The 54772-nt window shown below is 63.1% G+C and carries 59 protein-coding genes and 1 pseudogene (1 of these 60 cut by a window edge); 33 read left to right on the top strand and 27 right to left on the bottom strand.

From position 1 onward, the window contains the following. Positions 1-383, bottom strand: partial view of an outer membrane protein gene (locus tag Q7U29_RS11460; protein WP_304741447.1) — the 5' portion only. It extends 391 nt beyond the left edge of the window; 383 of the gene's 774 nt are visible here — the first part of the coding sequence; its start codon is at positions 381-383; the stop codon falls past the left edge of the window. Between the two features lie 484 nt (positions 384-867). On the opposite strand from Q7U29_RS11460, the gene Q7U29_RS11455 reads away from it, so the two are divergent. The 3 genes from Q7U29_RS11455 to gyrA all read left to right on the top strand — a co-directional run bounded on the left by Q7U29_RS11455 (position 868) and on the right by gyrA (position 4874). Then, complete coding sequence (locus Q7U29_RS11455; protein ID WP_304741445.1) at positions 868-1374, top strand: single-stranded DNA-binding protein; 507 nt, start codon at positions 868-870, stop codon at positions 1372-1374. A gap of 164 nt (positions 1375-1538) precedes the next feature. Further along, positions 1539-1937, top strand: a complete 399-nt coding sequence (locus Q7U29_RS11450) for a DUF2306 domain-containing protein (protein WP_304741444.1) — start codon at positions 1539-1541, stop codon at positions 1935-1937. A gap of 204 nt (positions 1938-2141) precedes the next feature. Beyond that, on the top strand, positions 2142-4874 hold the full coding sequence (gene gyrA / locus Q7U29_RS11445) for a DNA gyrase subunit A (protein ID WP_304741442.1): 2733 nt from the start codon (positions 2142-2144) through the stop codon (positions 4872-4874). A gap of 20 nt (positions 4875-4894) precedes the next feature. On the opposite strand, the gene Q7U29_RS11440 is transcribed toward gyrA, so the two are convergent. Continuing rightward, positions 4895-5371: a MarR family winged helix-turn-helix transcriptional regulator gene (locus Q7U29_RS11440; protein ID WP_304741440.1), complete on the bottom strand. Its 477-nt coding sequence runs from the start codon at positions 5369-5371 to the stop codon at positions 4895-4897. 131 nt (positions 5372-5502) lie between these two features. On the opposite strand from Q7U29_RS11440, the gene Q7U29_RS11435 reads away from it, so the two are divergent. Both Q7U29_RS11435 and Q7U29_RS11430 read left to right on the top strand, forming a co-directional pair. Next, the gene (locus tag Q7U29_RS11435) at positions 5503-7431 is read left to right on the top strand and encodes an FAD-binding monooxygenase (protein ID WP_304741438.1); all 1929 of its coding nucleotides are present in this window, start codon (positions 5503-5505) and stop codon (positions 7429-7431) included. 5 nt (positions 7432-7436) lie between these two features. Beyond that, a complete protein-coding gene (locus Q7U29_RS11430) occupies positions 7437-7961 on the top strand; it encodes a GNAT family N-acetyltransferase (RefSeq protein WP_304741436.1) in 525 nt (174 codons plus the stop codon). Positions 7962-8087: 126 nt separating this feature from the next. On the opposite strand, the gene Q7U29_RS11425 is transcribed toward Q7U29_RS11430, so the two are convergent. Further along, positions 8088-8345 (bottom strand): hypothetical protein, encoded by a 258-nt coding sequence (locus Q7U29_RS11425; RefSeq protein WP_304741434.1) that lies wholly within the window; start codon positions 8343-8345, stop codon positions 8088-8090. A 282-nt stretch (positions 8346-8627) separates the two neighbouring features. On the opposite strand from Q7U29_RS11425, the gene coaD reads away from it, so the two are divergent. The 4 genes from coaD to Q7U29_RS11405 are packed head-to-tail and all read left to right on the top strand — an operon-like array spanning position 8628 to position 10602. After that, positions 8628-9125: a pantetheine-phosphate adenylyltransferase gene (gene coaD / locus Q7U29_RS11420; RefSeq protein ID WP_304741432.1), complete on the top strand. Its 498-nt coding sequence runs from the start codon at positions 8628-8630 to the stop codon at positions 9123-9125. Positions 9126-9151: 26 nt separating this feature from the next. Next, the gene (locus Q7U29_RS11415) at positions 9152-9715 is read left to right on the top strand and encodes a peptidylprolyl isomerase (RefSeq protein ID WP_304741430.1); all 564 of its coding nucleotides are present in this window, start codon (positions 9152-9154) and stop codon (positions 9713-9715) included. 6 nt (positions 9716-9721) lie between these two features. Continuing rightward, entirely contained in the window at positions 9722-10162 is a 441-nt protein-coding gene (locus tag Q7U29_RS11410) for a hypothetical protein (RefSeq protein ID WP_304741507.1), read from the top strand. Next, positions 10138-10602, top strand: coding sequence for a peptidylprolyl isomerase (locus Q7U29_RS11405; RefSeq protein WP_304741428.1), 465 nt, complete (start codon positions 10138-10140; stop codon positions 10600-10602). Before Q7U29_RS11410 ends, Q7U29_RS11405 begins: the two co-directional genes overlap by 25 nt. A gap of 365 nt (positions 10603-10967) precedes the next feature. Here Q7U29_RS11405 and Q7U29_RS11400 read toward each other — a convergent pair whose 3' ends face one another. Further along, entirely contained in the window at positions 10968-11471 is a 504-nt protein-coding gene (locus Q7U29_RS11400; protein WP_304741426.1) for a hypothetical protein, read from the bottom strand. On the opposite strand from Q7U29_RS11400, the gene Q7U29_RS11395 reads away from it, so the two are divergent. Then, positions 11470-11610: a hypothetical protein gene (locus Q7U29_RS11395; RefSeq protein WP_304741424.1), complete on the top strand. Its 141-nt coding sequence runs from the start codon at positions 11470-11472 to the stop codon at positions 11608-11610. The two genes, Q7U29_RS11400 and Q7U29_RS11395, sit on opposite strands and share 2 nt — an antisense overlap. A gap of 91 nt (positions 11611-11701) precedes the next feature. Here Q7U29_RS11395 and Q7U29_RS11390 read toward each other — a convergent pair whose 3' ends face one another. After that, positions 11702-12019, bottom strand: coding sequence for a hypothetical protein (locus Q7U29_RS11390; protein WP_304741422.1), 318 nt, complete (start codon positions 12017-12019; stop codon positions 11702-11704). 281 nt (positions 12020-12300) lie between these two features. Then, positions 12301-13242, bottom strand: a complete 942-nt coding sequence (locus tag Q7U29_RS11385; protein WP_304741420.1) for an IS1595 family transposase — start codon at positions 13240-13242, stop codon at positions 12301-12303. 118 nt (positions 13243-13360) lie between these two features. Here Q7U29_RS11385 and queA point away from each other — a divergent pair, with 118 nt between their 5' ends. Continuing rightward, the gene (gene queA, locus Q7U29_RS11380; RefSeq protein ID WP_304741418.1) at positions 13361-14443 is read left to right on the top strand and encodes a tRNA preQ1(34) S-adenosylmethionine ribosyltransferase-isomerase QueA; all 1083 of its coding nucleotides are present in this window, start codon (positions 13361-13363) and stop codon (positions 14441-14443) included. Positions 14444-14548: 105 nt separating this feature from the next. Here queA and Q7U29_RS11375 read toward each other — a convergent pair whose 3' ends face one another. Continuing rightward, positions 14549-15586, bottom strand: coding sequence for an aspartate-semialdehyde dehydrogenase (locus Q7U29_RS11375; protein WP_304741416.1), 1038 nt, complete (start codon positions 15584-15586; stop codon positions 14549-14551). Positions 15587-15853: 267 nt separating this feature from the next. Between Q7U29_RS11375 and tgt the strand changes: the two genes are divergently transcribed. Further along, a complete protein-coding gene (gene tgt, locus Q7U29_RS11370; protein ID WP_304741414.1) occupies positions 15854-16987 on the top strand; it encodes a tRNA guanosine(34) transglycosylase Tgt in 1134 nt (377 codons plus the stop codon). An 11-nt stretch (positions 16988-16998) separates the two neighbouring features. Here tgt and Q7U29_RS11365 read toward each other — a convergent pair whose 3' ends face one another. Further along, positions 16999-17217, bottom strand: coding sequence for a hypothetical protein (locus tag Q7U29_RS11365; protein ID WP_304741413.1), 219 nt, complete (start codon positions 17215-17217; stop codon positions 16999-17001). 221 nt (positions 17218-17438) lie between these two features. On the opposite strand from Q7U29_RS11365, the gene cysK reads away from it, so the two are divergent. Both cysK and Q7U29_RS11355 read left to right on the top strand, forming a co-directional pair. Further along, the gene (gene cysK, locus Q7U29_RS11360) at positions 17439-18416 is read left to right on the top strand and encodes a cysteine synthase A (RefSeq protein WP_304741411.1); all 978 of its coding nucleotides are present in this window, start codon (positions 17439-17441) and stop codon (positions 18414-18416) included. Positions 18417-18420: 4 nt separating this feature from the next. Continuing rightward, positions 18421-18660, top strand: coding sequence for a BrnA antitoxin family protein (locus tag Q7U29_RS11355; RefSeq protein WP_304741409.1), 240 nt, complete (start codon positions 18421-18423; stop codon positions 18658-18660). A 177-nt stretch (positions 18661-18837) separates the two neighbouring features. Here Q7U29_RS11355 and Q7U29_RS11350 read toward each other — a convergent pair whose 3' ends face one another. Then, the gene (locus Q7U29_RS11350; protein WP_304741407.1) at positions 18838-20274 is read right to left on the bottom strand and encodes a caspase family protein; all 1437 of its coding nucleotides are present in this window, start codon (positions 20272-20274) and stop codon (positions 18838-18840) included. A gap of 229 nt (positions 20275-20503) precedes the next feature. Next, a complete protein-coding gene (locus Q7U29_RS11345) occupies positions 20504-21376 on the bottom strand; it encodes a DMT family transporter (RefSeq protein WP_304741405.1) in 873 nt (290 codons plus the stop codon). A gap of 288 nt (positions 21377-21664) precedes the next feature. Here Q7U29_RS11345 and Q7U29_RS11340 point away from each other — a divergent pair, with 288 nt between their 5' ends. Then, a complete protein-coding gene (locus Q7U29_RS11340) occupies positions 21665-22063 on the top strand; it encodes a RidA family protein (RefSeq protein WP_304741403.1) in 399 nt (132 codons plus the stop codon). Positions 22064-22172: 109 nt separating this feature from the next. Then, a complete protein-coding gene (locus Q7U29_RS11335) occupies positions 22173-22373 on the top strand; it encodes a hypothetical protein (protein WP_304741401.1) in 201 nt (66 codons plus the stop codon). 31 nt (positions 22374-22404) lie between these two features. Here the strand turns inward: Q7U29_RS11335 and Q7U29_RS11330 are convergent, their stop codons facing one another. The 3 genes from Q7U29_RS11330 to Q7U29_RS11320 form a co-directional block, all read right to left on the bottom strand. Continuing rightward, positions 22405-22845, bottom strand: coding sequence for a hypothetical protein (locus Q7U29_RS11330; RefSeq protein WP_370691739.1), 441 nt, complete (start codon positions 22843-22845; stop codon positions 22405-22407). A gap of 82 nt (positions 22846-22927) precedes the next feature. Then, a complete protein-coding gene (locus Q7U29_RS11325; RefSeq protein ID WP_304741397.1) occupies positions 22928-23290 on the bottom strand; it encodes a hypothetical protein in 363 nt (120 codons plus the stop codon). Positions 23291-23470: 180 nt separating this feature from the next. Next, positions 23471-24061 carry a formyltransferase family protein gene (locus tag Q7U29_RS11320; protein ID WP_304741395.1) on the bottom strand — a complete coding sequence of 197 codons (591 nt, stop codon included), beginning with the start codon at positions 24059-24061 and terminating at the stop codon, positions 23471-23473. Between the two features lie 165 nt (positions 24062-24226). Here Q7U29_RS11320 and Q7U29_RS11315 point away from each other — a divergent pair, with 165 nt between their 5' ends. Both Q7U29_RS11315 and Q7U29_RS11310 read left to right on the top strand, forming a co-directional pair. Next, entirely contained in the window at positions 24227-24676 is a 450-nt protein-coding gene (locus tag Q7U29_RS11315; RefSeq protein WP_370691738.1) for a hypothetical protein, read from the top strand. An 89-nt stretch (positions 24677-24765) separates the two neighbouring features. Continuing rightward, complete coding sequence (locus Q7U29_RS11310) at positions 24766-25023, top strand: hypothetical protein (protein ID WP_304741393.1); 258 nt, start codon at positions 24766-24768, stop codon at positions 25021-25023. A gap of 46 nt (positions 25024-25069) precedes the next feature. Here Q7U29_RS11310 and Q7U29_RS11305 read toward each other — a convergent pair whose 3' ends face one another. Then, on the bottom strand, positions 25070-26071 hold the full coding sequence (locus tag Q7U29_RS11305; RefSeq protein ID WP_304741391.1) for a DUF808 domain-containing protein: 1002 nt from the start codon (positions 26069-26071) through the stop codon (positions 25070-25072). A gap of 105 nt (positions 26072-26176) precedes the next feature. Here Q7U29_RS11305 and Q7U29_RS11300 point away from each other — a divergent pair, with 105 nt between their 5' ends. Next, positions 26177-26857: a TenA family protein gene (locus tag Q7U29_RS11300; RefSeq protein ID WP_304741389.1), complete on the top strand. Its 681-nt coding sequence runs from the start codon at positions 26177-26179 to the stop codon at positions 26855-26857. 84 nt (positions 26858-26941) lie between these two features. Next, complete coding sequence (locus Q7U29_RS11295) at positions 26942-28036, top strand: helix-turn-helix transcriptional regulator (protein WP_304741387.1); 1095 nt, start codon at positions 26942-26944, stop codon at positions 28034-28036. 70 nt (positions 28037-28106) lie between these two features. Here the strand turns inward: Q7U29_RS11295 and Q7U29_RS11290 are convergent, their stop codons facing one another. Further along, a complete protein-coding gene (locus tag Q7U29_RS11290; protein WP_304741385.1) occupies positions 28107-29336 on the bottom strand; it encodes a bifunctional 2-polyprenyl-6-hydroxyphenol methylase/3-demethylubiquinol 3-O-methyltransferase UbiG in 1230 nt (409 codons plus the stop codon). Between the two features lie 462 nt (positions 29337-29798). Between Q7U29_RS11290 and Q7U29_RS11285 the strand changes: the two genes are divergently transcribed. Continuing rightward, positions 29799-31769 carry a methyl-accepting chemotaxis protein gene (locus Q7U29_RS11285; protein ID WP_304741383.1) on the top strand — a complete coding sequence of 657 codons (1971 nt, stop codon included), beginning with the start codon at positions 29799-29801 and terminating at the stop codon, positions 31767-31769. A gap of 3 nt (positions 31770-31772) precedes the next feature. On the opposite strand, the gene Q7U29_RS11280 is transcribed toward Q7U29_RS11285, so the two are convergent. The 6 genes from Q7U29_RS11280 to Q7U29_RS11255 all read right to left on the bottom strand — a co-directional run bounded on the left by Q7U29_RS11280 (position 31773) and on the right by Q7U29_RS11255 (position 37777). Next, the gene (locus Q7U29_RS11280) at positions 31773-32621 is read right to left on the bottom strand and encodes a phosphodiesterase (RefSeq protein ID WP_304741381.1); all 849 of its coding nucleotides are present in this window, start codon (positions 32619-32621) and stop codon (positions 31773-31775) included. After that, a complete protein-coding gene (locus Q7U29_RS11275) occupies positions 32618-33442 on the bottom strand; it encodes a phosphodiesterase (protein ID WP_304741379.1) in 825 nt (274 codons plus the stop codon). The genes Q7U29_RS11280 and Q7U29_RS11275 overlap by 4 nt, the downstream gene beginning before the upstream one ends. Positions 33443-33526: 84 nt before the next feature. Next, positions 33527-34810: an ABC transporter substrate-binding protein gene (locus tag Q7U29_RS11270; protein ID WP_304741377.1), complete on the bottom strand. Its 1284-nt coding sequence runs from the start codon at positions 34808-34810 to the stop codon at positions 33527-33529. Positions 34811-34843: 33 nt separating this feature from the next. Continuing rightward, positions 34844-35680, bottom strand: a complete 837-nt coding sequence (locus Q7U29_RS11265) for a carbohydrate ABC transporter permease (RefSeq protein WP_304741375.1) — start codon at positions 35678-35680, stop codon at positions 34844-34846. Continuing rightward, complete coding sequence (locus Q7U29_RS11260; protein WP_370691740.1) at positions 35677-36519, bottom strand: carbohydrate ABC transporter permease; 843 nt, start codon at positions 36517-36519, stop codon at positions 35677-35679. The genes Q7U29_RS11265 and Q7U29_RS11260 overlap by 4 nt, the downstream gene beginning before the upstream one ends. A gap of 97 nt (positions 36520-36616) precedes the next feature. Further along, a complete protein-coding gene (locus Q7U29_RS11255) occupies positions 36617-37777 on the bottom strand; it encodes an ABC transporter ATP-binding protein (RefSeq protein WP_304741371.1) in 1161 nt (386 codons plus the stop codon). 163 nt (positions 37778-37940) lie between these two features. On the opposite strand from Q7U29_RS11255, the gene Q7U29_RS11250 reads away from it, so the two are divergent. Continuing rightward, positions 37941-38819 carry a LysR family transcriptional regulator gene (locus Q7U29_RS11250; protein WP_304741369.1) on the top strand — a complete coding sequence of 293 codons (879 nt, stop codon included), beginning with the start codon at positions 37941-37943 and terminating at the stop codon, positions 38817-38819. A gap of 33 nt (positions 38820-38852) precedes the next feature. On the opposite strand, the gene Q7U29_RS11245 is transcribed toward Q7U29_RS11250, so the two are convergent. The 5 genes from Q7U29_RS11245 to Q7U29_RS11225 form a co-directional block, all read right to left on the bottom strand. Then, entirely contained in the window at positions 38853-40481 is a 1629-nt protein-coding gene (locus Q7U29_RS11245; RefSeq protein WP_304741367.1) for a PEP/pyruvate-binding domain-containing protein, read from the bottom strand. 15 nt (positions 40482-40496) lie between these two features. Then, positions 40497-42425, bottom strand: a complete 1929-nt coding sequence (locus Q7U29_RS11240) for a hypothetical protein (RefSeq protein ID WP_304741365.1) — start codon at positions 42423-42425, stop codon at positions 40497-40499. A 79-nt stretch (positions 42426-42504) separates the two neighbouring features. After that, positions 42505-43236: a DUF1045 domain-containing protein gene (locus Q7U29_RS11235; RefSeq protein ID WP_304741363.1), complete on the bottom strand. Its 732-nt coding sequence runs from the start codon at positions 43234-43236 to the stop codon at positions 42505-42507. 20 nt (positions 43237-43256) lie between these two features. Further along, entirely contained in the window at positions 43257-44450 is a 1194-nt protein-coding gene (locus tag Q7U29_RS11230) for an alpha-D-ribose 1-methylphosphonate 5-triphosphate diphosphatase (RefSeq protein WP_304741361.1), read from the bottom strand. Further along, a complete protein-coding gene (locus Q7U29_RS11225; protein WP_304741359.1) occupies positions 44447-45109 on the bottom strand; it encodes a DapH/DapD/GlmU-related protein in 663 nt (220 codons plus the stop codon). Before Q7U29_RS11225 ends, Q7U29_RS11230 begins: the two co-directional genes overlap by 4 nt. Positions 45110-45297: 188 nt before the next feature. Between Q7U29_RS11225 and phnC the strand changes: the two genes are divergently transcribed. The 4 genes from phnC to phnE (Q7U29_RS11205) all read left to right on the top strand — a co-directional run bounded on the left by phnC (position 45298) and on the right by phnE (Q7U29_RS11205) (position 48903). After that, positions 45298-46113, top strand: coding sequence for a phosphonate ABC transporter ATP-binding protein (phnC, locus tag Q7U29_RS11220; protein ID WP_304741357.1), 816 nt, complete (start codon positions 45298-45300; stop codon positions 46111-46113). A 74-nt stretch (positions 46114-46187) separates the two neighbouring features. Next, entirely contained in the window at positions 46188-47096 is a 909-nt protein-coding gene (gene phnD, locus Q7U29_RS11215) for a phosphonate ABC transporter substrate-binding protein (protein ID WP_304741356.1), read from the top strand. Between the two features lie 68 nt (positions 47097-47164). Then, on the top strand, positions 47165-48052 hold the full coding sequence (gene phnE, locus Q7U29_RS11210; protein ID WP_304741354.1) for a phosphonate ABC transporter, permease protein PhnE: 888 nt from the start codon (positions 47165-47167) through the stop codon (positions 48050-48052). Beyond that, the gene (phnE, locus tag Q7U29_RS11205; protein ID WP_304741352.1) at positions 48049-48903 is read left to right on the top strand and encodes a phosphonate ABC transporter, permease protein PhnE; all 855 of its coding nucleotides are present in this window, start codon (positions 48049-48051) and stop codon (positions 48901-48903) included. The genes phnE (Q7U29_RS11210) and phnE (Q7U29_RS11205) overlap by 4 nt, the downstream gene beginning before the upstream one ends. 12 nt (positions 48904-48915) lie before the next feature. On the opposite strand, the gene phnF is transcribed toward phnE (Q7U29_RS11205), so the two are convergent. Further along, positions 48916-49644, bottom strand: a complete 729-nt coding sequence (gene phnF, locus Q7U29_RS11200; RefSeq protein ID WP_304741350.1) for a phosphonate metabolism transcriptional regulator PhnF — start codon at positions 49642-49644, stop codon at positions 48916-48918. Between the two features lie 130 nt (positions 49645-49774). Between phnF and phnG the strand changes: the two genes are divergently transcribed. The 7 genes and pseudogenes from phnG to Q7U29_RS11165 all read left to right on the top strand — a co-directional run. Beyond that, positions 49775-50236 (top strand): phosphonate C-P lyase system protein PhnG, encoded by a 462-nt coding sequence (phnG, locus tag Q7U29_RS11195; RefSeq protein ID WP_304741349.1) that lies wholly within the window; start codon positions 49775-49777, stop codon positions 50234-50236. A 3-nt stretch (positions 50237-50239) separates the two neighbouring features. After that, positions 50240-50848 (top strand): phosphonate C-P lyase system protein PhnH, encoded by a 609-nt coding sequence (gene phnH / locus Q7U29_RS11190; RefSeq protein WP_304741347.1) that lies wholly within the window; start codon positions 50240-50242, stop codon positions 50846-50848. A 3-nt stretch (positions 50849-50851) separates the two neighbouring features. Continuing rightward, positions 50852-51961 (top strand): carbon-phosphorus lyase complex subunit PhnI, encoded by a 1110-nt coding sequence (locus Q7U29_RS11185; RefSeq protein ID WP_304741345.1) that lies wholly within the window; start codon positions 50852-50854, stop codon positions 51959-51961. Further along, entirely contained in the window at positions 51958-52842 is an 885-nt protein-coding gene (locus Q7U29_RS11180) for an alpha-D-ribose 1-methylphosphonate 5-phosphate C-P-lyase PhnJ (protein WP_304741343.1), read from the top strand. Before Q7U29_RS11185 ends, Q7U29_RS11180 begins: the two co-directional genes overlap by 4 nt. After that, positions 52835-53638 carry a phosphonate C-P lyase system protein PhnK gene (gene phnK / locus Q7U29_RS11175; RefSeq protein ID WP_304741341.1) on the top strand — a complete coding sequence of 268 codons (804 nt, stop codon included), beginning with the start codon at positions 52835-52837 and terminating at the stop codon, positions 53636-53638. Before Q7U29_RS11180 ends, phnK begins: the two co-directional genes overlap by 8 nt. 25 nt (positions 53639-53663) lie before the next feature. Beyond that, a complete protein-coding gene (phnL, locus tag Q7U29_RS11170; RefSeq protein WP_304741504.1) occupies positions 53664-54362 on the top strand; it encodes a phosphonate C-P lyase system protein PhnL in 699 nt (232 codons plus the stop codon). A gap of 13 nt (positions 54363-54375) precedes the next feature. Continuing rightward, positions 54376-54772 (top strand): annotated as a pseudogene (locus Q7U29_RS11165) (alpha-D-ribose 1-methylphosphonate 5-triphosphate diphosphatase); the annotation flags it as partial.

Here is a 54772-nt window from a genome sequence, read left to right as displayed (position 1 = left end):
ACGCGGGTGTCGTTGCCGAAGGCCGGGAAGGCCAGGCTTTGGTTGCGGCCATGGAAGTCAGCCCAGTTGCCCTGAGCTTCCAAGCCGAACACCCACTGCGAAGCCTGCCAGCGATAGCCGATCTGGCCGCCGACGGTGCCGCCGGTTGCATCGTGGCTGCCTTCGCCTGCGACGAACACGCCGGCCGGGGTTACGAAGTCCCAGCTCTTGCGGCTCGATCCCCAACCGCCGTTGACGCCGACGTAGAAACCGCTCCAGTCATAGACTGCGGCGATCATCGCGGGAGCCTTGGTGTAGGGGCGCGCGGCCATATCAGCGGCCGATGCGGGAGCAGCCATGCCCAGCGCAACCAAACCAACCGTACCCAGCAAAAACTTCTTCATCTCAGTTCTCCAGTTTTAGCCCGCTTCCTTTGGTCCCGAAGCGGTTTGAATTTTCGGGGCGAGCGCCCAAACAATCTCAATTCCAAGGATGACAATATTCGATTCCAGGAAAAAAGCCGTCTCCGAAATGCAACACTCCGCCGCGAAGTGGAGCGCGGGAAGTTAATGATTTGTTTACCGAATTCGGGAACCCGGCGGGAACCTGATGGAACTTTTGTTCCCCGGAGCGTCGCCGCCGTGCCGGGATACCGGTGCGTGGTTTGCAACTTAGGAAAACACGGAACAAAACTGGAACATTGCCGACGAGAATGCTATATGTGGATAACCTCGCGATCCCCGGGGGATCGCGAGGCGCGCGGCGGCGGCGAGCGTATAGGGTCGGGTTCAAGATGGTCCGAAGCGTGGTCTTGATGGCAATCCCGGAATTCAGCCGGCGGCCAGCGGATCCGGACAGGTCAGTACATTCCAGGAGTGGAGAGCGGCGATGGCGGGAAGCGTAAACAAGGTGATTCTGGTCGGAAATCTCGGCAAGGACCCGGAAATCCGGCGGACCCAGGATGGGCGGCCGATCGCCAATCTGAGCGTGGCGACCTCCGAAACCTGGCGTGACAAGGCCACCGGCGAGCGCAAGGAAAAGACCGAGTGGCACCGCGTGGTGATCTTCTCCGAGCCGCTCTGCAAGATCGTCGAGCAGTATCTCAAGAAGGGCGCCAAGGTTTATATCGAAGGCGCGCTGCAGACCCGCAAATGGACCGACCAGGCCGGCGTCGAGAAATACTCGACCGAAGTGGTTCTGCAGGGATTCAACTCGACGCTGACCATGCTCGACGGCCGCAGCGGTGCGGGCGGCGGCGGCGGCAGCTATGGGCCGGACGACTCCGCCGGCGGCGATTTCGGCTCTGGCGGTCCGTCGTCCAGCCAACCACCGCGCCGCGTGGCGGCCGGCGCCGGCGCCCGCAACAACGACATGGACGACGACATTCCGTTCTGATCCCGGCTTGCGGGATGGAGAGACGAGCGTTTTCAATCGTGGCCGGGCTCCAGAGTCCGGCCATGATGCGTTTTCGGGCATCGCGCGAATAAACTTGACAGTGGAAAGATAGATGTAAATATTCATTACATCGATCCTCCCGTCAGGCCTCACAGGTGTTTCGAATGTCGCTCGCTCCGCTGCTCGCCGCCGCTCCGGAAATCCAGGTGCATGCCTTCGCGGCATTGGCCGCCTTCGTGCTCGGCGGGGTTCAACTCGCAGCACCCAAGGGCACGCTGCCGCACCGGACGCTGGGGTGGGTCTGGGTCGCGCTGATGCTGGTGATCAGCGCGTCCTCGTTCCTGATCCACGGCATCAAATTGTGGGGGCCCTGGAGCCCGATCCACCTGATCTCGGTGTTCACGCCCATCATGCTGGTGGTAGGCGTCGTGGCAGCCCGCAGGCACCGCGTGCGCGCCCACAAGATCACGATGATCTCGATCTATGCCGGCGCGTTGATCCTGGCGGGGCTGTTCACACTGCTGCCCGGCCGGCTGATGCACGACGTCCTGTTCGGGTCCTGATGGGCCGCAAAAAGAGACGGGCCGGGGAGCGGTTTCTCGCCCACTTCGCCCGGCTGGATTCGCGGGCCCGGCAGGCTGCATCAACCTGCCCTTAAGTCCATGAAAAAACGAAGGGAAAAACCGCTGGCGCACGGCAGTTAGGGGTGGTTAGAAAGGCCTCGATACGCTATATGATTCTGAGCCAAAACTGACCGGATTCCCCCTTTGTCTGAACCTGAAGATGAGAAGCCCGGCGAACCGCCGGCGCCGTCCGATATTCGCCCCGTATCCATCCTCGACGAGATGAAGCGCAGCTACCTCGATTACGCCATGAGCGTGATCGTGGCGCGGGCGCTGCCGGATGCGCGCGACGGATTGAAGCCGGTGCATCGCCGGATTCTGTTCGCGATGTCCGAGAACGGGTTCGAATACAACAAGCCGTACCGCAAGTCGGCGCGCACCGTCGGCGACGTCATCGGTAAATACCATCCGCATGGCGACCAGTCGGTCTATGACGCGATGGTCCGCATGGCGCAGGAATTCTCCATGCGCGTGCCGCTGATCGATGGCCAGGGCAATTTTGGCTCGGTCGACGGCGATACGGCGGCCGCGATGCGGTACACCGAATCGCGCATGACCAAGATTGCGCAACTGCTGCTCGACGATCTCGACAAGGACACCGTCGACTACCAGGACAACTACGACGGCGCGTTTCGCGAACCGCGGGTGCTGCCCGCCAAATTTCCCAATCTGCTGGTCAACGGCTCCGGCGGCATCGCCGTCGGCATGGCCACCAACATCCCCCCGCACAATCTCGGTGAGGTGATCGACGCCTGCGTTGCGCTGATCGACGACCCCGCGCTGTCGATCGACGATCTCAACGCCATCATTCCGGGACCGGATTTTCCGACTGGCGGCATCATCCTGGGACGCCAGGGCATCCGTTCAGCGTATCATCTCGGCCGCGGCTCGGTCGTGATGCGCGGCAAGGTGAAGATCGAGAACTGGGGTAAGGACCGCGAAGCCATCATCATCTCGGAAATTCCCTACCAGGTGAACAAGGCTTCCATGGTCGCGCGTATCGACGAATTGAATCGCGACAAGAAGATCGAGGGCATTTCCGCGCTGCGCGACGAATCCGATCGCGACGGTTTTCGCGTCGTCGTCGAACTGAAACGCGATGCGGTGCCGGAAGTGGTGCTGAACCAGCTCTACCGGTTCACGCCGCTGCAGACCAATTTCGGCTGCAACATGGTGGCGCTCGACGCCGGCCGCCCGCAAGTGATGAACCTGAAGGACCTGCTGTCCATCTTCGTCGCGTTCCGCGAACAGGTGGTGACGCGGCGCACCAAGTTCCTGCTCAACAAGGCGCGCGACCGCGCCCACATTTTGGTTGGTCTCGCGATTGCAGTCGCCAATATCGACGAGATTATCCACGTGATCCGGACCTCGCCCAATCCCGCCGCCGCGCGCGACACCCTGATGGAGCGCAACTGGGCGGCCAAGGACGTGTCGGCGATGATCACCCTGATCGACGATCCCCGGCACCGGCTCGCCGAAGACGGCACCGCGCGGCTGTCGTTCGAGCAGGCGCAAGCGATTCTCGATTTACGGCTGGCGCGCCTGACCGCGCTCGGCCGCGAGGAGATCGGCGAAGAGCTCGACAAACTGGCGGTGGAAATCGCCGACTATCTGGAAATCCTGCGTTCGCGGGCCCGGGTCCAGTCGATCATCAAGGATGAACTCACCGCGGTGAAGTCGGAATTCGCCACCCCGCGCAAGACCGAAATCATCGAGCATGAGGACGAGGTCGAGGACGAGGACCTGATCCAGCGCGAGGACATGGTGGTCACGGTCTCGCATGCCGGCTACGTCAAGCGCGTGCCGCTGTCGGCCTATCGGGCGCAGCGCCGCGGCGGCAAGGGCCGTTCCGGCATGCAGACCCGCGACGAGGACTTCGTCAGCCGGCTGTTTGTCGCGTCGACGCACACGCCGGTGCTGTTCTTCTCGTCGCGCGGCCAGGTCTACAAGGAAAAGGTATGGCGCCTGCCGGTGGCGGCGCCGAACGGCCGCGGCAAGGCCCTGATCAACATCCTGCCGCTGGAGCAGGGCGAGCGCATCACCACCATCATGCCGCTGCCCGAGGATGAATCCTCCTGGGCCAATCTCGACGTGATGTTCGCCACCACCGGAGGCAACGTCCGCCGCAACAAATTGTCGGATTTCGTCGACGTCAGGCGCTCCGGCATCATCGCCATGAAGCTCGACGAGGACGAGGCGATCGTCGACGTGCAGATCTGCACCGAGCATGACGACGTGCTGCTGACCGCCGCCGGCGGCCAGTGCATCCGCTTCCCCGTCACCGACGTCAGGGTATTTTCGGGCCGCACCTCGATGGGCGTGCGCGGCATCGCCTTGGCCGAGGCCGACAGACTGATTTCGCTGTCGATCCTGCGGCATGTCGAGGCGACATCGGACGAGCGGTCGGCCTATCTGAAGATGCGCCGCGCCGTCGCGGGCGAAGCCGCCGCCGAAGAGGGCGCGGAAACCGAGGGCGAAGAGACCTCCGGCGCCATTCAGCTCAGTTCCGAGCGCTACATCGAGATGTCGGCGCAGGAGCAGGTCGTGCTCACGGTGTCGGTCAACGGCTACGGCAAGCGCACCTCGTCGTTCGAATACCGCACCACCGGCCGCGGCGGCAAAGGCATCGTCGCGATGTCGGTCAACAACCGCAACGGCAAGCTGGTGGCGTCGTTCCCGGTCGAGGATAGCGATCAGATCATGCTGGTGACCGACAAGGGTCAGCTGATCCGCTGTCCGGTCGAGGGCATCCGGGTCGCCGGCCGCTCCACCCAGGGCGTCATCGTGTTCGACACCGCCGAGGACGAGCACGTGGTGTCGGTCGAGCATATCGGCGAAGACGCCGAAAACGGCAATGGAAGCGCGAGCGGCGAATAGCGTTTCGGATCGCCACGCCCCTATTTCCTGGCAGCATCCAGAGCCGTTTGCTGCGGGGCGCGGCTTAGTTCATTGCCCGCAGCGATGGCCTTGCGCAACAGCCGCATCAGCGTTGCGGCTTCGGCTTTGGACAGGCCACCCAACATCATCCGCTGCGCCGCCTCGACTGCCGGCTCTATCCCGTCGAGGGTCCGACGTCCCTCATTGGTGATCCGCAACGCATGGGCGCGCCTGTCGGTGCGGCTGGCTTGCCGCACCACCAATCCTTTCTGCACCAGCCGATCGACGACGCCGGTGATGGTGGTCCGGTCGTAGGCGATCAATCCGGCAAGCGTGGCTTGATCGATGCCCGGCTGCATCCCGACGGTGGTGAGGGCCGCGTACTGTACGGGCGTGAGGTCATAGCCTGCATCTTCGACCGCGGCATGGAAGACTGCCACCGCGATCTGCTGGAATCGGCGCGCCAGGTGCCCTGGCTTGTCGTTGTTATCGGTCACCAAACCCTCCATGCCGGCCGTTGACACGTATACTGATAGTAAGCATACTGATCAAATTCAGCAACGGCTTTTTGGGCGCCGCGGATCGGCAACTCCCGGCCCGGACGGCGCGTCGGCCAGGGGAGGGTTTCGTGCAATTCCATCTCAACGGATTCGAGCCCGGTGACCCCGAAATTTCAGACACGTCGCAGCGGCATCCTGCGTCAGGAGCTTCCGGCACCGTTCCGGCGAAGGTCGACGTCCTCATCGTCGGCTGCGGTCCGGCCGGATTGACTTTGGCGGCGCAACTATCCGCTTTTCCAGACATCAAAACCTGCATCGTCGAACAGAAGCCGGGCCCGTTGCTGCTCGGCCAGGCTGACGGCGTCGCCTGCCGCACGATGGAGATGTTCGAAGCCTTTGGTTTCAGCGAGCGGATGCTCAAGGAAGCCTGCTGGATCAATGAGACGACGTTCTGGAAGCCCGACCCCACGCAGACCGACAACATCATTCGCAGCGGATGGGTCCAGGACACCGAAGACGGGCTGTCGGAATTTCCGCATGTCGTTCTGAACCAGGCGCGGGTACACGATTTCTACCTCGACGTCATGCGCAAATCGCCGTCGCGTCTCGAGCCATATTACGCGCGGCAACTGCTCGATCTTCAGATCGCTCCAGCCGGCGACAGCGCCGATCCCTATCCGGTGACCGCCAGGCTCGAACGCCTCGATTCCGCGCAGGCGGGGCAGATCGAGACGATCAAGGCGCGCTATGTGGTGGGCTGCGACGGCGCGCGCAGCACCGTGCGCAGGAGTATCGGGCGCACGCTGCACGGCGACTCCGCCAATCACGCCTGGGGTGTCATGGACGTGCTGGCCGTCACCGACTTTCCGGATGTCCGCTTCAAGTCCTTGATACAGTCCGCCAACGACGGCAGCATCATCATCATTCCGCGGGAAGGCGGCTATCTTTTCAGGCTGTACATCGAGCTCGACAAGCTGGATGCCGGTGAAAGGGTTTCCGATCGCAGTATCACGCCCGACGATCTGATCGCGGCGGCCCAGCGTGTTCTCAAGCCCTATTCGCTCGACGTGAAACAGGTTCCGTGGTGGTCGGTCTATGAGATCGGCCAGCGTCTGTGCGACAAGTTCGATGATGTCCCGGACGGGGATGTCGCAAAGCGTTTGCCGCGTGTGTTCATCGCCGGCGATGCCTGCCACACTCACAGCCCGAAGGCGGGCCAGGGCATGAACGTATCGATGCAGGACGGCTTCAATCTGGGATGGAAGCTGGCATCGGTGCTGCGCAAGGGCAGCGCACCGCACCTCCTTCATACCTATTCGGCGGAACGCCAGGCCATCGCCAGGGAGCTGATCGACTTCGACCGCGAATGGGCCAGCCTGCTGGCATCGAGCCATGGGTTCGATCCGGCCGAGACGCAACGTTATTTCATCAGGCACGGGCGCTACACGGCGGGGACCGCGGCCCGTTACAGTCCCTCGCTCCTCACCGGCGAAGCAACCCATCAGCATCTGGCCGGGGGACTGACGATCGGCATGCGCTTTCATTCCGCGCCGGTCATCCGCCTCGCCGACGCCAGGCCCGTTCACCTCGGGCACACCGTCAAGGCGGACGGCCGCTGGCGCATCTTCGCCTTTGCCGGTGCCGAGGATCCCGCGGCGCCCAACTCGGGTATCCGGGCCCTGTGCGACTTTCTTGCCGGGGCGCAGGATTCGCCGTTGCGGAAATACACCCCTGATGGCGGGGACATCGACTCGGTGATCGACGTCCGCGCGGTCTTCCAGCAAGATCATCATTCGCTCGCCGTCGAGGCCATGCCGTCGTTGCTGCTGCCGCGGAAGGGGCGTTACGGACTTCGCGACTACGAAAAGATCTTCTGCGCCGACCTGAAAAGCGGCAATGACATCTTCGCTATGCGCGGCATCGACCGTGCAGCGGGGTGCATGGTGGTGGTGCGGCCGGACCAGTACGTGGCGCAGGTTCTTCCGCTCGACGGCTACGAGGCGCTGGCAACGTTCTTCGACGGCTTCATGACGCAGCCGTCGGCGAGTATCGTATAGTCGATTTGCCGCACGGCATTCGCCCTTCCGCGGTGCCGTCGCCCAACAGGCCAGGTGAGGGATGTCGTTTGCGAATTGAGTATCTCGCGGATCACGGTTCCCAGCTGCCGCGACTGGCCGAATGGCATTTCGCCGAGTTCGGCTATTTGAATCCGACCAACACGCTCGAACGCTATATCGAGCGATTGACGGCTGCGCTGCAAAAGTCCGACTTGCCGACCGCCTTCATCGCGCTGGACGATGACAAGTTGCTCGGTTCCGCCTCGCTGGTGCGCCAGACCATCACCCATCCGCATCTGTCGCCCTGGCTGTCGAGCGTCTATGTCGATCCGCAGCATCGCGGCAGGGGAATTGCCTCGGCATTGGTCGGAAGGGTCGAACGTGCCGCCGCCGGGATGGGCTCGGACCGGATCTATTTGTTCACGCCCAGCAGCGAAAAACTGTATGCAAGCCTGGGGTGGGAGCTGATGGAGTATTCGCACCACCACCAACTGAGAATTGCGATCATGTCCAAGACGCTGAGGAGGTAGGTTAAAGCGATTTGAAACGCGTGTTGCGTCCATTCGCGTAGCCACCTTGCGCACCGCCGGAATCAAAGAGGCCCCTGGGGGGCATCCCGGGGGCCTCGAACCAGAGCAACCTGGCAGCTGAATTCGTTATGGCGTGCGGTCGGCGGTGACCAGGCGGGCTTCCCGGATCATGGTCTTCTTGCCGGCGATGCGCAGGCAGGCGGCCTCGAAGTTCGGCCAGGCCTGCTGCGAGCAGTTGGAGCCGATCTGCTTGATGTCCAGGCGGTCGCCCTTGGCGAGGGCTACCGGCACGCTGGCTTCGACCTGGGGGGCAAAGCCGGGCAGAACGGTGAGGGCGCCTGCAATCAACGCGGCGATGGCGATGGCTGAAAAAGTCTTGATCATGACGGTCCCCTGTCATTGGGCCTTTTTGGCCCGCCGTTTCGTTGGTTAATGGATAGCCAGAGCCGGTTTCCGGCTGTCTTCGCGCGCCCGCGAAATGGTTTCGTCCCGCCAGAGTTTTGTTTCGTCGCCGCAGAGGCGATGAAACATTGCCTGCCTGCCTAGATGACGCCGTCCCCCCTGAAGTGGTTCAGGGACGGGCGGAATATAAAAACAGGGGTTTTGGGGCCCGAGGCTGGAACAAACCCGGCTTGCGGGCGTAGCCGGGGCGGGGTAGAGGGTTTTATGCCCCGTATCGCGCTGTATCCCGGCTCATTCGACCCCGTCACCAATGGACATCTGGATGTGGTCCGGCACGCCGTCGGGCTGTGCGACCGGCTGATCGTCGCCATCGGGGTCCATCCCGGCAAAAAACCGCTGTTTTCGACCGAGGAGCGGCTGGAAATGGTCGCACGGGTGTTTGCCCCGGTCGCCGCCGCGGCCCACTGCGCCTTCGACTGCACCACCTACGACAATTTGACCGTGACGGCGGCCCAGAAAGCCGGGGCCACGATCATGATTCGGGGGCTTCGGGACGGCACCGACCTCGATTACGAGATGCAGATTTCGGGCATGAACGAGACCATGGCGCCCGGCGTGCATACCGTGTTCCTGCCGGCCTCGGTGGCGGTCCGCCCGATCACCGCCACACTGGTGCGCCAGATCGCTGCCATGGGCGGCGATGTCTCGGCGTTCGTGCCGCCGGCGGTTGCTGCCGCCCTGAAGACCAAATTCGCCACCTGAGCCCTCATCTCTGATCCGGAGTTATCATGATCCGAATTCTTGGCCTGCTCGCCGCGCTGATCTGCGCGGCCCCCGCGATCGCGCAACCGCTGCCCGCGGGTCTCGACAAGGCGAACGCCATCGTCATCGACACCACCAAGGGCCGCATCGTGTTCAAGCTGCGCAACGACATCGCCCCCCAGCATGCCGAGCGGATCAAGACGCTGGCGCGCGAGGGCTTTTACAACAACGTGCCGTTCCACCGCGTGATGGACGGCTTCATGGCGCAGACCGGCGACGGCCAGAATTTCAACGGCACCGGCGGTTCGAAATACCCGAACCTGAAGCAGGAATTTTCCAAGGTGCCGTTCACCCGCGGCATCGTCGGCATGGCCCGGCGCGGCGACAGCGTCGATACCGCCAACTCGCAGTTCTTCTTCATGTTCGCGACGGGCTCCAGCCTCAACGGCCAGTACACCGTGATCGGCGAAGTGGTGTCGGGAATGGACGTGGTCGACAAGCTCAAGAAGGCGCCGCCGGGATCGTCCGGCGGCACGGTGACCGATCCTGACAAGATGGTGAAGGTGCAAGTCGCATCCGACATCAAGTAAGCGATGATGGCGCCGCGTCGCAAACCGCTTCCATGGTTTGCCGCGGCGCTGCTGTTGCCCTTGTGGACCGGATCGGCGCAGGGCCAACCGGAGCGGCTCGACAGCATCAGGGACGTCTTCGCCAAACTGCATTCCTGCTGGACGCCGCCGCCGCGCTCGCGCGCCAATCCGATCGACATCACCGTGGTCGTCAGCTTCAACCGCCAGGGCGCGATCCTTGGACGTCCGAAAATCACCCATGAATCGGAACAGGCCAGCGACAATGACCGTTTGATGCACCGCGTGGCCGTGATGGAGGCGTTGCAACGCTGCACGCCCTTGCCATTTACCGAAGCACTGGGCGGCGCCATCGCCGGCCGGCCGCTCGCAATCCCCTTCAGAACCCGCAAGAAACCTTCACCCAAACCCAGAGAGCACCGAGCATGGCTGACACCGAAAATACTTTGATCCTCGAAACCACCCAGGGGCCCGTCAAGATCGAGATGCGTCCCGACCTCGCACCCGGCCACGTCGCCCGGATCCAGGAACTGGTGCGCGAAGGCTTCTACGACGGCATCGTGTTCCATCGCGTGATCGAGGGCTTCATGGCGCAGACCGGATGCCCGCAGGGCACCGGCACCGGCGGTTCCGGCAAGAAGCTGAAGGCGGAATTCAACAAGGAGCCGCATGTGCGCGGCACCACCTCGATGGCGCGCGCCGCCAGCCCGGATTCCGGCGACAGCCAGTTCTTCATCTGCTTCGACGATGCCTCGTTCCTCAACAACCAATACACGGTGTGGGGCAAGGTGAGCGAAGGCATGGAGAACGTCGACAAGATCAAGCGCGGCGAGCCGGTGCAGAATCCCGACAAGATCGTCAAGGCCCGCATGGCGCTGGACGCGGAGTAGGGGCTGCCTTCACCCTCCCCTGGAGGGGGAGGGTCGGCTCGCATTGAGCATAGCGAAGTGCGAGACGGGGTGGGGTGACAGTCTCTCAACTCGAACACCGCCCGAAACGATAGACCGTCACCCCACCCCGCCGCTCCTTTCAGTCGCATCGACCCTTCCCCTCCAGGGGGGAATTATATACTTGACAAAAGTGGTCGAGACACCCTCTAGTGGCCGACGACAGGGCGGCGCTACCGAAATTGAAATCACGCCTCAGATGATTGAGGCGGGGCGGTTGGTTCTATGCGAATCTGGAATTGTTGCTTTCGGGCCAAGCGGCAGCCCGCTTGGCTGTGAGGGTGGTGTCGCTGCTGAAATTTACCGCGCTATGCGATCTTTGGAAAAACCATCATAAACCCATGTATGGCGTGGCTGGCGGCCAAAAATTCCATGCATTTGATTTTTAGATCATCTGCGCCCAAGGCGTTTTGAACATTCTCAAATACAATCTTGGCTCTTTCGTCTGTGCTTGGGGGAGAAAGCCAAGCCGTAAAGCCGCCGTCTTTGTGGGGTCCGGTTTCTACCGTCCAGTGAGCAAGTTTGTCTCTTAAGCGCTTCTGTTTAGTGACCTGTTTAAGTACGTCATCCCATGCAGACAGCGATTTTTCGTCGCGGAGACGAACCAATTCGGTCAAGGCGCGCAATCTCGATTCGAGCGGCATTTCATGGAAAATCGCATTCAGCGCCTTTTCGTCGGAGTTGCCGCATAAATAGACAAAAAGTTGGTACAGCTTATGTTCGATGGTGTGCCATTGAGTGAGGGCAAATCCCAATGCGAAAGTTACATCGGCATAAGCCTCACCAACGCTAGGGTAGGATTTAATTGCCATGGGTAAATCCGATCAAGACCTGGATGAGACTAAGCGCCTTATGGGCGCGCTAGTGCGTATGAAGCCAAAGCCGCACGAGGAAATGAAGGTTGGCAAGAAGGCCAAGAAAGCCAAACCGGAGAAGAAGCCCGGCAAGTGAGCCGAGCCTCTCGTTAGCGAGGCACTATGAGGTTAATGCGCTTACGTCTCGTATTAGCGATGGCGCGCTTTTTCGCAGTTCCAATCGAGGTTCAAAGTACCTTTTTGAGCTTCGGGAAGAAACTCTCAAGAACGTCAACTTCCGTTACAGGGCCGAAATAGGAAGCTGACATGTCCGATGAGTCAAAGACGAGAACTAGATCATCCTTCGCGCTCAAGCCTTTGCAGGACCTTGCAGCAAAGTCATCGGTGTTCAAATTCGATTCTACTAAGAAGAACGACGTTGGTTCTTCCCAGTATCCCAATTGTTCTTTGCGCATGTTGTCGATGAGAGTTTTTCTTCGCTCATCATAGGTTTTACCGCCAATCGTTTTATTGGCGATGCGACAAGTCACGTTGTAGTTTGACATTATTAGTCCCTTCAAAAGTTAGGGACTGGTATTGACTAAAGGCGATTCCAGACTCATTGTCCGGCTCTCACTACCCTATGCCCCGCTACCAGCCCCTAGCTGGATAGTGCGGAGACTGGAAGCCGCCAGCGTCAACTGGCGGTTTTTCCAATTCAAGACTTCACTAAGCGTTGAGTCGTGGTCAGGAGTCGAGGGGTAGCGTTCATGATCCGTGCTTTTTATGCACAGATCGTTTTCGCCACGCTCTGAACCGCTTTGCGGCTTGCTTCTTGTGAACGATCTTAGTTAGTCGGCCGATACGTCAGGCGCTTGCCCTCGATACCCTTGAGAGCTTTTGCCGTCCGTTCCCCATCGGTAACACCAAGGCTGGAACGATTGCTGTAGCGGAAATCAAACTCCGCAAGATAACGCTTCAAATGGGCTTCGCTGACGTGGTGGTAAACGCCAGTGATGCCGCGCTTGAGAATTGAGAAGTAGCCTTCGACCGTGTTGCTGTAAGCATCGCCGCGAACGTATTCGCCAATGCCATGGTCAACCATTTCGTGTCGCGCAAACTCTTTGCCGACGCCCATGTAGCCGCCAGCGGTATCAGTCATCAGGGAGGATTTGCGACTAACATTCGCGGTGAGGATGGGGCGCAGTTCTTCGCCGCTGATGCTGGCAACGTGGTGCGATCGGGCGCTACCGTCGCGCTCGACAAGCGTATGAACGATTTGCTTGCCCTTGCCGCCGATGTTCTTCGAGTTGCGCTTGCTCTTGTGTTTGTTGCTCTCTTTGCCGCCAATGAAAGTCGTATCAGCTTCGACGATCTTGTCGGGGCCGCCCATGGGGCCAGCGGGCTTCAGGTCGGCCATGGCTTCGCGCAGGCGGTGCATCATGAACCACGCCGTCTTGTATGTGACGCCAATCGTGCGGTGGATTTGATGGGCGCTAACGCCTTTCTTGCTCGAATTGAGAAGATGGGCGGCAAACCACCACTTGGTCAAAGGAACCTTAGACCGCTCGAATACGGTGCCAACCGTCACGGTGAACTGGCCTTTGCACTCGTTGCAATAGTACAGGCCGGGACGGTGCGAGTGCTTCGCGCCTTCGATCTTGGCGACCTTGGTTTGATCGGAGTTACCGCAATGAGGGCAATAGGGACCATCGGGCCAACGCAGAACCTCAAGGGCTTCGCGGGCCTTATCCTCGTCAGTAAACATGGGCGCGTTGAATGTGGTCATCGATTTGCTCCAATGACCACGTTTTATAGGCCTGACTTACTTTTGTCAAGTATATAATTCCCCTCCAGGGGAGGGTAAGAGGCCGTGCCTCATGGCTCGGCTGTGAGCCCCGAATATCATGCGCACCGATCTGTTCGATTTCGAACTTCCCGCCGAGAATATCGCGCTGCGGCCAGCGAGTCCGCGTGACTCTGCGCGCATGCTGGTGGTGCGTCCCGACGCGACCTTGCTCGACCGCGTCGTCGCCGAGCTGCCGCAATGGCTCGAGCCTGGCGACCAATTGGTGGTCAACGACACCAAGGTGATCTCGGCCCAGCTCAGAGGCCGCCGCATCGGCCGCGACACCGAGCCGAAGATCGACGCGACACTGATCAAGCGCCTCGACGGTTCGCGCTGGCAGGCGCTGGTGAAGCCCGCGAAAAAGCTCTCGCCCGGCGACGTGGTCCGCTTCGGCAACGAGGGCAGGGTGTGCCTGCTCGGCCATCTGGATGCGCAGGTCGAGCACAAGGGCGAGGACGGCGAGGTCACGCTGTCATTTTCATTCCACGGGCCGGCGCTAGATCAGGCGATATCGGATCTCGGCAGCCCGCCGCTGCCGCCCTACATCGCCTCCAAGCGCGCCCCCGACGAGCATGACGCCGCTGACTACCAGACCATGTTCGCGGCCAATGAGGGGGCGGTCGCGGCCCCGACGGCGGGGCTGCATTTTACGCCCGCGCTGGAAGCGGCGTTGCGCCAGCGCGGTGTCGGGATGCACCGGATCACATTGCATGTCGGGGCGGGGACCTTTCTGCCGGTCAAGGTGGACGACACCGTGGGCCACAAAATGCATGCCGAATGGGGCACAATATCGCCGGAGACTGCTGACGCCTTGAATGCAGCCCGGGCCAAGGGCGGCCGCATCGTCGCGGTCGGCACCACCTCGCTGCGGCTATTGGAAAGTGCTGCAACGGAGGATGGCACGATCCAGCCGTTCAGCGCCGATACCGCGATCTTCATCACGCCGGGCTATCGGTTTCGCGCGGTGGATATCCTGCTGACCAATTTCCATCTGCCGCGTTCGACGCTGTTCATGCTGGTGTCGGCGTTTTCCGGACTCGATGCGATGAAGCAGGCCTATGCGCACGCGATCGGCAGCGGTTATCGCTTCTACTCGTATGGCGATGCGTGCCTGCTGTTTCGCGCAACGCCTGAAACGTAGGGTGGGCAAAGGCGCGCTTGCGCCGTGCCCACCATCTATCCAGCTCATGATCTCTCATGGTGGGCACGGCGCGAAGAGCGCACCTTGGCCCACGCTACGATCCAGTCACGCCATGACGCGCTGCGGCAGCAATTCCGCGATCTGGATCGCGTTCAGCGCGGCGCCCTTCAGCAGTTGGTCCGCCGCCACGAACATCGAGATCGAATGTCCGGTGGGATCGCTGAGATCCTTGCGGATACGGCCGACCAGCACGTCATCCTGGCCGGAGGCATCGATCGGCATCGGGAAGTAGTTCTTCACCCGGTCGTCGACGATCTTCACGCCCGGCGCGCCCGACAGGAGCTCGCGCACGTCGTGCTCGGTGATCGGATTTTCGCATTCGAAGGTGATCGCCTCGCAATGCGCGCGCAGCACCGGCACCCGCACACAGGTCACGCCGACCGCGATCCGCTGGTCCTCGAGGATCTTTCGGGTCTCCTGGATGACCTTGGTCTCCTCGTCATTGTAGCCGGTCGCGGGATCGATCGCGGTGTTGTGGCTGAACAGGTTGAAGGCGTAGGGGTGTGGCAGTACCTTTTGCTGATAGGCCTCGCCGTTGAGGCTGGCGCGGGTCGATTCCACCAGCTCTTCCATGGCGGCGGCACCGGCGCCGCTGGCCGCCTGGTAGGTCGACAGGATCACGCGCTTGATGCGGTTGGCGCGGTGGATCGGCCACAGCGGCACCAGCGCGGTAATCGCGGCGCAGTTCGGGTTGGCGACGATGCCCTTGTGCTCCCTGATCCTGCGAGCGTTGATCTCGGGGATCACCAGCGGCACGTCGGGGTCCATCCGGAAGGCCGAGGAATTGTCGACCACGACCGCGCCGGCCTTCACCGCGATCGGCGCGAACTTCCGGGAAATGCCGCCGCCAGCCGAAAACAGCGCGATGTCGACGCCGGCAAAGGAGTGCTCGGTGAGCTCCTCGATGACGATGCGCTGGCCGCGGAAGTCGATGGTGTTGCCGGCCGAGCGGGCGCTGGCCAGCGCCTTCAGTCTGCCGACGCGAAAACCGCGCCGGTCCATGGTGGCGATGAATTCGGCGCCGACGGCGCCGGTCACGCCGGCAATGGCAACAACGGGATAATTGCTCACTTTGGTCTCCATTTACTTGAGCCGGATCGTCCGCGGGCAATAAAAAAGCCCCGGACCTTTTCAGGCGGGGCTTCGGTTCAGATGATGCGGGTCGTCCAACTACGTGCGCAAATCTCCCGAAGCCCGGCAGGGCTTGGTGGTTTTCGCGGTGCGTTTGGTGTTGGTGGTCATGGCGCGGGCTTATGCGGCAGAATTTTACCGGCGTCAACGGGTTTCGGGCGGAAAATAAGGGGGCAATGAGGTTGAACCGAATGCCGTTGTCACGCGATAAGCTGATCCATGAGCCTGCCCAATCACTTCGATCTGATCGCCACCAACGGCGCCGCCCGCACCGGACGGCTGACGACGCCGCATGGCGTGGTGCGTACGCCGGCCTTCATGCCGGTCGGCACCGCGGGCGCGATGAAGGGCATGCACTGGCGCGAGGTACGCGATGCCGGCGCCGACATCGTGCTCGGCAATACCTATCATCTGATGCTGCGGCCGGGCGCCGAGCGCATCGCCGGCCTCGGCGGTCTGCAGCGCTTCAGCGGCTGGAACGGCCCCATGCTGACCGACTCCGGCGGCTTCCAGGTGATGTCGCTGTCGGAGCTGCGCAAAGTCACGGAAAACGCGGTGACCTTTCGTTCCCATATCGACGGCACCAAAATCGAGCTGTCGCCCGAGCGATCGATCGAGGTGCAGCGCCTGCTGGGTTCGGACATCGCCATGCAGATGGATGAATGCATCCGCCTTCCGGCGGAGCGCGCCGACATCGAACGCGCCATGCAGCTCTCGCTGCGCTGGGGCGAGCGCAGCAAGCGCGCCTTCGAGAGCGCGCCTGACGGTTACATGCTGTTCGGGATCGCGCAGGGCGGCGACGTGCCCGAACTTCGGCACGCCAGCGCGCGCGGCATGGTCGAAACCGGGTTTCACGGCTACGCGATCGGCGGGCTTGCGGTCGGCGAACCGCAGGCGGTGATGCTGGCCATGATCGAGGAGGTGGCGCCGATCCTGCCCGTCGACCGTCCGAGATATCTGATGGGCGTCGGCACGCCCGAGGACATGCTGGAGGCGGTGGCGCGCGGCATCGACATGTTCGATTGCGTGATGCCGACCCGCAACGGGCGTCACGGCATGGCGTTCACCCGGTTCGGCCAGATCAATTTGAAAAACGCCCGCCACGCCGACGATCCACGGCCGCTGGACGAGGCCAGCGAATGGCCATCGACGCGCGATTGCGCGCGCGCCTATCTGCATCATCTGGTCAAGTCGGGTGAGACCCTGGGCGCGATGCTGCTGTCGGAAATCAACATCGCCTATTATCAGCGCTTGATGCTGGACATCAGGAACGCGGTGTCGACCGGGACATTTGAAGATTTTCGCGCACGCACCCGCGCCGATTGGGCGCGCGGCGACATCGCGCCGCGCTGAAGCCTCAGCGATCAGTTACAGACGAACCGCTTGCTCACCGCATGCTTGGTGACAAAACCGTAGCCGCAGGTATCGCAGGTCCAGAGGTAACTGATGACGTTTTCCGACAAATAGGCGGAGCCTTCCGCGGCGACCATGGAGTCGGCGCAAACCGGGCAGGTCGGCAGATCACACCCACGGGGACTGGGGTTGCACGCGACGGTCGACATGACTTCAGCGACTGCTGGCATCGTGACCTCCTTGCGCTCTCAACTTAGACTTTAGCATACACTGATTTGCTTGACGTTGTCGCAACACAAATGCGTTCGTTTTACGTTATTTGGCGGCTTTCCAGTTTTGCATTGCAGCGAAAGCCGGACGCAGGGATTCCCGCTTGCGCGCCGCCACAACCTGTCCGTAATGATGGAAGAGCTTCAAACTTACAGCACATTGCCGCCACAGGAGTATTGTCATGGACGCGCCGTCACCCACGAGTGCACTGCACCGTCCCGGCCGGGGCCGGGTTTTCGACTCGATCGTCGACGCGGTCGGCGATACGCCGATCGTCCGTCTGCGCAAATTGCCGCCAGCGCATGGGGTGAATGCGACCATCCTGGCCAAGCTGGAATATTTCAACCCCGCAGCCTCCGTGAAGGACCGCATCGGGGCGGCCATGATCATCGCGATGGAAAACGCCGGCCTGATCAATGCCGATACCGTGCTGATCGAGCCGACGTCGGGAAATACCGGGATCGCGCTCGCCTTTGTCGCCGCTTCCCGCGGCTACCGGCTGAAGCTGGTGATGCCGGAATCGATGTCGATCGAGCGGCGCAAGATGCTGGCGTTCCTCGGTGCCGAAATCGTGCTGACGCCGGCGGCCCAGGGCATGAAGGGCTCGATAGCGACCGCGGAGGAACTGGTGCGCACCACGCCCAATGCCGTGATGCCGCAGCAGTTCAAGAACCTCGCCAACCCCGAAATTCACCGCCGCACCACGGCGGAGGAAATCTGGAACGACACCGGCGGCAATATCGACTACTTCGTCGCCGGCGTCGGCACCGGCGGCACCATCACCGGCGTCGGGCAGGTGCTCAAGCCGCGCAAGCCCGGCTTGCGGATCGTCGCCGTCGAGCCGGAAGAAAGCCCGGTGCTGTCGGGCGGCCAGCATACCCCGCACAAGATCCAGGGCATCGGCGCCGGCTTCATTCCCGATATTCTCGACCGTTCCGTGATCGACGAGATCGTGAAGATCAGCGGCCCGACCGCGATCGAAACCTCGCGCGCGCTGGCGCGCACCGAAGGCATTCCCGGCGGCATTTCATCGGGTGCGGCGATCGCGGCGGCGCTGCAGATCGGCAAGCGGCCCGAGGCCGCGGGCAAGACCATCGTGGCGATCGTGCCGTCGTTCTCGGAACGCTATCTGTCGACCGTGCTGTTCGAGGGAATCTGAGACCATGGCGGATCAACCGAGGCGACCGCGAACGCTGAACGACGCGCGCACCGAAGCCGAAGCGGCGTTCAAGAAGACAACCACCAAGGTGGTGGAGGCGCCGCCGAAACCATCAGCGATTCCCGGCGTGAAGGAACTGGTTTCGCTGCGGATCGATCAGGACGTGCTCGAACACTTCCAGGAGGGTGGCCCCGGCTGGCAGGACCGCATCAACGACGCTTTGCGCAAGGTGGCGGGCAAATAGGCGGCAGCCCATGATGGCAAACTCGTCATGCCCGGGCTTGTCCCGGGCATCCATGTCTGTGCTTCACTCACGCAAGAAAGACGTGGATGGCCGGGACAAGCCCGGCCATGACGGCAACAAAAAAAGCCCGGCGCGAGCCGGGCTTTTTGCTGGATTCGATATTCACGGGCCGGATGATCAGCGCCGGAACGCACCGCCCAACATGCCGCCGACCACTCCGCCGACGAAGGCTGCACCGGGATCCCCGCCGCGGTGACCGCCACCGCCGCCACCGCCACTGCTGCGCTGCTGTTGCTGCGCGCGGCGAGCCGGCTTTTTCTCTTCCCCGTCGTCGCTCGAGGCGGTTGGCGCGGTCGCGACGATTTCCGTCAACAGCGCCTTGTGCTGGAACTTGTTGAGGTAGCCGCTCTTGGGATAGCCTCGTGCGGTCTGCCAGCGCGTAATCACCGCGCGCGTCGCCGGGTTGAACGTGCCGGTCACCTTGGTATCGAAACCGAGGCCGTTGAGTCTTCGCTGCACGTCGCGGCGCTGGCCCTTGTCGAGGCCGATCTGGTCTTCCGTGGTCTGGTTGGCTTCCGCATCAAACGTCTTGGGATCGATCCCGGTGGTCAGATTGCGGGTCGCGTTCGCCGAAGCGCCATCCTGCAGCGAGGCAATCCGGGCCTGCGCCAGCGACCTGAACTGGCCGTTCGGATAGGTGGCCAGATAGGCGTTGAGTTCTTCGGGTTTGTTGGATTCCTTGACCGATCGCCAGAATTCGACTTCGACCTCCGAACCCTGGGACGCCGTCGCAACGGCCGGGCCGGCCTGCGAAGGCGCCGCGGCAGTCCCTGCGGGCGCCGCGGCCTGATTGAGATAGACCGTCCCGATCAGGTTGGTGTGGCCCCAGGGCAATTGGCCCTTGTTGGTTTCCTCGTTGACCTGGGCGCGGACCTTGGTCATCGCCTGCTGGATTTCCATCCCGGGGGTCGCGATGTTGGCCATCAGCGCGCGTGTGAACGGGCTGTTGGCGCCTTCCTTGCCGTCGAGCGCGGTCTGCCCGGGTCCGGTGGCGAAGGCGATCAGGGTGCCTTCGCCGGACTTCATTTCCGCAAGGCCGGTCTGCACCGATACGCTGCGGGTGGCGCCGGCATTCGCCTTGATCTTGGCGGCGAACGGATTGTCGCGGCAGGCATCGAGGAACACCAGCTTGACCTTGGCGTCGCCCATGGTCTGGTCGAGCGTTAGGTCGATGTTAATGGCGGCGCCGAGCTTGACGTCCATTTCCGATTTGATGTCGGCGTCGATCGGCAACAGATAGTTGACGCCGCCGATGGCGATGCCGTGGCCGGCGTAGAAGAACACCGCGACGTCGGCGCCCTGCGCCTTCTTGCCGAACTCGAGCAGCCGTTCTGTCATCTTGTCGCGGGTGAGGTTGGTGCCTTCGACAACTTCGAACCCCACATTGCGAAGCACGCCCGCCATCGACTTGGCGTCGATCGAGGGGTTGGGGAGCGGCTGAACATTCTTGTAGGCGCCGTTGCCTACGACAAAGGCAACACGCCGGTCGGCCTTGGCCGAATGGACTGATAACGCCATGCAAATCAGGGAAAGAAATATGGTGAGGTAGCGCATTTGAAATCCCCCGGTGGAATCGCGCGACTATGGGAGCAACGCATTGCAACAGACTACACGAAAAAGCCACGCATCGTGTCGAAAATCAGGCCGTCGTCTGAATTGAGCTGCCCCGTCGCCGAATGACCACACTAGCCGGCAGGCGGGCTGCATTGAGTGATCTAGATCACAGTCGGACGCGCCGTCTCAAGAAAATCAGTTCGAGAGGATCGCCGGCACGGCTGGTCGATCAGGCCTGAACCCGCGCGGGAGCCGCCGCCTTGAGGTTCAACAGATTGCCCGTGAGGATCAGCGTCGCGCCGAGCACGGTGAACATGTCCAGCCGCTCCGAATAAATCAGCCAGCCGGCGGCGGCGCTCAGGGGAACCCGGAGGAAATCCATCGGGATCACCACCGTCGCATCGGCATACAGCATTGCGCGCGCCATGCAGTAATGGGAGAAGGTGCCGCAGATCGCGATCACGACCGTCCAGCCCCATGCCCAGGCCGACGGCCAGACCCAGACATGGATCGACGGGAAAAATCCGGCCACCGACTGCACCACCAGCATCCAGAAGATGATAGCTAGGGTGTTTTCGGTGCGGGTCAGCGACTTCACCATGGCGATGGAAATCCCGAACCCGACCGCGGCGGCCAGCGCGATCAACTGGCCCTGATTGACCTCGCCGGTCGAGGGACGAACGATTACGATGACGCCGACGACCCCGAGCACGATCGCCGCGATCTTCCACACCGTCATGCGTTCGCCGAGAAAGGCCGCGGCCAGGATCGCGGTCCAGATCGGCATGGTGAATTCGATCGAGACCACCTGGGCGAGCGGAATCAGCGTCAGCGCGAAGAACCAGCCGAGCTGCGCGCCATAGTGAATGAGATTGCGCGAGATGTGCTGCAGCGGCCGCGCGGTCTTCATGGTTGCGAAGCCGCCGCTCATGCGGATCAGCGGGTATAGCATGCAGAGGCCGAGGAGCGAGCGCACTTCCATGATCTGGAAGACGTTCATTTCACGCGTGGTTTCGCGTCCGGCCACCGTCAGGATCAGCATCAAGGCGAGCCAGCCCGCCATCCACAGCGCGGCCCTCGGCATGGAAGGTGTTCGGTCCATCGTCAGGTGATTGCCAGGATTGCCGCGTCGGGGGCCGCGCGGGATACGGAGAGGGCAGGCCGGTATCGTCGACTCCGGCCGGATTTGCAACGCGCAAATGTGCCGGGGCTGTGCTGCGCGGCGGCAAAATTCGGGGTGGGAGAGCCCGCGCGATCGATGCTAAGGAACACGACATTCCTCCTGTCATTCCGGGGCGCGTCGCGGACGCGAACCCGGAATCCCGAGGTTCCGGGTCTGGTCCTTCGGACCATCCCGGAACGACGACCTCAACCTTCGGAGAACCCCTTCATGCTCACTCTTCAACCGGCTGAATGGTCGAAGCCGCGCGGGTTTTCGCACGGCGTCGCGGTCGATGGTCCCGGCCGCTGGGTCGTGCTCGCCGGCCAGACCGGCGGCGACGAGAAGGGCGACTATGCGCCCGACATGGCGGCGCAAACCGGCACCGCGCTGCACCGGATCATCAAGCTGCTCAATGAGGCCGGCGCGGGTCCTGAGCATATCGTCCGCCTGACCTGGTACCTGACCAGCCGGGAGGAATACCAGGCCGCGGGCGCCGGCATCGGCACCGCCTGGAAGGAGACGCTCGGGCGCAACTTCCCGCCCTCGACGCTGCTCTACATTTCGGGACTGGTCGATCCGCGCGCCAAGGTCGAAATCGAGGTCACCGCCTTCGTACCGAATGCCTAGATCCCGGTTCTGATTTATCAGGACCGCGCCATAAACTATTGTTTTAATGCGCGTTTATCTACGCGAACCCGTATCCACTTCGCTCCAGAGCGCCATAGGGAATTTCACGATGACAACACGATCCACGTCGGCAGATTTTGTGACCGCCTTCGCCACCGGCTGGCCCGAGGACCAGCCCGATATCATGGTGCTGTCGCTGACCACGCACAGGGGCGTTCAGGATTTTGCGCTGAACAAGGAACAGGCCCTGCTGGTCGCCAAGACCATGACGGAAACCGCTAACCGGTTGGCCAAACCCAAGACCAGCTAGCAAGACCAGCTAGCCGATCGCGGTGAGGCGCTCAGGAGCGGGTCAGCGAAATCGATGTGACCCGGAATGCGCCTTCGGACTTGATGACGACGGATTGTTTGTTACCGCGCGTCGTCAACGAGATCTGCGCCGTGAATCCGGCGCCGCTCGCGGTCAGGTGAAAATGGCCGCCGCCGCCGCGGCCTTCAAGGTTGCCGCTGGCGTTGCGAATGCTTTCGCTCCAGGTCCCGGAAAGCGCCGTGCCCTGGGCGACGACGTTGTTGGCGAGATTGAATTTGAAGCTGTCGCTGGCGCAGGTCAGGGTCTGGTTGATGGCGTTGCCGTCGGCGCGGACGGCGTAGCTGGCGCGGCATCGAACCCGCTCGCTGGAACCGTCGTCCAGCGTGATGGTGCCGCCGCCGGACCAGTTGCCGCCCATGCCGGCGAACGCCCCGGATTCCGCAAAGCCCACGGTGCCGGCGACCGACACCACCAAAACCGCCAAAAAAAACGCGACGGCTGCGAATATCAGCCGTCGCGCATTCAGAATGATTAGTGCTGTGGCGGAGCCCGGCTTACTGCCGCGACGCTTCCCATCGACCACTGCACGGAACGCCTGCAGATGAGCCATTCCACTTCCCCGAACCGGTCTTGCCGCTGAGCTGGCCGTTCGCATATGCACCATTGATCGAGACTCGCACAAGTCCCTCTCTTCCGACCTTGCCGGAGACGGCGGCGCCACCGGCCGAGACCTTGCCGTCCGTCACGGTCAGCGTCGAGCTGACGGTCGGTTCGCAGCTGCCACTCTTGGTCACCACCGTGACATTCCAGAGCCCATCATAGGCATTGCTGTCGGCCATGGCGGGGGCAGCGGTGAGGGCGCCTGCGGCGGCAAAGGTGGAAACAAGAACCGCGTTGCGAATGCGATTGAGGCGCATGAATCATATCCCTGAATATGTATGTGTGATGACGCGGCTTATTGGGGCACAATGTGTCCAAAGTTTGCTGCGCCGCGACAACACGAAAAGTTCCCAACAAATCAAACATTTGATGGCGGGATTGGTTCCAGTCGGGGAACGAAAAGCTGGTCGGAAGCGTCGATTGTCGCCGGTAAAATATTACTTCGGCAGATTCGGCGCGCTGGTGGCAAATTGCTCGTCCTGTGGCTTGGCCGGCAGCGATTGATGGGCCTTGGCGTACTCAATTACCTCTCCGAGCAGCTTCTGGCCGAGAGGGGCCAGCGCGCGCTCCCATAGCTCCCGCGCGGTTTCGCCTTTCTTGACGAAGCACCATTCCTGGGCGGCGATCGCGCCGGCATCCATGCGGTCGGCGAGATGGTAGACGGTGCCGCCGGCGATCGGGTCGCCTTCCCGGATGGTCCATTCGACCGCCGCGATGCCGCGATGCCGCGGCAGCAGCGAGGGGTGGTAGCCGATCCCCCCGAGCCTGGCCGCCGCCAGCGCGTCCCTGCCGATGCGCGCGTGGCTGTGCGCGGTGACGATCAGGTCGGTATCGGCCGCGATCTCCCCGGCGACCACGAGTTTCGGATCGGCCTGCACCGTGACCGCGATTCCGGCGTCGCGGGCCGCGGCGGCGAGCCGGTCCTCGGCGTCAGCGACGACGACGCCAGCGATTTCGACGCCGTGCTGGCGCAGCATGTTCAGTGTCGTCACGCCGAAATGGCGGGAGCCGACCAGGGTAATCCGCATGGTGTTTGATCCGTCCAGAGCAAGGCGTCCCGTCGATAACACGTCGCCACTGTCTGTCACGCCGGGGGTGCCCGCGCGACCGGGTTATCAACAGGTCGGGCCGAGGTTTGCGACAGCGGTTTGCGAGGGCGTCGGGCCGCAAAAAGGCCACTGAAGGCGGGTTGCATGGGTCAACGCCACGGGACTACGCTGACCGCATTGCGGGTCGGGTCAACTCTGGAGGTTTTCATGCAAGGATTTTCTCTGATGCAGAGGCTATCGTTGATTTCAGCGACGATGGCGCTGGTGGCCTTGCCGGCCGGCTTGGTGCTGGCCCAGTCCACGCCGAACACCGGCGCGGCGCCGGCCGCGACAGCGGCCACGCCGCCGGCAGCGACCACCCCGCCAGCCACAACAGCGGCACAGCCGCCAGCCGCAGCTGCCGCCGCGGCGCCAGCCGCGAAGACGGAAACGACGACAACCGAACCCGCGAAGCCGGCGAAAAAGAATGCCCCGAAAAAGATGACCCGGCAGCAGGAGATCGACAAATCGATCGACAGCGGCACGGTGCCCGCGCGCTATCGCAGCTCGGTGCCGAAGGAGTACCACCATCTAATTCCGTTCGATAAGCGCTAGCCCGCGCGTTCAGGGCACGAGCCTGCTCGTCGTCAGGATGTTGCGGATCGGGCTGATGGGTGGCTGCACCCTGGAATGAGGCTGTCCAAATGCCGAAAAAGGGAATTACCGGCCACGACGAGTGGGTGCTCACGGAAGCGCTCGCCACCGCGCTGGTTGCGCTGGAGCAGCTGCCGCCGGCAAGCCAGCCACGGCCTCACATGGAGGATATCAAAAAGCTCCTGATCGCCGGCTGCCAGCAAGGTACCGTCACCGTGCATCTCGCGCAGGCCAAATGCCGGCTGTTTCCCGACCGCGATCCCCTGACGATCTATCGCGAGTACGGCCTGGAGGACGGGCAGGGCTGAAGGATTTGCCGCCTTGCGTTGCCGGCGCCTTGATGAGAGCCGGATTTCACTTCTCGCTGACTCGGCGCGGCAACCATCCCTTCAACCGCTTCCATGCGGGTGCCACGACAAATCCAATGACCGGGATGCAGGCCGCTCCGATCAACAGGCCGATGACCCCCGATATCGCCGCATGGGCGATCCATTCGAGCAGGCCGGCGGCCGCCGGGAGTGCATGAGCCGCCGCTTCCGTGGCGGCGTGGACGGCGTGTCCGATCGAAGGTGGGCCATAGATCTCCAGGCCATGCAGCACGATGCCGCCGCCGACCCAGATCATCGCAGCGGTGCCGACGGCGCCGAGCACGGTCAGGAAGGCGGGCATGCCGCGAACGAGGCCGCGTCCGAGCGCCCGGCCGATGCCGCCGAACGGCGAGGCGCCATCGTTTTTTGCCAGCGCCAAGCCGACATCGTCGGCCTTCACGATCAGGGCGACCACGCCGTACACAGCGACGGTGATCCCGATCCCGACCAGCGCCAGCACCAGCGACTGCGTCAGGAGGCTGCCAACGGGAAGTGCCGCCAGCGTGATCGCCATGATCTCCGCCGAGAGGATGAAGTCGGTCTTGATGGCGCTTGCGACCTTTTCGTCTTCCAGGGTCTGCGCATTCAACGCCACCGTGCCGAGCTGGGCTTCGTGCTGCTGGGCATGATGGGGCAGGAAGGCTTCGAGCAGTTTTTCCACCCCTTCGTAGCAGAGATAGGCGCCGCCAAACATCAGCAGCGGCGTGATCGCCGAAGGCAGGAAATAGCTCAGGGCCAGAGCGGCGGGAAGCAGGATCAGGAGCTTGTTGCGCAGCGATCCCGCCGCGATCTTGCCCACGATCGGCAGTTCGCGCCTGGCGGTAAACCCGATCACGTAGCCCGGTGTGACCGCGGTATCGTCGATGACGACACCCGCCGCCTTTGCCCCGGCCTTGACGGCCTGGCTCGCCACATCGTCAAGGGAAGCCGCCGCGACCTTTGCGATCGCAGCGATATCGTCGAGCAGGGCGATCAGTCCGATGCTCATCAACAGTTCCCGTTCGTCATTCGCAGCTTCCCCGCCGATCCACCTGAGCTATAACCCGGTAGCGCGCCCAGCACACTCGTCGAGAGCCCAACCCTGCGAGAGATCATGAGTTTCTTCGAGCGACTAAAGAGCGCAGCATCCGCCGAGTGGCGGGCCTACACCGAGCACCCCTTCACCAACGCGCTGGCGGACGGCTCGCTCGCCGAGCCGGCGTTCCGCTACTACCTCGTCCAGGACTATCTGTTCCTGATCGAGTTTTCCCGCGCCTATGCGCTCGCCGTCTACAAGTCGCCCAGGCTTGCCGACATGCGTGAAGCCGCAGCCGGCCTGTCGGCCATCATCGACATCGAGATGAACCTGCACGTAAAACTCTGCGCGGGGTGGGGGCTGTCTGCCGATGATCTCGAACGCGCCCCTCCGGCGGTCGAGATGCTGGCCTATACGCGCTACGTGCTCGACGCGGGCATGCGCGGCGATCTGCTGGCGCTCAAGGTGGCGCTGGCGCCCTGCGTGATCGGCTACGCTGACATCGCGACCCGGCTTGCCGCGCACCCCGGCGCGCTCGCCGCCACCAATCCCTACAGCGTCTGGATATCGGAATATGCCGGTGCACCCTACCAGGAGGTCGCGGCAAGAGCGCTGACGCAGCTGGATGGCCTCGCCGATCTCTACGCCACGCCGGCCCGGGAGCAGGATCTGGTCGCGATTTTCAAGGAGGCCACCCGGCTCGAAGCCGAGTTCTGGGAGATGGGCTGGCGACAACGGCTTGGCGGGGTGGCGGATTAACGGCATGATGGCTAAAAGCGCCGCAGCGGGACCGTCGAATTGGTCGCTGCTGATTGACTGCAATTGCTTCCTGATGGGATCTCCGTGAAGACTGAATTGATTGACCGCATCTACGAAAGCTCCTTCGTGCCGGAACTCTGGCCGGGCGTCCTCGACGAACTGGCCCAACTGACCGGTTCGCGCGGCGGGCTGTTGTTCTCGGCCCGCGATCGGGTCCTGAAATGGACCGCGTCCGCGAACCTGAATGATATCTTTCGGTCCTATGTCGAGGACGGCTGGTTTTCGCGTTGCCCGCGCCGGATCTGCCTGTTTGGACGGACGCTGCCGGGATTCTTCGTCGAACATGATTTCTGGACGCAGGAACAGCTCGACAGCAATCCGATCTATCGGGACTTCTTTCGCCCGCACGGGCTCGGCTGGTCGGCCGGTACCGGTCTGCAATTGCCCACCGGCGATCATATCGTCTTCAGCATCGAGCGCGATCACAGCCGTGGACCGATCGAAAAGGAACGGGTCGAGCTGCTGAACGAACTCCGTTCCCATCTGGCGCGCAGCGCCTTCGTGGCGGCGCGGCTGGGGTTGCAGCGCGCCAGGGGCGCCAAGGAGGCGCTCACGGCGATGGGATTGCCGGCACTGCTGCTCGGCCAGGACGGCACGGTGATCGAAGCCAATCCCCTGATCGAAGATTTGCCCGACCATTTGCAGTGGCGTGCGCAAAACCGCATCGCGCTGGCGGATAGCCGCGCCAACGAGCTGTTGCGGGCAGCACTTGTGGCGCTCGATACCCATGCCGAATTGTCCGTGCGCTCGTTTCCGCTACGTGACGCCGACGACCGAGCGGTCCTGGTGGTTCATCTCATTCCGATCCGGCGCTCCGCCCACGACATCTTTGCCGGCAGCTACGCGCTGCTGGTGGTGACGCCGGTGTCGGCCCCGGCAGCGCCGCCGGTTGAACTGATGCGGTCGCTGTTCGACCTGACCGTGTCGGAGGCCCGGGTGGCGCGCGGGCTTGCCGTCGGCGAGACGCTGGAGGAGATTGCCGTCAGCGGCGGAGTGGCCATCTCCACGGTCCGCTCGCAACTGCGTCAGGTGCTGGAAAAAACCGGATGCGCCCGCCAGGCCGAAGTGGTGTCGCTGCTTGCCAATGTCACGCTTGATCGCAGCACAGCGAGGAATTAGCCTCGGATTCGGCGCGTCGAAAGCCTGCTCCGACCGGCGCTTTCGCGCCGTCCGGTTTTCCGGGCTCGGGCTAGGCGTTGCGTCTGCCGAACAGCAGATGCCCCGACCGCCACATGCGCTCGCAGACGGCGCGCGCGAATTTCGTCCGTTGTTCGGGCTCGAACGGCACGAACACGGCGTCGGACAGAATTTCCGAGATGCTCTTGTTTGCGTCTGCGCGCTCCAGCAGCAAGGCTTCCGATCTCGATATCGGGGTAACGACTTCGCCGTGCGACGCAGCGCGCGTCAGGATCAATGCGTTGGCGACGCCGGCAAGCCTGGTGCCGGCGCGAACCAGCGGGACATACGCCAGAAAATCGTCGGTATCGAAACGGATGAGGAAGCGCGCGCTCTCGGGCTTCCTGACGAAAAAATCGTGCCTTGACGTCAGCACGGCCAGATTATCCATCACCGCCCACTGTTCGGCGGCCGGCAGCGCCAGAATTCTTTCCAGCATCTCTCCGCTGAGATAGCGATCGGCGCAGTACAGCGCGTTGTCGTTCCAGCCGGAGAAGATCAGCCCGGCCGTTTCGACAAACGCCATGATCTCCGGCACCGAGTAGGCGCGATCCTGCGGGTGAAGCAGCATGTCCACCAGCCCCGCGTCGCCGACATCGTCGGTCAGGTCGTTGGGCAGCTTGCCGTTGGTCGAGACCAAATAGTGGTACGAGGGGACAGCCTTCAGAAGCTCGCGCGCAATCCTGACGCCCTCGGCATTCGGACCGGCGCCAAGCCGCCGCAGGATATCCTGCACCAGATAGACGCCGGCGCGCCCGGCCGTCCCGTACAGCATGATGGCCATGCTGCCCCTGACATCGAGTACATCCGCGAGTGCCTTCAGTCCGGCATCCGGATCGGGAAGGTGATGAAGAACGCCGGTGGAAACGATCAGGTCGAAGGAGCGGTTCAACTGGCCGACATCGAGCAGGCTCATCTGCCGAAGTTCAAGGTTGCCGAGGCTGTGTCGCTCGCGAAGACGGTTGGACTGAGCGAGGCTGGCCTCGGAAAGATCGATACCGACGACAGAACAATCCGGGTTGTTAAGGGCGATCAGAGCCGCCTGGGAAGAGCCGCAACCGGCGCACAAGATGCGCAGGTCTTGCCGGGGCCGGCCCTCTGGCCACAACTGAATGCCGGCAAATCTGGGGTCACATGTCAGCGGTCCCCATTGCTTCAGGAATTTCTCGGCGTCCTCGATTGGCGGCGGATAGCTGTACGCCTCGTACTGCTTCCTGACCGCCTCTGTAACTGTGTCTTCCATGACATGACCCTAGATTGGGCCGATCCGGCCCGCAATGGTCGCGGAGAACTTCGACGCACGTCTGAAATGCGCCCGTGTTTATGAGGGAGCTACGCCAACGATAAGGACGACGGCGGCCGCGACCATACGCCGGTGGCGGCGAGCCAACCTTTTCGATGGGTCCGCCTACGTGCATCACCACGTTCTGCGCAACGCTCGGTGTCAATTCGTCTCTGGGCCCGCGCTCGATTCGCGCTGTCGCTTCAACTAGCGCCGCGCCTTGTGTCGTCGGTTGCATCAATGTTCAGTGCAATTTCAGCGCTCAATTCAAACGCTGATTTCCGTACTTCTACGGTCCGTTGCGGGCCGCCCACTCGTCAGCGTTAGCGAAGCGTAAAATCTGATCGATTAGAATTGCCGAATAAATGTGCACTGTCGGTTCGGCATAGATCCTACGAATCCCAAAATGACCAGGAAACAATCATGAGCGGCTTTTCCGTTCGTCTCACACACAGGATCATGGCGATAGGCATCGTCGGGTTGATCGGGCTTCTCGCATTCGGGGCGATCTACCAGATTGGAAACGGGTTGCAGGATGCGTCGCGGATTGTCGCAAGCGAAGGCCGCGCCATCTCCAGCCTGAACAAGCAGATTTCGATCAAGATGCTGGAGGCGCGCAGGGCCGAGAAGGATTTTCAGCTCCGTCGCAACGAGTCCTACCTGAAGCATCATTCGGAATTGTCTGCCGGAATACACCGCGACATCGACAAACTGAAATCCATGATGCGATCCGGCGACTTCAACGCCATCCTTGGGAAGGTCGAGATCGCGCAGCGCGGCTTCGCAAATTACGTGAAGAACTTTGCAGGTTTGGCGCAAGCCGAGATCAGGCTTGGCCTGAACGAGAAGCTCGGCCTGACCGGTTCGCTGCGCGGTGCGGTTCACGACATAGAAGCCAGGCTCAAGGAAATCGACGATCCGCGACTGACCAGCTTGATGCTGATGATGCGGCGGCATGAGAAAGATTTCATGCTGCGGCGCAACGAGAAGTATGTCGGTGAACTGAAAAAGACCGCGGCGAATTTCTCGAAGTCGCTGGCAGGGACCGGAATACAACCGGCGCTGAAGTCGGACATCGCCGGGAAGCTGGAAAAATATCAGGCGGATTTCTCTGCCTGGGCCACCGGCGCGCTGGAAGTTGCGAGCCTTGGCGCTGCGATGTCGCAGACGTTTCGCGACATCGAGCCTGTGATCGTCGAGGTCGAGAAAAGTGTCGAGCAGGCGTACACTGGGGCTGAAGCCCATGAGGCGGCGACGCGCAGCTCGGTCGGCACGTGGATGATGATCGCGTTCGCCCTGGCGGTCGTCCTGGTGATGGGACTTTCGCTATTGATCGGACGGTCGATCTCTGGGGCGATCGCTTCGATGGTCTCGGCGATGACCCGGCTTGCGACGGGCGACCTCAGGATCGCGATCCCGGGCCTCGGCCGCCGGGACGAGATCGGCGAAATGGCCGGCGCGGTCGAAGTGTTCAAGAACAGCATGACCGAAGCGGAGCGGCTGCGCGCCGAACAGCGCGAGACGGAGCAACGGCAGCTGGAACAGCGCAAGGCCGACATGCAGGAGCTTGCCGACGCTTTCGAGGGGGCGGTGGGCGAGATCGTCGAGACCGTGTCTTCGGCGGCGACCGAACTCGAGGCCTCCGCCGATACGCTGACGAAGGCCGCCGAGCGATCGCAAAATCTTGCCACCGTGGTTGCCGCGGCTTCCGAAGAGGCATCCACCAATGTGCAATCGGTTTCCGCGGCCAGCGAGGAACTGACCGCGTCGGTGAACGAGATCAGCCGGCAGGTCCAGGAATCATCCCGGGTCGCCAGCGAGGCGGTCGACCAGGCGCAGGAGACCAACAACCGCGTCAGCGCGCTGTCGCTGGCCGCCAGTCGCATCGGCGACGTGGTCGAATTGATCAATACCATCGCCGGACAGACCAATCTGCTGGCGCTGAACGCGACCATCGAAGCGGCGCGCGCCGGCGAGGCCGGTCGCGGCTTTGCCGTGGTGGCGTCGGAAGTGAAGGCGCTCGCCGAACAGACGGCGAAAGCGACCGGCGAAATCAGCCAGCAGATATCGGGCATTCAGGCCGCCACCCAGGATTCGGTGGGGGCCATCAAGGAGATCGGCAACACCATCGGCCGCATGTCGGAGATCTCCTCGACCATCGCCTCCTCGGTGGAAGAGCAGGGCGCCGCGACGCAGGAAATATCGCGCAACATCCAGCACGCCGCAGAGGGCACGCAGCAGGTTTCCTCGAACATTGCCGAAGTGCAGCATGGCGCGACCGAGACCGGTTCGGCGTCCGCGCAGGTTCATTCCGCGGCAAAATCGCTGTCGAGCGAAAGCAACCGGCTCAAGCTCGAAGTCGGAAAATTTCTCAACTCGGTCAGGGCCGCCTGACCTCTACCCCATCACCTTGACGAGGTCTCCGATCGATTGAGAGCTCTGGGCTTTCGGGTCGTGCAGCGAAAAGGCCGGGCCATCGTAGAGAAACGAGCATTGGTGGATGACGATGTTTCCATCGCCCACGGTGGCCAGCGAATAGTCCGGCGCCTCGTGCGTGCCCGGAATATGGCCCTCGGTTTCGAAATCGAAGGCGACCTGATGGGTCAGCGCGCGCTGGATATGGAACGGTATGCCGCGCCAGGTGCCGGCGATCGGGCGGTGCAGATGGCCCATGAACATGTAATCGGGTCTTCGCGTGCGGGCGATGATGTCCCATTCGGCCTCGCCGTTGGCGAGCTTGATGGTGTCCATGTAGCGCAGGCCGCTGTCGAACGGCGGATGATGCTGGAACAGCAATAGCGGCCGGTCGGCCGGCGCGGAGCCGAGCGCTTCTTCCAGAAAATGCAGCCGCGCTTCGCACAGGACGCCGGCATGGTCGGGCGTCTCTTCGTTCAGCGTGTCCAGCGTGACGACGGTCGCGGCATCGAACAGGTGCACGCCCTGAACGAAGCCGTCGGCATCACGGTCGGCCCCGACGAATTCGCTCCGGAACGCATCGCGTTTGTCGTGGTTCCCCATCATCAGAATGGTGGGGGCGTCGAGTCCGGCCAGCACGCCGGCGAGACTGGCATAGGCCGCCCGTTCGCCCCAATGGGCGAGATCGCCCGATACGATGACGAAGGAGATGTCCTCGTGCGTCGCGTTGATCTTCTCGACGGCGACCGCGAGGCGCTCCGCCGGGTCGAGCCCGTAGAGCTTCTTGCCGCGCGGCACGAAATGGGTGTCGGTGAGAATGACGAATTTCATCGCTGCATGGTCTCCCGGTCCCACATGGCAAAATCCGGCGAGCCCTCGGTCCGAATCGCGCCCTGGTAGCCGAACTCCACCATGTGCACGGTGACGTAGTCCGGGCCGACGAATGCGACGCCATAGGACTCCGGCAGATCGGACGCGCTCAGCATCAGCTTCTCCGAAAACAGCGGATAGCTGGCATGGTTGGTACCGCGCAGCGAGGTGGCGGGGACGCCGGCGACCGAGCCGCCGAGCGGCAGATGACAGTGGCCGAAGAAGATATGCCGGATCTTGTCGCGATGCCGGCCGACGATCTGGCGGAATGCCGCATCGTCCAACAGCCGGATCCGGTCCATCGGACCGAGATGGGTCGGCATCGGATTGTGGTGCATGAACAGCAGATGCGGACCGTCATGTTCGAACAGCTGCTGCTCCAGCCAGTCCTGCCGCGGCGCGCAATAGCGACCGGCATGGGTCCGGGGCTCGGTGGTGTCGAGAAACAGGCAGCGGCCGGCGGCGGTGTCGTGAACGCCCTGCGCGAAACCGTCGGACTCCGCGTATTCGGGGAATACGCTGAGGAACGCCGCGCGATTGTCGTGATTGCCGATGCAAAGACGAACCGGAAGCGGAAAGGTATCCAGCCGGCTCCGCAGCCATTCATAGTCCGCCCGGTCGCCCCAATCGGAGAGGTCGCCGGTGATCACCATCAGCTCGGCGTCGCTGTGGTCGGCCAGGACGTGCCCGAGCGCGCGCTCGAAGTTATGGCGGGGGTCGCGGCCGCCGATGGTGCCACCGGGAGCGGTGAGATGGATGTCGCTCATATGGATGAGTTTCATGATCAACCTCGCTGGTATGAGAAGCGGGGCGCCGTGGCGCCCCGCTGGTTTGGGTAAGCGGGCGTGATGCCCGCAAATTTCAAGTCAGCGCGCCGAGCCGACCGATTTCGGCAGCAGCTTCTGCACGTCGGAGGCCATGTTGGCGAGAACGGCATCGGGTTCCTTGGTACGCGTTCCCGAAATGATGGTGTTGAGATGATCCTTGATGACGTCGGTAATCTTCAGACCGTTGTCACCGGGAAACGCGTACCACTTGGTCAGCAGCGGCAGTTGCTTGACCGCGGTGTAGTTGTTCGGGTTCTTGACATAGAAGTCCTTCAGGTAGACCTCGTTGGTGACCTTGTTGGGCGGCATGTAACCGGTGGTTTCCGCCATGATCGCCGCACCCTTGGGACCGGTCCAGAATTTGACGACTTCCCAGGAGGCGTCGCGCTTGGCCTTGTCCTTGGCGAGGATCATCACCACGTTGCCGCCCGCGGGCAGCCGGCCCTTGCTGGCGACGACATCGGGGAAGGTGTGGGTCTTCAGCGTGAACTTGTCGCCGATCATCTGCGTCACCTTGTTCAGATCCGAGGTCGAGGTGACGTGGATGCCGGTCTTGCCGGCGGCGAACGCGGCACGCATCGAGGGTTGATCGAGATTTGGCATGCCGCCATCGGTGATGAGCCGCGCCAGCATGCGGATCGCGAACTGGCCCTCCGGTCCGTCGAACGCCACCTTGGTCTCGTCGGCGTTCAGCATCGAGCCGCCGCGTGAAAACACCGGAGCCTGCCAGAGCCAGTTGCCCGTGATGTCCCAGGCGTAGGTGATGCCGTTGACGTCGGGCGAGCTGGCCTTGATCTTCTTGGCGAGGTCAATGATGCCGTCCCACGTCACCGGCAGCTTTTCCGGATCCGCGCCGGCCTTTTTGGCGAGGTCGAGGTTGACATAGACGATCGGCAGCGAGATCGCGAACGGCAGCGCGTAGACCTTGCCGCTGGAAGTGCCGATGTCGAACATCGCCTGGTGGAATCCCTGCTTGTCGAAATCCTTCTCTGCGGCGATGTAGCCATCGAGCGGCGCCGGGATGCTCTTGTCGACGAGAACGCGGATGCGATTGAGGCCCTGGAAGCTGACGTCGGGCATCTGGCTGGTGACGGCCTCGCGCAGTACGCGCTGGGTGCCGTCCTCATAGGATTCATAGGGAGCACGCATCGACACCTTGATGTCGGGACGAACCTTGGCGAACTCTTCGGCGATCTTCTTGTGGGTTTCGGTGAACAGCTCCGGATATGGATATTGCAGCACCACTTCGGTCTGGCTCTGGGCGTGTGCGCCGGCGACGCCGGCAAGCACGGCCAGTGTGGCGACAGTCAGTCTTTTCAACATCGATAGCTCCTTCGTTACGATTGCACCTGAGGTCTACTTGATACCGGTCAGCGTGATGCCCTCGATGAACCGGCGTTGCGCGAGCAGGAACGCGACGACGAGCGGCGCGATGATCACGATGGCTGCCGCCATCAGCGGGCCGTAATTGGTGCCGGCTTCCTCGTTGCGGAAGCTGGCGACGCCGAGCGGCGGGGTGCGCAGGTGCTCGCTGTTGAGCACGATCAGCGGCCAGAAATAGTCGTTCCAGTGCGCCACCACCGAGAAGATGCCGAACGCGGTCAGCGCCGGGATCGCTGTCGGCAGCATCACGCGCCAGACGATCCCGAATTCGGAAATGCCGTCCATGCGCGCGGCCTCGATCAGGTCGTCCGGTACGGTCTTGAAGAACTGCCGCATCAGGAAGATGCCGAACGCCGAGATCGTGAACGGCACGATCAGCGCGGCATAGCTGTCGAGGATTCCGAGCTTGTGAAACAGCAGGAACACCGGGATCGCGGTCGCCTGCGGCGGAATCAGGATGCAGAACAGCACCAGCGCGAACAGTACCTCGCGGCCGGCGAACCGCAGCTTGGCCAGTGCATATGCGGCGGGCAGCGCGATCAACACCTGCAGGAGGAAGATCGACACGGTGACCACGACGCCGTTGACCAGGAACCGCCACAGATTGGCCTTGCCGAAGGCAGTCGCAAAATTGTCCCACAGTGCGAAGCTGTGCGGGATGAAGTGAATGCTCTTGGTGAAGATCTCGGTCTGCGGTTTCGACGCGGTCGATATCATCCAGAGGAACGGCAGCAGGATGAACGCGGCGCCGCACAGCAGCAGCGAATGCCGGGTAAAGGACCAGACGATGGAACGATGGCGTGGCGTCATGCGTAATGCACTCCGCGGTTCGCCAGTGCCGACTTTATCAGTGTCAGCAGCAGCACGAACACCAGGAACACCACGGTCAAAGCCGCGCCGTAGCCGGAGCGGAAGAACTCGAAGCTTTCGACGTACATGGTGTGGATGAGGACCTCGGACGATTTCGACGGCCCGCCCTTGGTGAGCACGTGGACGGTGTCGAACACCTGAAACGAGCGGATCCCGGTGATGACCACCACGAACACGGTGGTCGGTCCCAGCATCGGCCAGGTCACCAGCCGGAACCGGGCCCAGGCGCCATGCGCGCCGTCGATCTCGGCTGCGTCGTAGAGCTGTCGGGGGATTGACACCAGGCCGGCGAGAAACAGCACCATGTTGAAGCCGAGCGCCTGCCAGATGCCGATCACGCAGAGCGCGTACAGCGCGGTGCGGCGGTCCTGCAGCCAGCTGAAACCCTCGAACCCGATGCCGTGCAGCAGCCCGTTGATCAGGCCGAATTGCGGATGCAGCATGAATTCCCAGACGATCGACATCGCGATCAGCGTCGCCATCACAGGCAGGAAGTAGATGGTGCGATACCAGGTCCGCAAGGAACCACCGCTCTCGATCAGAAGCGCCACGGCTAGCCCCAGCGCCACCGCCGCGGGCACCACGATCGCGACATAGGTCAGCGTGTTGCGCAGCGAGAGCCAGAACACCCGGTCGCCAAACATGTCCTGATAGTTCGCAAGGCCGATCCATGAGAATTGCGGGCTTCCGAGCTGGTAGTCGGTGAACGACAGCGCGATGACGCCGAGCAATGGTCCGAGCAACAGCAAACACATCAGGGTGAAGGCAGGCGCCACCATGGCCAGCGCAGGTCGTGTACGATTGTGGCTCCGAACCCGCGATGGGGTGGCCGGGGCCACGTGGCGTTCGGCAGGTATCGCAACGGCGGCGAGGGCGTCAGCCAAGGGCTTTCTCCCGCACGCGCTCGCTGCGAGCCGGCGCCGTGACGTCAATGCGTTTGCCGGTTGCGTCGAATGCTCTGACGGCGCTGGCGGAAAAGCCGAGCTGGATGGCGCTGCCGATCTCCGGCAGCTGCTGATCGGGGCTGACGCGTGCGAGCAGGGGCAGGTCGATGCGATCGACCTTGACGTGAATGAATGCTTCGGCACCGAGATGCTCGAGATGCGTCACGATGCCTGCAATGGCGCCCGGGCCGGGACCGAGCTCCATGCGCTCCGGACGCACACAGACCGTACAGCGGCCCGCCGCGGCCGTGGTATTGAGGCGAAGTTGCCGTCCCAGCACTTCCAGGCCGCGGTCCTCGCGGATGACACCCGGCATGGCGTTGATCTTTGGACTGCCGACGAATTCCGCGACGCGGATGTCCCGCGGGTTCTCGTAGACTTCGGCAGGGGTGCCGATCTGGACGATGTTGCCCTCGATCATGACGGCGATGCGGCTCGACATCGTCATCGCCTCGGCCTGGTCGTGGGTGACGTAGACGAAGGTGGCCTTCAGCTGGCGATGCAGCTGGGCCAGCTCGGCGCGCATATGTACCCGCAGCTTGGCGTCGAGATTCGACAGGGGTTCGTCGAACAGAAAGCCGACGGGCTGGCGCACGATGGCGCGACCGACCGCGACGCGCTGGCGCTGGCCGCCGGATAATTGTCCCGGCTTGCGCTTGAGCAGTGCGGCAAGTTCGAGCTGGGCGGCAACGCGCTCGACATCCTCGCGGATGCCACGCTCGGTCCGACCGCGTTCGGGATGGAGCCTGCCGATCAGGGGCATGCGGGCCAGCGCCGAATGGCGCCGCATCCGCAGCGGCACCGCTATGTTGTCGAATACGGACAAGTGAGGATACAGCGCGTAGGACTGAAACACCATCGCGAGGTTGCGGGCGCTGGGCCTGACGCCGTCGACCTGGACGCCGTCGATGCGTACCTCACCGGAACTCTGGGGTTCCAGACCCGCAATGATGCGCAGCAATGTCGACTTGCCGCAGCCCGATGGACCGATCAGCGCGATGAATTCGCCGTCTTCGATCGTCAGATCAATTCCCTTTAGAATTGCCGTCTGGTCGAAGGTCTTGCGGACCCCGTTTAGTTCGATCTTCGCCATTTCGCCGGTGTCCCAACTGCAATGCAGCAACGAACGTTGATTAGGGGCGGCGCTTGACAGTCACATAACAGTCAAAGGATTTCCCTATCCTAAACACAGGAGTTTCCTTCTGGCGCATTCCCGCGCGATCCGGGATTCGATCGGAGTTAGAGGTTGATTTGAAATGGCTTTGACATCTTCGCGCGTTCGCGCGGTAAACGCCGTGTTCGAAGCCGGCAATTTTTCCGCTGCGGCAAGACGTCTCGGCGTCTCGCAGCCTTCGATCGCCCAGCTGGTTCGCGAGCTGGAGTCCGAGTTCAATGTCAGGCTGTTCGAGCGCCACGGCCACAATCTGGTGGCAACTTCGCTGTGCCGCCAGCTCTACACCGCGACCAACCGAATTCAGGCGATGGAAGCCGACGCAGTGGCGATTCTCGAGCAGCGCGAGGAGCTGGCGGGAGGCGAGTTGCGCGTGGGGCTGGGCAATTCAATGCCCGGGATGGTGCTGATTTCCGCGTTCAAGGCGCTCTATCCGAAAATCCGGATTAGCGTGGAAATCGGCAACTGGTCGGACATCATGGCTGCCGTCATCGATCGGCGCGTTGACGTTGCGGTGCTGCCCGAGGTGCCTCAGGACCGCCGCTTTCGATGCGAGGTTTGTCTCAATCAGCGTGTCGTGGCGATTTGTCATCCCGGACACCGCCTCAATCAGCTGGGTCAGGTGTCGGTCGCCGAGCTGACGCAATACCCGCTGGTGTTTCGCAGCCGCAATTCCTCCACCCAACGCGTCGTGGACAAGGCGTTCCGCGCGGCCGGACTGCGGATCGAGCCGGCCATCGTCGTCAACACCCGCGAAGGCATGCTGGAAGCCGTGGCGAACCAGCTCGGCATCGGTTTCATATGGGAGCATGGCTCCAGCCGGGTCGACCGGATCGCGAAGGTGGTGGTGTCGGAGATGGACGTGGAGGTCCCCGAGTATATTTTCTCGCTGTTCGGCGCCAAGGGAAAGCTCGTCGAACTGTTCTTCCATTCACGCAATCTGCTGCCGCAGGGTTCGAACTAGCGAGAGGCAGATTGGTCCGGGCGCGGCTGGAATTCAGGTCGGCGAATTCCCGTGGAGCGGATTCGGCTTGCGGGGGCGCTCTCGATCGGCTTCGTCGCGCCACCGCTTGACTTCGTCGAGCTCGGTGTCGGGCTGCGTCACGATTACTTCGCGTTGCCCGAGGTAGAGCTTGCCGCTGTCGCCGTCGATGGTGATCCAGTCGCTTTCCGAGATCGCCGTGCCTGCGAGCTTTGCCCGGGCGGCCGCGACGTCGATCGCCATGCTGCCGCATCCGACGACGCAGGGCTTGCCCATCTGGCGCGCGACCAGCGCGGCATGCGCGGTGCGGGCGCCGACGGAAGTCACGATGCCTGCTGCGACGGCAAAGCCCGCGACATCGGCGGTGCTGGTATCGGGCCGCATCAGGATCACCGGGTCCCCGGCGGCGGCCAGGCGTTGGGCGCTCTCGGAGCAGAACGCCGCCCGTCCCACCGCGATGCCGCCCGACGCGCCGATGCCGGCGGTGACCGGATCATCCGCGGATGCCAGCGAGATCTGGACGAGGGCCGCCGGGTCGATGCCGTCGAGCCGCTGCAGCCCTTCGGGCCCCGTGATCAGTCCTTCATGCACGAGGTCGATGGCGATCCGGAGCGCCGCGCGCGGGGTCCGCTTCGCGGCGCGCGTCTGCAGGATCCACAATTTGCCGTCCTCGATCGTAAACTCGACATCCTGCACATCGCCGAATTCCCGTTCCAGGCGCCTGAGGGTATCGCCGAGTTCGGCCGCGGCCGCGGGCAGCGTGCGGACGAAGGTTTCTTCCGTATCCGGCGTTCGACGGCCCGAGACGACGTCCTCGCCCTGGGCGTCGAGCACAAGGTCGATCATCGGCCGGGCCTTGCCGGTCGAGGGATCCCGCGAAAACGCCACGCCGGCGCCGGATGAAAGGCCGCCATTGCCGAATACCATGGCCTGAACCGTAACCGCCGTACCCAGGAGATGGTCGAGTTTCTCGATACGGCGGTAGGCCTGCGCGCGCTCGCTCATCCACGACCGGTAGACAGCCCTTGCGGCGCTGTCGAGCTGCACCATCGCATCCTCGAGCCAGCTGTCATCGCCGTCCTCGATCAATGCCTGCTCGTCTGCAGCGAGACGCTCGAGCGCCTCGCTGTCCAGCTCGCGGTCGCTGGCAACCCCTTCGCTGGCGGTCAACTCGGCAAGGCAGGCCGCGAACGGCTCGGGGTCGAGGCTCAGCACCGCTTCGCCATAGCTCTCGATAAACCTCCGCCGGCAATCCCACGCCAGTCGCGGCCGGCCGGTGGCCCGGATCAGACCCTGCACGGCGGTCGACGTGCAGCCGACGTTGAGCACCGTGTCCAGCATGCCCGGCATCGACCGCGCCGCTCCCGAGCGTACCGATACCAGCAGCGGCTGCCGGCGATCGCCGAGGTGCTTTCCGGTCGCGTTCTCCAGGAACTCGATACCGTCTTTCAGGCCATCGCGCAGGTGGCGCTCCGCATGTCCATCCCCGTCGATGATCGCAGCGCAGAGCTTCACCGGGAGCACGAAAGCCGGCGGCACCGGCAGACCGAGGGCCGCCATCCGCGCCAGATTGGCGGCTTTGGCGCCGACCACTTCGGCGGAATGCTGTTCGGTCGATACACCGCCAATACGCACGATATGCATCGGCTCGAGTCCTTTCTAGGCTGACAGTTCGGCCATGATGTGACGCCGCAGCAGATGCCCGAAACCTGCCAGTTGGTCGGTGGCGCGCTCGATGGCCCGGGCAAGTTCGAGAACGGAGAGTGATGTCGCCACGTCGAACCCGCCGGCGAACACCCGCGCGGTGACCTCGCGTTCCCGGGAATCCGCCGCATGCTCGGCATCGATCAGGCGAACGACGGCGTCCAACGCGTCTTCGGAGTCGGCGCGGCGTCCCTCCGGCACTTCGATGGCGGCGGCGAGGCCGGACGCCGCGGCTTCGGTCGCCGTCGTGGCGATGGCGCACAACCCGGCAAGTGCCGACAGCAGCGATGGGTCGATTGCGGCAGGCGTCAGCGAGGCGATAAAGGCGGCCTGTTCCAGTTCATCGACCGCTTCCTCGACGCGGTCCACCAGTTGTTCGATGATGGGGCCGGCGTCGAGGCGGGTCGCTTCCTTGCGGGCCTGGATGGCAATGCGGTCGGCCTTGCGTTCGATGAGGCCCGCCCGGGTGGTCAGCAGCGTGCCGTCCGCCGGACGGCCCGCCTGCAGCGCGGCAACGTGCTGGGCGATCGCAGCGGCCACATCGTGCGCCAATCCGATTTGACGCAGTACGATAGCGAGCAGGGCGCTGTCGACGCGTTCGAGATGCCTGACCAGATCGGCTTCGATCTGGTCGCGGACCAGCCTGACCGATCGGCCCGCGCGCAGAGCTTCGGTCGAGGCGCGCATCGCGGTCTTGAGGAAATCGATCGCGGCGTCGCGTCCGAGCGCCTGATCCAGCCGCTCGCCGAATCCGATGCGGGTCGGCGCCGCATTGCGAACCGCGGTGCCGATCAGTTCATTGCCGCCGAGTTCCAGGAAAGCGCGGTGGCCGATCCGCTGCCGGGCGGCCCATTCGAGAATGCGGGTCGCATCCTCCTTTGCGACCCAGCTGCGCAACAGCTTGCGCGCCTTGTTCCAGTCGATCAGGAATACCAGCGCAGCGCCGAGCGCGGCCAGGAAATCGTTGCGATCCTCGGACCTCTCGGCCTTGTACTGCCCGGTGACCAGGAAAAAGGCGTTATCGTCGCCAAGACCCGCCGCGGTATGACGATCGAGGCCGCTCCATTTCGCCTGGAATTTATCGAACAGGCCGATGAAGAATTTTGCGCGCGCCCGATGCACGTCGGTATAGGTCACCGTCACGGAATTCTTCTTGACCGCAATGACCACCACATGGGCGTCGGTCGTGCCGATATCGTTCTGAATCAGCAACCGGCCGCCCGATCTCGTCGCCATCGTGTCGAGGCCGGGATGGTCGAATTTGAGGACGCGCGTCTCGTTGAGCCCCTGCATGAAGCGTTCCACCGGGGTACGGTCTTCGGAGTGCAAGCCGAACACATGGGCGCCCGCCAGGATTTCCTCGGCGCAGCCGGCGGCCAGGCGGTTGAGCGCCTTGTGCAGATCCATCACCAGTCGATGCAGGCTGTCGGCGCCCTCCTGCGTCACGCCGGTCAATTTGGCGACCCGCTGGATTTCGATTTCATTCAACGCCTCGAGCGCGCCGGTGTTGCGGATCGCCGCGAGCCGTGCGCTCATGGCTTCACCCTCGGCGGCGTTGCCCGCGCTCACGGCGCGGACCATCGCCGCCACGTCGTCGTGGATTTCCTTCATCAATTTGGCCAGATTGGGCGCGGCCATTCGGCCATCGCCGGCAAGATGAGCACCGCCGATCAACGTCGCCAGCGCCGCGGGCGCCAGTCCGGCGGCGTTGCATTCGACGTGCAAATCGGTGGCCGGTCGATCCGGCTGTTGCGCATGCTGTGATGCAGCCTGAAGCGCGCTCATGCGCACCTTGATGCGATCATTCGCTGCCAGCCCCTCGGCAACGAGCGACGGCAGAAGGATGTCAGCTTGTCCGAGCTGCTCGATGATTTGCGATTTCATGGCCTGCCTTCAACGGTTATGACAGGCATATGCACCGCATTGGCGACGGTTTCATTGCGATAGATCATTCATGAAAACGTCATATTGGAAGAGCGCTGCGATCAGGCAACCCTTGCGCGCAGAGTTTCCAGTGGTTCACGATCCGGAATCGGGCAGCGCTATTCTCCTGGCGGAACACGGCGATCCGGTCGATCGACAGCGTCGGCAGGTCGAGCGCGGTAAAGCGCTCCGCCAGCATCGCCAACAGAGTTTCGCGGCGCTCGGCGCCGAGCCGTCCCGTCAGCGTCATGTGAAACCGGAAATCGTCCATCACATAGGGATATCCCCAGCGATCCAGATGCGCGAGTTGTGTCGGCGTCAATTGCGCAGGCTTTCGCCGCGCACGATCCTGCTCGGTGAGCGGCGTGCGGAACGAATCGAACGCGCTGACGCAATCGGCCGCGAGCCGGATCAGCTCCGGCGTCGGCGCCGCCGGAACCAGCGCGATAAAGCCCTCGATCGAGCCGACGACCGGTCGGATCGCCGGGATAGGCCGGGGCGTTGCGGCGAACGCGGAACATGCGGCAAGCAGATCGACCTCGGTCTTGCCCGGCGCCAGCGACATCGGCGCCTTCAGAGTGGCGTGAAAACCGTATTTTCGGGGATCGCTGGTTTGCTCGCGCCAATCCGGCGTCGTCTGCAGGATGCCGTCCGGGAAGGGCAGGTCCTCGCCGCTAAAGGCGTCATAGCCGAGCAAGTGCGCGCCGAAACGAGTGAGGCCGCTGTCGGGCGCCGGAACATAGTAGATCGCGTAGCGCGGATAGTCGGCCATACCAGCACCATAGAGCCGCTTCACGCGGCCGCAACAGCCTTGCGCGGCGCGGCTGCGAACCGGATCAGGCGGTCGGCCTCGGTGATATGAACCAGGCGTCCGGCGGCGATGACGCCGACGATTCGCGGCCGCAGCGGCGCGGCGTCATCGACCAGGATGATGTCGGCGCGCCGGCCTGCCGCGAGGACGCCGCGATCGGCGAGACCGGCGGCGCTGGCCGGCGCCGCCGAGATCAGGTGCCAGGCTTGCGCCAGCGGCAGCACGCCGTCGGCGGCGAGGCGGAACGCTGCCAGCAATGGCGCGGGATAGTAGTAATCGGACGCCAGGATCGAGCACAGGCCCTTGGCAATCATGTCGGACGCCCTGGTCCAGCCGGTATGGCTGCCGCCGCGCACGACATTGGGCGCGCCGAACACGATGAAATCGCCTGACGCGGCGGCTTCGCGCGCGGTCTCCTCGTTGACCGGGAATTCGGCGATGTTCACGCCCTGATCGCGAAACGCCTTTCGCATCGCCGGACTTTCGTCGTCATGCGACAGCATGCGGACGCCGGCCGCTCGCGCCACTCCGGCCAGCCGTGCGACCGATGCCGGGACGTCGTGGCCGCGGGAAACCACGTTCGCCACCAGACCATCGAAGGCCTCGCTGGAAAGGCCGGTGCGTTCCACCATGCGGCTGCGCTTCTGCGGCCTGGCCAGGCTGGCGACGGTGGACTCCATGTGGTCGTTGAAAGCGAACAGGTCGATCCGTCCGTCGGACAGCCATTGGCCGATTTCGGCTTCGGCATCGAGGTTGTAGGTTTCATGGCGCAGGTGGAAGCGGGTGTCCGCCGCCAGTTGCGGCCTCAGGGCCTCGATGGCCTCGAGCAGTTGCCGTGCGTTGTCCGCGCTGCGCAGCCCCGGCTCCCACGACCAGGTCGTGGCGTGAAACACCGTGGTGATGCCGTTGGCGATCGCCTGCCGGTCGCTGTCGACCAGCGCCACATCGACGGGAAAATCGACGCCGGCCCGCGGCATCATCTGCCGCTCGAACGCGTCGCCGTGCAGGTCGACGATGCCCGGCAGCACCTTCAGACCGCTGGCATCGATGCCGAACGGCCCGTGCCCATGGTCCGAACCCACGGCGCTGATGTCACGTCCGGCGATCCGCAGCGAGGTTTCCTGAAACTCTTCGCCGACGAGAGCCCGGCCGCCTTCGATCGACAGGTTCGTCATGATGCGGCACGAACGGCTTGCGAACGCATCGGGATCGTCGCAGCCTCATGTTTTTCGAGGAAATCCTCGATCGTCAGTTTCCGGAAATCGGGCAGGGCGCGGCGCAGCGTTTCATGGTCCCAGTCCCACCATGCCAGCGCCGCGAGCCGGTTGGTAATGTCATCCGGGAACCGCCGCTTGATGATCCGCGCCGGGTTTCCGGCGACGATGGTGTAGGCCGGAACGTCCTTGGTCACGATCGCACCCGCCGCGATCACGGCACCGGTGCCGACGCTGCGACCCGGCAGCACGACGGCGCCGTGCCCGATCCAGACGTCATGGCCGATATGGACATGATGTTCGCGCCGCCAGGCGAAAAACTCCGTATCGTCGCTTTCTCCCGGAAAATACGCGCTGGCGCGATAGGTGAAGTGGGCCTGCGACGCCCGCTGCATCGGGTGATTGCCCGGATTGATTCGCGTCATCGCCGCGATCGAGCAGAACTTTCCGATCGTGGCGTAGGTGATCTGGGAGTCGTTCACGACGTAGGAATAGTCGCCCATCGTCACTTCATGCAGGATCGTGCGCGCGCCGACTTCGCAGTAGGCGCCGAGGCGGGTGTCGTGCAGGTTCGCCGTGGGGTCGACAGTTGGTTCAACCGCGAGCATTTTTCCGGTCATGCGAATTCCCACAGGCGATGCGGATTGATCGAGAGCCCGCACGTCATCGATGGGCTCGATGACAACGTCATGACGAAAGAATGACGGTCGGCTCGGCTGTGGATGGCGACCACACCGCAGCGCGGCTGTCACACAACTGTAAAACGCCGGCGCTAGCGATGGTACCAATTCGGGCATTGGAGCATTGCATGCTGGTGGTGGAAGGTTTGACGTGCCGTTTCGGCACGAAGGCCGCGGTCGACAATGCATCGTTCTCGATTGCGCCCGGCGGCTTCGTCGGGGTGATCGGCCGTTCCGGCGCCGGCAAGTCGACCCTGCTGCGGATGATCAACCGCCTCGCCGAACCCTCCGAAGGACGCATTCTGTTCGAGGGCCAGGACGTGACCGCGCTGCGCGGCCGGGATCTGCGCCAGTGGCGCGCACGGTCGGCGATGATCTTCCAGCAGTTCAATCTGGTCGGTCGGCTCGATGTGCTGACCAACGTGTTGATGGGACGGCTCGCAACGGTTCCGACATGGCGGTCGCTGGCGCAGCTGTGGCCCGACGAGGACAAGGCGATTGCGATGTCGGCGCTCGAGCAGTTCGATATGGCGTCGATTGCGGCGCAGCGCGCCGATCAGCTCTCGGGCGGTCAGCAGCAGCGCGTGGCCATTGCGCGTGCGCTGGTTCAGCAGCCCGCGATGATCCTCGCCGACGAGCCGATCGCCTCGCTCGATCCACGCAACACCAGGATCGTGATGGATGCGTTGCTGCGCATCAACAAGCACTTCGGCATCACCGTGATCTGCAACCTGCATTCGCTGGATCTGGCACGGACCTACTGCGATCGCCTGATCGGCATGGCGTCGGGGCGCATCGTATTCGACGGGGCACCGGCGATGCTGACCGATCAGATCGCGCGCGAGCTCTACGATCTCGAGGCGGATGAGGTGATGGACGTGGCACCCGGGCACGTGCCGACCCATTCGCCGATTCCGGCTTTCGGTACGGCTGCCGCAGCCTGAGTGCTGTGTCTGTAAATCAACAGTTGTGCGGGACTGAAATCCGCCAGCTACATCGCTGCAAAACAGGAGACGTCATGATCGACCGTCGTATGATTCTCGCCGTCGTGGCGGGACTGGCATTCACAGCCTCCGCTGCATCGGCCCAGGACTGGAAGGCAAAGTACCCCGAACTGGTGTTCGCAAAAGTTCCCGATGAGAATGCCTCGGGCACCACCGATCGCTGGACGCCCTTGGCGGAGTATCTGACCCGGGAGCTGGGCACCAAAGTCACGCTGCGGATCGCCAACGACTATGCCGCTGTCATCGAAGGCCAGCGCGCCGGCAATATCCACATCGCAATGTACGGTCCGGCGTCCTACGCCCGTGCCTACATCATCGGCGCCAAGGTCGAGCCCTTCGCAATCGAAGTGAATGGCGACGGGACCAAGGGCTATTACTCGGTTCTCTATGTCAAAAGCGAGTCGAGCTACAAGGACATCAAGGACCTGAAAGGCAAGAATCTCTGCCTCGTCGATCCCAATTCGACGTCGGGCAACAACGTGCCGCGTTTCGCGATGGACAAGATGGGCATCGACCCGGAAAAGTTCTTCTCCAAGGTGGTTTACTCGGGAAGCCATGAAAACGCGGTGATCGGACTTGCCCAGGGCACCTGCGACGCGGCGTTCAACTGGTGGAACGATGAAAAGGAATCGAACCTGCTGCGAATGGAGCGCAAGGGCATGGCGAAGGCTGCGGATTTCAAGGTCATCCTGAAGTCCGAGCAGATCGTGAATTCGCCGATGGCCTACCTCGGCACGCTGCCGGCCGACCTCAAGGCGGCGATCAAGAAGGCCGTGCTGGAAATTGCCGTGAAGGACAAGGCCGCTTTCGACAAGATCTACGAGGGAAAGCAGCTGCCTTTCGTCGCGGTTGAGCACAAGGCCTATGAGCCGGTGATCGAACTGACCAGGTTTGTCGACAGCATTCGCAAGCACAAATCCTGAGCAAGACCACGGGTCGAGATGGTTTGGGCAGGTCGTGAGACCTGCCTGAACTCTCGCCAGAAAATCCCATGCGAACCGCAGTCCCCGAATTTCCGGAAGCCAGGCTGCAAGAGCTTGCCGATCGCTATGCGGTCGCGGTTGCCGCCAAGCGACGACGCCTGTGGCTGGGTTCGCTCGTCCTGATCGCCGCCGCACTTGCCGCCGGCTGGATGGGTGACGTCAATCTTAGGATGCTCGCCGAGAATTTCTGGCGATTCCCTGCCTATTTTGCGGGTACCGCCCCGAAGTTTTCGTTCTCGTCGGCGTGGGTCGATCTCTCGGAATGGCTTTGGGGGCTGCCTCGCTGGACGCGGCTTCTCGGCGATACGTTGCTGATTGCGTATGTGGGAACCCTTGCAGGGGGGATATGCGGCTTCGTTCTCTGCTTTCTGGCGTCGGCCAATCTCGTCAAGTCGCGCACGATCGTTTTCGTTACGCGACGCGTCCTCGAAGTCTGCCGGACTGTGCCGGAGATTGTCTTTGCCCTGATTTTTGTGCTGGCGTTCGGTCTGGGGGCATTGCCAGGCGTTCTTGCCATTGCAATCCATACCACCGGCGCGCTGGGCAAACAGTTCGCCGAAGTTGTCGAGAACATCGACAATAACCCGATCGAGGGAGTGGCCGCGAGCGGAGGAAGCTGGATTCAGATTGTCCGGTTCGGTGCGGTGCCTCAGGTACTTTCGAATTTTGTCAGTTACGCCCTGTTGAGATTTGAGATCAACGTGCGCGGCGCTGCGGTGATGGGTTTTGTCGGCGCCGGCGGCATCGGACAGGATTTGATCGAGGCCGTCCGCAAATTCTACTTCACGGATGTGAGCGCCATCCTCTTGCTCATTGTCGTCACCGTTATGCTGATCGACTTTGTCACAGAGCGCGTGCGCCACCGCCTCCTTGGACTGGAGGGCGCCGGTAGATGAGTTCCTTCAATTTTGAAAACCAGGCCTCCATCGCTGAACGCCATCCGCAGCTGTTTCGCCCTGATTGGTGGAACAGGGGGAAGATCACCTTGGGCTTCGGCGCGGCCGCCGCGCTGTTTGTGTTCGGGATCGTCCAGCTCGACATTCCGTTTCACCGGCTTTCTGACGGGATGGTCAGGCTGGGCGGTTTCCTTAAGTTGATGGTGCCGCCCGATCCCGGTTCATGGGCGCAGGCGTTGATCTATTTACATGCGCTCGGAGAGACAGTGGCGATTGCCTTCTTGGGCACGCTGGGCGGGGCGCTGCTGGCGTTTCCGGTTGCCCTGCTGGCGGCGCGCAATGTGGTTGCAAATCGCATCATCCACATTTTGACCCGACGCAGCCTCGATACCATCCGCGGTGTCGATACCTTGATCTGGGCTCTCATCTGGGTCGGCGTCGTGGGATTGGGTCCGTTCGCAGGGATTCTCGCAGTTATCTGCAGCGATTTCGGAAGTTTCGGAAAGCTCTTCTCGGAGGCCATCGAGGCTGCCGACAAGAAGCCCGGCGAAGGTGTGCTTGCGGCCGGCGGCAGCCATCTCCATGGCATCCGGTTCGGATTGCTGCCGCAGGTCATTCCGATCCTGCTCAGTCAGGTGCTTTACTATTTTGAGTCAAATACGCGCTCGGCGACCATCATCGGAATCGTCGGGGCCGGTGGAATCGGTCTTCAACTCGCCGAACAAATCCGGGTGCTGGAATGGCAGAAGGTGTCGTTCCTGATTCTGCTGATTCTCATCACGGTATCTTCCATTGACTGGGTTTCCGGCAAACTCCGTTTCGCGATCATCGGCCGGCGGGAAATCGCGTAGTATCTCGCGGGGCTAGCCGTTCTCGACCAGAAATTCTACCCGCTCGGCGGCAAAGCGCGCGCGCGTGGTCAGCAGCGGCTTTCCACCGGCATCGACGTCGGTGCTGTCGACCACCAGAACGGGGCGTCCGAGCGCGAGGTCGAGCCTGATCGCGTCGGTGGCGTCGACAATGGCGGCGCTGACGCGGGTCGAGGCGCGGCGATAGTCGCGAATGCCGTAATGCGCCAGCAGCTTTGTCATCGAGCGCACCCGCTCGTAGGTGCGTCCCGCGTCGGGAAAGCGCGCCGCAGCCAACCAGGTGGTGGCGATGCAGATCGGGGTGCGGTCGGCCAGCCGCAGCGCTTCGATCCGAATCAGGGGTGTTGCGGTCTTGAGGCCGAGCTGCTTCGCCAGTTCGCGCGTTGCCGGCTCCTCGGAAGCGCCGATCAACTGGCCGCGCGGCTCGCGGCCGCCGGCGCCGACGATCTCGGAAAACCGGGTGCGCGAGCGCAGCGGATAGGCAATACGCGGCGCTTCCACGTAGGTGCCGCTGCCGCGCTCGGCGCGCACCAGGCCGCGCTCGGCCAGCGTCGCCAGCGCCCGGCGCACGGTGTGGCGGTTGACGCGGTAGGTTTCGGCGATTTCGGTCTCGCCCGGAAGCCGCTCGCCCGCGGCAAAGCGGCCGTCGGCGATGCCGCGCTCGATGCCGTCGGCGACCTGGCGCCACAACGCCACGCCGGAAGCTGCGTCCTGTATGCTCATGGCGCGAAAAAGCCGGGGAGGGGCATTGGAAAAATCATCCTGATGTCACGAAACAGTCATGGCGCTTCGCTATCAAGTTGTCTAATAACATAGACAACTTGATTCCGGCAAGGCCGATATGAAGGCTGATATGACCGTCGCGGACGAAAACGGCAAACAGGCGCAACGCAAGGCGGCCATGGCGGTGCTCGCGCATTCCGATGCTGCGGAGATTGCCCGTCGTCTCGAGCCTATCGCTGTGCCGGCTTACGAAAACCTGCGCGAGCCCGAGAACGGCCTGGTGATGCTGAGGGGCCGCATCGGCGGCGACGGGGCGCCGTTCAACCTCGGCGAGGCCACGGTTTCGCGTGCCGCGGTGCGGCTTGCCTCAGGTGAGGTCGGTTTCGGCTACACGCTCGGCCGCGACAGGCGGAAGGCGCAGATGATCGCGCTGTGCGACGCATTGGTGCAATCGAGTGAGTTTTCGGTGGCGGTTGAAGAAAACGTGCTGGCGCCGCTTCGTGCCGCAATGATTTCCGAGCGAGACCGCAGGGCTTCGGAGACCGCGGCGACGCGGGTCGATTTCTATACGATGGTGCGCGGTGAGGGCTGAACGATGACGACGGTTGCCGAACTGCCTGCCGGGTTTGCGGACAAGGTTCTTTCCGCGCAAACTACCTTCCGTTCGGTAATGGATGCGATGGCGCGCCCGGGCAGCGTCCAGCGCGTCATCGCCGAATCTGGCGCGCCCGCCAGTTTGATGCGCGGCACCGCCGCCATCGCCCTGACATTGTTCGACCACGATACGCCGGTCTGGCTCGACCCGCTTCTGTCCGAAACCTCCGATGTCGCCAAATGGCTCAAATTTCACACCAGCGCGCCGGTGATCTCGGATTCGTCGATCTCCAGCTTTGCGGTCGTCGGTGACGCGCGAGCCCTCCCGGCGCTCGACCGTTTTGCCTTTGGCAGCAGTGAGTATCCCGATCGTTCGACGACGGTAATTCTGCAGGTTGAGAGCCTGACGGTGGGCCCTGCATTCGAGTTGCGCGGTCCCGGCATCGACGGCACCGCCGTGTTGCGGGCGACGCTGCAGCCTGCGGACCTGTTCGAACGGCTCGCCGTCAACGCCACGCTGTTTCCGCGCGGTATCGATATCGTGCTGGTGGCTGACGATGCCGTTGTCGCGATACCGCGCACCACGCGGCTTGTCGCGAAGGGAGACTAAAGGATGTATGTCGCCGTCAAGGGTGGTGAGCGCGCCATCGAGAACGCCCATCGGCTACTGGCGCATGAGCGCCGCGGCGACCGCGAGGTCCCGGAACTCTCGCTCGCCCAGATCTCCGGACAACTCAGCCTCGGCGTCGATCGCATCATGACCGAGGGTTCACTGTATGACCGCGAGCTCGCGGCACTGGCGCTGAAGCAGGCGCGCGGCGACATGATCGAGGCGATCTTCCTGGTCCGCGCCTTCCGCGCCACCTTGCCGCGTTTCGGCGCCTCCGAGCCGGTCGATACCGGCCAGATGCAGGTGCGCCGCCGCATCTCCTCGACCTTCAAGGATATCCCGGGCGGCCAGATTCTCGGGCCGACCTTCGATTATACCCACCGCCTGCTGGACCCGGAACTGGCGGAAGGATCAAAGCCCGAGGCCCCCGCGACCGCGGAAGCATCCGCCGCGACCATGCCACGCGTCACCGACATTCTCGGCCGCGACGGGTTGATCGAGCCTTCGCCACAGCTGGACGCCAATTCACCGGTGGGCGACCTCACGCGCGAGCCGCTCAGTTTTCCCGCCGATCGCGATTTGCGGCTGCAGAATCTGGCACGCGCCGACGAAGGGTTTTTGCTGGCGCTCGGCTATTCGACGCAGCGCGGCTACGGTCGCAGCCATCCGTTCGCCGGCGAGATACGTCTCGGCGAGGTCGAAGTGGAGTTCATGGCCGAAGACGTCGGTTTCGCCGTGCCGCTCGGCGCGGTCACGCTGACCGAATGCCAGATGGTCAACCAGTTCAAGGGCTCGGCGACGGAAGCCCCGTGTTTTACGCGGGGCTATGGGCTCGCCTTCGGGCAGTCGGAACGCAAGACCATGTCGATGGCGCTGGTCGACCGCAGCCTGCGCGCCCGCGAACTTGGTGAGGAGATCGTCGCGCCGGCCCAGGACGAGGAGTTCGTGATGTCGCATTCCGACAATGTGCAGGCGACCGGCTTCGTCGAACATCTCAAGCTGCCGCATTATGTCGACTTCCAGTCCGAACTCGGCCTGTTGCGCAAGCTGCGCCAGGAGTTTTCGGAAGCGACGGTGGAGATCCCGGAGCCGATGCAGGAGGCCGCGGAATGAACGCGCCGGTCTACAATTTTGCCTATCTGGACGAGCAGACAAAGCGGATGATCCGCCGCGCCATCCTGAAGGGGATCGCGATTCCCGGTTATCAGGTGCCGTTCGCCAGCCGCGAAATGCCGATGCCGTATGGCTGGGGCACCGGCGGCGTGCAGGTGACCGCGGCGATCCTCGGGCCTGACGATGTGCTGAAGGTGATCGACCAGGGTTCCGACGACACCACCAACGCGATCTCGATCCGGAAATTCTTTGCCCGGACCGCCGGCGTCGCGACCACGACCGCCACGGCGGACGCGACCGTGATCCAGACAAGGCACCGGATTCCCGAAGCGCCGCTGCATGGCGGCCAGGTGCTGGTCTATCAGGTGCCGATCCCCGAACCGCTGCGCTTTCTCGAGCCGCGCGAGACCGAGACCCGGCGCATGCATGCGCTCGGCGAGTATGGCCTGATGCACGTCAAGCTGTACGAGGACATCGCGCGCTTCGGGCATATCGCCACCTCCTATGCCTATCCGGTGAAGGTCAACGCCCGCTATGTGATGGATCCGTCGCCGACGCCGAAATTCGACAATCCGAAGATGGACAATTGCCCGGCGTTGCAGCTGTTCGGCGCCGGCCGCGAGAAGCGCATCTACGCGATCCCGCCCTACACCTCGGTGGTGTCGCTGGATTTCGAGGATCATCCGTTCACGCGCTACCGCTTCGATGCGCCCTGTGCGCTGTGCGGCGCCGGCGATTCCTATCTCGACGAAATCGTCACCGACGACCAGGGCAGCCGGATGTTCGTCTGCTCCGACACCGACTATTGCGAGGGCCGCCAGGCAGAGGGGCATCGCGGCAGCGAAAGCGCGGCCCCGCACAAGGAGAGGCCGCATGGCTGACAACACAACCGCCGTGCAGGACAATGACCAGCCGCTGATGCAGGCCGAGGGGCTGGGCAAGAATTATGGCAGGCTCAGCGCCTGCCGCGACGTGTCCTTTGCGCTCTATCCCGGGGAAGTGCTGGCGATCGTCGGCGAATCCGGCTCGGGCAAATCGACCTTGCTGCAGCTGTTGTCGGCGCAGCTGGCGCCGAGCGCCGGCAAAGTGTCGTACCGGATGCGTGACGGGGTGATGCGCGATCTGGCCGCGCTGGGCGAGGCCGAGCGCCGGTTCCTGTTTCGCACCGATTGGGGCTATGTGCATCAGGACCCGGTGCTGGGACTGCGGATGGCGGTGTCGGCCGGCGCCAATGTCGGCGAGCGGCTGATGGCGGTGGGCTGGAATCACTATGGCCGCATCCGCGACACCGCGACGTCGTGGCTGGAACGCGTCGAAATCGATGTCGAGCGCATCGACGATGCGCCGCGGACCTATTCCGGCGGCATGCGGCAGCGGCTGCAGATTGCGCGCAATCTGGTCACCGAACCGCGCCTTGTTTTCATGGACGAGCCGACCGGCGGACTCGACGTCTCGGTGCAGGCGCGGCTGCTCGATCTGATGCGTAATCTCGTCAGCGAACTCGGTCTTGCCGCCATCATCGTCACCCACGACCTCGCGGTGGCGCGGCTGTTGTCGCACCGGGTGATGGTGATGAAGGGCGGCCGGGTGATCGAGACCGGGCTGACCGATCAGGTGCTCGACGATCCCCGCGAGCCCTATACCCAGTTGCTCGTCTCCTCGATCCTGCCAGCGTGAGGCCAAGTCGATGACTGACAAGCCTATGACCGCGATGATCGATATCAGCCGTGCGAAAAAGACCTTCACCATGCATTTGCAGGGTGGGGTCGAGCTGCCGGTCGTGGGCGGCGTCACCTTTCAGGTCCAGCCCGGCGAATGCGTCGTGCTGTCCGGCCCCTCGGGCGCCGGCAAATCCTCGATCCTGAAGATGATCTTCGGCAATTACCGCTGCGACGGCGGCCGCATCGGCATCCGCCACCAGGGCGCGCTGGTCGATCTCGCCAGCGCCGAACCCAGGCAGATCCTCAGCGTGCGCCGCGCCACAATTGGCTATGTCAGCCAGTTCCTGCGTGCGGTGCCGCGGGTCGCGACCATCGACGTGGTGGCCGAGCCCCTGATATCAAATGGAATGGCGCGTCCGGAGGCTCAAGCGCGGGCAGGGCAGCTGCTGCGCCGCCTCAACATTCCGGAGCGGCTGTGGGCGCTGCCGCCCTCGACCTTTTCCGGCGGCGAGCAGCAGCGCGTCAACATCGCGCGCGGCTTCATCTCCGATCTGCCGATCCTGCTCCTGGACGAGCCGACCGCCTCGCTCGATGCCGCCAACCGCGCTGTCGTGGTCGAACTGATCGAGCAAAAGAAACGTGCCGATGTCGCCATGGTCGCCATCGTCCATGATGACGAGATCCGCCATCTGATCGCCGACCGCATCGTCGACGTGACGTCGTTTGCCTCAGCGGCATAGGGAAAGAATTGACATGACTTCGACCGGTTCCGACGCCGTTATCGGCAACGCCAGGATCGTTCTGGCCGACCGCGTAATCGAACGCGGCTGGATCGCCTTTGCCAATGGCCGTATCGCGGAATATGGCGAGGGCGACGCCCCCGCCGGCAGCGAGGATGCGGCCGGCGACATGGTCATGCCCGGCCTGATCGAACTGCACACCGATCATCTGGAAGCCCATTACGTGCCCCGGCCAAAGGTATTCTGGGATCCGATCGCGGCGGTGGTTTCCTATGACGCGCAGCTGGCGACATCGGGCATCACCACCGTGCTGGATTCCTTACGGGTCTGGCGCGAGGACGGCGCCGAGGACGTCGATGGCCGGGCAGGCGTGCTCGCTGCGGCGATCTCTTCGGCGCGCGACGCCAATT

The sequence above is a fragment of the Bradyrhizobium sp. genome (assembly GCF_030654605.1).
Lineage (GTDB): Bacteria > Pseudomonadota > Alphaproteobacteria > Rhizobiales > Xanthobacteraceae > Bradyrhizobium.
Note: the sequence above shows the minus strand (reverse complement) of the source record. Positions and strands in the feature narration are given on the sequence as shown.

What these genes read in the sequence shown, in the direction of transcription:
- Q7U29_RS11455 (WP_304741445.1), top strand. Translation starts at nt 868, where the DNA reads ATGGCGGGAAGCGTAAACAAGGTGATTCTGGTCGGAAATCTCGGCAAG.
- Q7U29_RS11450 (WP_304741444.1), top strand. Translation starts at nt 1,539, where the DNA reads ATGTCGCTCGCTCCGCTGCTCGCCGCCGCTCCGGAAATCCAGGTGCAT.
- Q7U29_RS11425 (WP_304741434.1), bottom strand. Translation starts at nt 8,345, where the DNA reads ATGATCAAGACTTTTTCAGCCATCGCCATCGCCGCGTTGATTGCAGGC.
- coaD (WP_304741432.1), top strand. Translation starts at nt 8,628, where the DNA reads ATGCCCCGTATCGCGCTGTATCCCGGCTCATTCGACCCCGTCACCAAT.
- Q7U29_RS11415 (WP_304741430.1), top strand. Translation starts at nt 9,152, where the DNA reads ATGATCCGAATTCTTGGCCTGCTCGCCGCGCTGATCTGCGCGGCCCCC.
- Q7U29_RS11410 (WP_304741507.1), top strand. Translation starts at nt 9,722, where the DNA reads ATGGCGCCGCGTCGCAAACCGCTTCCATGGTTTGCCGCGGCGCTGCTG.
- Q7U29_RS11405 (WP_304741428.1), top strand. Translation starts at nt 10,138, where the DNA reads ATGGCTGACACCGAAAATACTTTGATCCTCGAAACCACCCAGGGGCCC.
- Q7U29_RS11395 (WP_304741424.1), top strand. Translation starts at nt 11,470, where the DNA reads ATGGGTAAATCCGATCAAGACCTGGATGAGACTAAGCGCCTTATGGGC.
- Q7U29_RS11400 (WP_304741426.1), bottom strand. Translation starts at nt 11,471, where the DNA reads ATGGCAATTAAATCCTACCCTAGCGTTGGTGAGGCTTATGCCGATGTA.
- Q7U29_RS11390 (WP_304741422.1), bottom strand. Translation starts at nt 12,019, where the DNA reads ATGTCAAACTACAACGTGACTTGTCGCATCGCCAATAAAACGATTGGC.
- Q7U29_RS11385 (WP_304741420.1), bottom strand. Translation starts at nt 13,242, where the DNA reads ATGACCACATTCAACGCGCCCATGTTTACTGACGAGGATAAGGCCCGC.
- queA (WP_304741418.1), top strand. Translation starts at nt 13,361, where the DNA reads ATGCGCACCGATCTGTTCGATTTCGAACTTCCCGCCGAGAATATCGCG.
- Q7U29_RS11375 (WP_304741416.1), bottom strand. Translation starts at nt 15,586, where the DNA reads ATGGAGACCAAAGTGAGCAATTATCCCGTTGTTGCCATTGCCGGCGTG.
- tgt (WP_304741414.1), top strand. Translation starts at nt 15,854, where the DNA reads ATGAGCCTGCCCAATCACTTCGATCTGATCGCCACCAACGGCGCCGCC.
- Q7U29_RS11365 (WP_304741413.1), bottom strand. Translation starts at nt 17,217, where the DNA reads ATGCCAGCAGTCGCTGAAGTCATGTCGACCGTCGCGTGCAACCCCAGT.
- cysK (WP_304741411.1), top strand. Translation starts at nt 17,439, where the DNA reads ATGGACGCGCCGTCACCCACGAGTGCACTGCACCGTCCCGGCCGGGGC.
- Q7U29_RS11355 (WP_304741409.1), top strand. Translation starts at nt 18,421, where the DNA reads ATGGCGGATCAACCGAGGCGACCGCGAACGCTGAACGACGCGCGCACC.
- Q7U29_RS11350 (WP_304741407.1), bottom strand. Translation starts at nt 20,274, where the DNA reads ATGCGCTACCTCACCATATTTCTTTCCCTGATTTGCATGGCGTTATCA.
- Q7U29_RS11345 (WP_304741405.1), bottom strand. Translation starts at nt 21,376, where the DNA reads ATGGACCGAACACCTTCCATGCCGAGGGCCGCGCTGTGGATGGCGGGC.
- Q7U29_RS11340 (WP_304741403.1), top strand. Translation starts at nt 21,665, where the DNA reads ATGCTCACTCTTCAACCGGCTGAATGGTCGAAGCCGCGCGGGTTTTCG.
- Q7U29_RS11335 (WP_304741401.1), top strand. Translation starts at nt 22,173, where the DNA reads ATGACAACACGATCCACGTCGGCAGATTTTGTGACCGCCTTCGCCACC.
- Q7U29_RS11325 (WP_304741397.1), bottom strand. Translation starts at nt 23,290, where the DNA reads ATGCGCCTCAATCGCATTCGCAACGCGGTTCTTGTTTCCACCTTTGCC.
- Q7U29_RS11320 (WP_304741395.1), bottom strand. Translation starts at nt 24,061, where the DNA reads ATGCGGATTACCCTGGTCGGCTCCCGCCATTTCGGCGTGACGACACTG.
- Q7U29_RS11315 (WP_370691738.1), top strand. Translation starts at nt 24,227, where the DNA reads ATGGGTCAACGCCACGGGACTACGCTGACCGCATTGCGGGTCGGGTCA.
- Q7U29_RS11310 (WP_304741393.1), top strand. Translation starts at nt 24,766, where the DNA reads ATGCCGAAAAAGGGAATTACCGGCCACGACGAGTGGGTGCTCACGGAA.
- Q7U29_RS11305 (WP_304741391.1), bottom strand. Translation starts at nt 26,071, where the DNA reads ATGAGCATCGGACTGATCGCCCTGCTCGACGATATCGCTGCGATCGCA.
- Q7U29_RS11300 (WP_304741389.1), top strand. Translation starts at nt 26,177, where the DNA reads ATGAGTTTCTTCGAGCGACTAAAGAGCGCAGCATCCGCCGAGTGGCGG.
- Q7U29_RS11290 (WP_304741385.1), bottom strand. Translation starts at nt 29,336, where the DNA reads ATGGAAGACACAGTTACAGAGGCGGTCAGGAAGCAGTACGAGGCGTAC.
- Q7U29_RS11285 (WP_304741383.1), top strand. Translation starts at nt 29,799, where the DNA reads ATGAGCGGCTTTTCCGTTCGTCTCACACACAGGATCATGGCGATAGGC.
- Q7U29_RS11280 (WP_304741381.1), bottom strand. Translation starts at nt 32,621, where the DNA reads ATGAAATTCGTCATTCTCACCGACACCCATTTCGTGCCGCGCGGCAAG.
- Q7U29_RS11275 (WP_304741379.1), bottom strand. Translation starts at nt 33,442, where the DNA reads ATGAAACTCATCCATATGAGCGACATCCATCTCACCGCTCCCGGTGGC.
- Q7U29_RS11270 (WP_304741377.1), bottom strand. Translation starts at nt 34,810, where the DNA reads ATGTTGAAAAGACTGACTGTCGCCACACTGGCCGTGCTTGCCGGCGTC.
- Q7U29_RS11265 (WP_304741375.1), bottom strand. Translation starts at nt 35,680, where the DNA reads ATGACGCCACGCCATCGTTCCATCGTCTGGTCCTTTACCCGGCATTCG.
- Q7U29_RS11260 (WP_370691740.1), bottom strand. Translation starts at nt 36,519, where the DNA reads ATGGTGGCGCCTGCCTTCACCCTGATGTGTTTGCTGTTGCTCGGACCA.
- Q7U29_RS11255 (WP_304741371.1), bottom strand. Translation starts at nt 37,777, where the DNA reads ATGGCGAAGATCGAACTAAACGGGGTCCGCAAGACCTTCGACCAGACG.
- Q7U29_RS11250 (WP_304741369.1), top strand. Translation starts at nt 37,941, where the DNA reads ATGGCTTTGACATCTTCGCGCGTTCGCGCGGTAAACGCCGTGTTCGAA.
- Q7U29_RS11245 (WP_304741367.1), bottom strand. Translation starts at nt 40,481, where the DNA reads ATGCATATCGTGCGTATTGGCGGTGTATCGACCGAACAGCATTCCGCC.
- Q7U29_RS11240 (WP_304741365.1), bottom strand. Translation starts at nt 42,425, where the DNA reads ATGAAATCGCAAATCATCGAGCAGCTCGGACAAGCTGACATCCTTCTG.
- Q7U29_RS11235 (WP_304741363.1), bottom strand. Translation starts at nt 43,236, where the DNA reads ATGGCCGACTATCCGCGCTACGCGATCTACTATGTTCCGGCGCCCGAC.
- Q7U29_RS11230 (WP_304741361.1), bottom strand. Translation starts at nt 44,450, where the DNA reads ATGACGAACCTGTCGATCGAAGGCGGCCGGGCTCTCGTCGGCGAAGAG.
- Q7U29_RS11225 (WP_304741359.1), bottom strand. Translation starts at nt 45,109, where the DNA reads ATGACCGGAAAAATGCTCGCGGTTGAACCAACTGTCGACCCCACGGCG.
- phnC (WP_304741357.1), top strand. Translation starts at nt 45,298, where the DNA reads ATGCTGGTGGTGGAAGGTTTGACGTGCCGTTTCGGCACGAAGGCCGCG.
- phnD (WP_304741356.1), top strand. Translation starts at nt 46,188, where the DNA reads ATGATCGACCGTCGTATGATTCTCGCCGTCGTGGCGGGACTGGCATTC.
- phnE (WP_304741354.1), top strand. Translation starts at nt 47,165, where the DNA reads ATGCGAACCGCAGTCCCCGAATTTCCGGAAGCCAGGCTGCAAGAGCTT.
- phnE (WP_304741352.1), top strand. Translation starts at nt 48,049, where the DNA reads ATGAGTTCCTTCAATTTTGAAAACCAGGCCTCCATCGCTGAACGCCAT.
- phnF (WP_304741350.1), bottom strand. Translation starts at nt 49,644, where the DNA reads ATGAGCATACAGGACGCAGCTTCCGGCGTGGCGTTGTGGCGCCAGGTC.
- phnG (WP_304741349.1), top strand. Translation starts at nt 49,775, where the DNA reads ATGACCGTCGCGGACGAAAACGGCAAACAGGCGCAACGCAAGGCGGCC.
- phnH (WP_304741347.1), top strand. Translation starts at nt 50,240, where the DNA reads ATGACGACGGTTGCCGAACTGCCTGCCGGGTTTGCGGACAAGGTTCTT.
- Q7U29_RS11185 (WP_304741345.1), top strand. Translation starts at nt 50,852, where the DNA reads ATGTATGTCGCCGTCAAGGGTGGTGAGCGCGCCATCGAGAACGCCCAT.
- Q7U29_RS11180 (WP_304741343.1), top strand. Translation starts at nt 51,958, where the DNA reads ATGAACGCGCCGGTCTACAATTTTGCCTATCTGGACGAGCAGACAAAG.
- phnK (WP_304741341.1), top strand. Translation starts at nt 52,835, where the DNA reads ATGGCTGACAACACAACCGCCGTGCAGGACAATGACCAGCCGCTGATG.
- phnL (WP_304741504.1), top strand. Translation starts at nt 53,664, where the DNA reads ATGACCGCGATGATCGATATCAGCCGTGCGAAAAAGACCTTCACCATG.